The sequence below is a fragment of the Lysinibacillus sp. SGAir0095 genome (assembly GCF_005491425.1).
In the GTDB taxonomy this organism is placed as follows: domain Bacteria; phylum Bacillota; class Bacilli; order Bacillales_A; family Planococcaceae; genus Ureibacillus.
In genome coordinates, this window is the sequence record NZ_CP028083.1 from 3,260,858 (window position 1) to 3,318,528 (window position 57,671).

The 57,671-nt window shown below is 39.0% G+C and carries 57 protein-coding genes and 1 tRNA gene (2 of these 58 running past the window's edge); 4 read left to right on the forward strand and 54 right to left on the reverse strand.

From position 1 onward, the window contains the following. The 7 genes from eno to C1N55_RS16205 form a co-directional block, all read right to left on the reverse strand. A protein-coding gene (eno, locus tag C1N55_RS16175; RefSeq protein ID WP_137729774.1) for a phosphopyruvate hydratase crosses the window boundary here: on the reverse strand, positions 1 to 922 show its 5' portion. Its footprint begins 371 nt before the window's first position; only the first 922 of its 1,293 coding nucleotides appear in the window; the start codon lies at positions 920 to 922; the stop codon falls past the left edge of the window. Between the two features lie 91 nt (positions 923 to 1,013). Further along, positions 1,014 to 2,555 carry a 2,3-bisphosphoglycerate-independent phosphoglycerate mutase gene (gene gpmI, locus C1N55_RS16180; protein WP_137729775.1) on the reverse strand — a complete coding sequence of 514 codons (1,542 nt, stop codon included), beginning with the start codon at positions 2,553 to 2,555 and terminating at the stop codon, positions 1,014 to 1,016. Between the two features lie 81 nt (positions 2,556 to 2,636). Then, positions 2,637 to 3,392, reverse strand: a complete 756-nt coding sequence (tpiA, locus tag C1N55_RS16185) for a triose-phosphate isomerase (RefSeq protein ID WP_137729776.1) — start codon at positions 3,390 to 3,392, stop codon at positions 2,637 to 2,639. 14 nt (positions 3,393 to 3,406) lie between these two features. Next, positions 3,407 to 4,591 (reverse strand): phosphoglycerate kinase, encoded by a 1,185-nt coding sequence (gene pgk / locus C1N55_RS16190; RefSeq protein ID WP_137729777.1) that lies wholly within the window; start codon positions 4,589 to 4,591, stop codon positions 3,407 to 3,409. 379 nt (positions 4,592 to 4,970) lie between these two features. Then, complete coding sequence (gene gap / locus C1N55_RS16195; RefSeq protein ID WP_137729778.1) at positions 4,971 to 5,969, reverse strand: type I glyceraldehyde-3-phosphate dehydrogenase; 999 nt, start codon at positions 5,967 to 5,969, stop codon at positions 4,971 to 4,973. Between the two features lie 126 nt (positions 5,970 to 6,095). Continuing rightward, positions 6,096 to 7,127 carry a sugar-binding transcriptional regulator gene (locus C1N55_RS16200; RefSeq protein WP_137729779.1) on the reverse strand — a complete coding sequence of 344 codons (1,032 nt, stop codon included), beginning with the start codon at positions 7,125 to 7,127 and terminating at the stop codon, positions 6,096 to 6,098. 150 nt (positions 7,128 to 7,277) lie between these two features. Beyond that, positions 7,278 to 7,511 carry a glutaredoxin family protein gene (locus C1N55_RS16205; RefSeq protein WP_137729780.1) on the reverse strand — a complete coding sequence of 78 codons (234 nt, stop codon included), beginning with the start codon at positions 7,509 to 7,511 and terminating at the stop codon, positions 7,278 to 7,280. A gap of 125 nt (positions 7,512 to 7,636) precedes the next feature. On the opposite strand from C1N55_RS16205, the gene C1N55_RS16210 reads away from it, so the two are divergent. Next, a complete protein-coding gene (locus tag C1N55_RS16210) occupies positions 7,637 to 8,257 on the forward strand; it encodes a spore coat protein (RefSeq protein ID WP_168193884.1) in 621 nt (206 codons plus the stop codon). Between the two features lie 98 nt (positions 8,258 to 8,355). Here C1N55_RS16210 and C1N55_RS16215 read toward each other — a convergent pair whose 3' ends face one another. After that, entirely contained in the window at positions 8,356 to 9,564 is a 1,209-nt protein-coding gene (locus C1N55_RS16215) for an ISL3 family transposase (protein WP_137729781.1), read from the reverse strand. 417 nt (positions 9,565 to 9,981) lie between these two features. Further along, positions 9,982 to 10,056, reverse strand: a tRNA-Arg gene (locus tag C1N55_RS16220). A 413-nt stretch (positions 10,057 to 10,469) separates the two neighbouring features. On the opposite strand from C1N55_RS16220, the gene clpP reads away from it, so the two are divergent. Next, complete coding sequence (gene clpP / locus C1N55_RS16225) at positions 10,470 to 11,060, forward strand: ATP-dependent Clp endopeptidase proteolytic subunit ClpP (RefSeq protein ID WP_137729782.1); 591 nt, start codon at positions 10,470 to 10,472, stop codon at positions 11,058 to 11,060. A gap of 193 nt (positions 11,061 to 11,253) precedes the next feature. Here clpP and C1N55_RS16230 read toward each other — a convergent pair whose 3' ends face one another. From C1N55_RS16230 to C1N55_RS16420, 39 genes are all read right to left on the reverse strand, one after another. Then, positions 11,254 to 11,511 carry an HPr family phosphocarrier protein gene (locus C1N55_RS16230; protein WP_137729783.1) on the reverse strand — a complete coding sequence of 86 codons (258 nt, stop codon included), beginning with the start codon at positions 11,509 to 11,511 and terminating at the stop codon, positions 11,254 to 11,256. A gap of 142 nt (positions 11,512 to 11,653) precedes the next feature. Beyond that, positions 11,654 to 12,598, reverse strand: coding sequence for a DNA-binding protein WhiA (gene whiA, locus C1N55_RS16235; protein ID WP_137729784.1), 945 nt, complete (start codon positions 12,596 to 12,598; stop codon positions 11,654 to 11,656). A 72-nt stretch (positions 12,599 to 12,670) separates the two neighbouring features. Further along, entirely contained in the window at positions 12,671 to 13,633 is a 963-nt protein-coding gene (yvcK, locus tag C1N55_RS16240) for a gluconeogenesis factor YvcK family protein (protein ID WP_137729785.1), read from the reverse strand. A 4-nt stretch (positions 13,634 to 13,637) separates the two neighbouring features. Next, complete coding sequence (gene rapZ / locus C1N55_RS16245) at positions 13,638 to 14,522, reverse strand: RNase adapter RapZ (protein ID WP_137729786.1); 885 nt, start codon at positions 14,520 to 14,522, stop codon at positions 13,638 to 13,640. A 17-nt stretch (positions 14,523 to 14,539) separates the two neighbouring features. Next, a complete protein-coding gene (locus C1N55_RS16250) occupies positions 14,540 to 15,007 on the reverse strand; it encodes an 8-oxo-dGTP diphosphatase (RefSeq protein ID WP_137729787.1) in 468 nt (155 codons plus the stop codon). 320 nt (positions 15,008 to 15,327) lie between these two features. Beyond that, positions 15,328 to 16,275: a thioredoxin-disulfide reductase gene (gene trxB / locus C1N55_RS16255; RefSeq protein ID WP_137729788.1), complete on the reverse strand. Its 948-nt coding sequence runs from the start codon at positions 16,273 to 16,275 to the stop codon at positions 15,328 to 15,330. A gap of 134 nt (positions 16,276 to 16,409) precedes the next feature. Then, complete coding sequence (locus C1N55_RS16260; protein ID WP_137729789.1) at positions 16,410 to 17,933, reverse strand: tetratricopeptide repeat protein; 1,524 nt, start codon at positions 17,931 to 17,933, stop codon at positions 16,410 to 16,412. A gap of 211 nt (positions 17,934 to 18,144) precedes the next feature. Beyond that, positions 18,145 to 18,789: a bifunctional phosphoribosyl-AMP cyclohydrolase/phosphoribosyl-ATP diphosphatase HisIE gene (gene hisIE / locus C1N55_RS16265; RefSeq protein ID WP_137729790.1), complete on the reverse strand. Its 645-nt coding sequence runs from the start codon at positions 18,787 to 18,789 to the stop codon at positions 18,145 to 18,147. Continuing rightward, positions 18,786 to 19,544 (reverse strand): imidazole glycerol phosphate synthase subunit HisF, encoded by a 759-nt coding sequence (gene hisF, locus C1N55_RS16270; RefSeq protein WP_137729791.1) that lies wholly within the window; start codon positions 19,542 to 19,544, stop codon positions 18,786 to 18,788. Before hisF ends, hisIE begins: the two co-directional genes overlap by 4 nt. Next, complete coding sequence (gene hisH / locus C1N55_RS16275) at positions 19,538 to 20,185, reverse strand: imidazole glycerol phosphate synthase subunit HisH (RefSeq protein ID WP_137729792.1); 648 nt, start codon at positions 20,183 to 20,185, stop codon at positions 19,538 to 19,540. Before hisH ends, hisF begins: the two co-directional genes overlap by 7 nt. Continuing rightward, the gene (hisB, locus tag C1N55_RS16280; RefSeq protein WP_137729793.1) at positions 20,182 to 20,787 is read right to left on the reverse strand and encodes an imidazoleglycerol-phosphate dehydratase HisB; all 606 of its coding nucleotides are present in this window, start codon (positions 20,785 to 20,787) and stop codon (positions 20,182 to 20,184) included. Before hisB ends, hisH begins: the two co-directional genes overlap by 4 nt. 1 nt (position 20,788) lies before the next feature. Beyond that, complete coding sequence (gene hisD / locus C1N55_RS16285; protein ID WP_137729794.1) at positions 20,789 to 22,069, reverse strand: histidinol dehydrogenase; 1,281 nt, start codon at positions 22,067 to 22,069, stop codon at positions 20,789 to 20,791. Between the two features lie 15 nt (positions 22,070 to 22,084). Beyond that, complete coding sequence (gene hisG / locus C1N55_RS16290; RefSeq protein ID WP_137729795.1) at positions 22,085 to 22,708, reverse strand: ATP phosphoribosyltransferase; 624 nt, start codon at positions 22,706 to 22,708, stop codon at positions 22,085 to 22,087. Beyond that, complete coding sequence (locus C1N55_RS16295) at positions 22,708 to 23,871, reverse strand: ATP phosphoribosyltransferase regulatory subunit (protein ID WP_137729796.1); 1,164 nt, start codon at positions 23,869 to 23,871, stop codon at positions 22,708 to 22,710. The genes hisG and C1N55_RS16295 overlap by 1 nt, the downstream gene beginning before the upstream one ends. Positions 23,872 to 23,994: 123 nt before the next feature. After that, positions 23,995 to 24,270, reverse strand: coding sequence for a hypothetical protein (locus C1N55_RS16300; protein ID WP_137729797.1), 276 nt, complete (start codon positions 24,268 to 24,270; stop codon positions 23,995 to 23,997). 158 nt (positions 24,271 to 24,428) lie between these two features. Next, a complete protein-coding gene (locus C1N55_RS16305; RefSeq protein WP_137729798.1) occupies positions 24,429 to 24,935 on the reverse strand; it encodes an acyltransferase in 507 nt (168 codons plus the stop codon). A 4-nt stretch (positions 24,936 to 24,939) separates the two neighbouring features. After that, positions 24,940 to 25,581, reverse strand: a complete 642-nt coding sequence (ppaX, locus tag C1N55_RS16310; protein ID WP_137729799.1) for a pyrophosphatase PpaX — start codon at positions 25,579 to 25,581, stop codon at positions 24,940 to 24,942. Positions 25,582 to 25,621: 40 nt separating this feature from the next. Then, the gene (lgt, locus tag C1N55_RS16315) at positions 25,622 to 26,497 is read right to left on the reverse strand and encodes a prolipoprotein diacylglyceryl transferase (RefSeq protein WP_137729800.1); all 876 of its coding nucleotides are present in this window, start codon (positions 26,495 to 26,497) and stop codon (positions 25,622 to 25,624) included. 44 nt (positions 26,498 to 26,541) lie between these two features. Then, positions 26,542 to 27,483, reverse strand: coding sequence for an HPr(Ser) kinase/phosphatase (gene hprK / locus C1N55_RS16320; protein ID WP_370452540.1), 942 nt, complete (start codon positions 27,481 to 27,483; stop codon positions 26,542 to 26,544). Between the two features lie 370 nt (positions 27,484 to 27,853). Further along, complete coding sequence (locus C1N55_RS16325) at positions 27,854 to 29,392, reverse strand: acyl-CoA carboxylase subunit beta (RefSeq protein WP_137729801.1); 1,539 nt, start codon at positions 29,390 to 29,392, stop codon at positions 27,854 to 27,856. Positions 29,393 to 29,408: 16 nt separating this feature from the next. Further along, complete coding sequence (locus C1N55_RS16330) at positions 29,409 to 30,188, reverse strand: enoyl-CoA hydratase (RefSeq protein WP_137729802.1); 780 nt, start codon at positions 30,186 to 30,188, stop codon at positions 29,409 to 29,411. Then, a complete protein-coding gene (locus C1N55_RS16335; RefSeq protein WP_137729803.1) occupies positions 30,173 to 31,093 on the reverse strand; it encodes a hydroxymethylglutaryl-CoA lyase in 921 nt (306 codons plus the stop codon). The genes C1N55_RS16330 and C1N55_RS16335 overlap by 16 nt, the downstream gene beginning before the upstream one ends. A 13-nt stretch (positions 31,094 to 31,106) precedes the next feature. Further along, a complete protein-coding gene (locus C1N55_RS16340) occupies positions 31,107 to 31,319 on the reverse strand; it encodes an acetyl-CoA carboxylase biotin carboxyl carrier protein subunit (RefSeq protein WP_137729804.1) in 213 nt (70 codons plus the stop codon). A gap of 93 nt (positions 31,320 to 31,412) precedes the next feature. Then, a complete protein-coding gene (locus tag C1N55_RS16345) occupies positions 31,413 to 32,774 on the reverse strand; it encodes an acetyl-CoA carboxylase biotin carboxylase subunit (protein WP_137729805.1) in 1,362 nt (453 codons plus the stop codon). A gap of 12 nt (positions 32,775 to 32,786) precedes the next feature. Further along, the gene (locus C1N55_RS16350) at positions 32,787 to 34,430 is read right to left on the reverse strand and encodes an AMP-binding protein (protein WP_240758318.1); all 1,644 of its coding nucleotides are present in this window, start codon (positions 34,428 to 34,430) and stop codon (positions 32,787 to 32,789) included. A gap of 33 nt (positions 34,431 to 34,463) precedes the next feature. Further along, on the reverse strand, positions 34,464 to 35,606 hold the full coding sequence (locus C1N55_RS16355) for an acyl-CoA dehydrogenase family protein (RefSeq protein ID WP_137729806.1): 1,143 nt from the start codon (positions 35,604 to 35,606) through the stop codon (positions 34,464 to 34,466). Between the two features lie 108 nt (positions 35,607 to 35,714). Further along, a complete protein-coding gene (locus C1N55_RS16360; protein WP_240758319.1) occupies positions 35,715 to 36,347 on the reverse strand; it encodes a TetR/AcrR family transcriptional regulator in 633 nt (210 codons plus the stop codon). A 373-nt stretch (positions 36,348 to 36,720) separates the two neighbouring features. Further along, on the reverse strand, positions 36,721 to 37,101 hold the full coding sequence (gene cccB, locus C1N55_RS16365; protein WP_137729808.1) for a cytochrome c551: 381 nt from the start codon (positions 37,099 to 37,101) through the stop codon (positions 36,721 to 36,723). A gap of 61 nt (positions 37,102 to 37,162) precedes the next feature. Beyond that, positions 37,163 to 38,029 carry a YitT family protein gene (locus C1N55_RS16370; RefSeq protein WP_137729809.1) on the reverse strand — a complete coding sequence of 289 codons (867 nt, stop codon included), beginning with the start codon at positions 38,027 to 38,029 and terminating at the stop codon, positions 37,163 to 37,165. Positions 38,030 to 38,225: 196 nt separating this feature from the next. Next, positions 38,226 to 38,693 carry an S-ribosylhomocysteine lyase gene (locus tag C1N55_RS16375; RefSeq protein ID WP_137729810.1) on the reverse strand — a complete coding sequence of 156 codons (468 nt, stop codon included), beginning with the start codon at positions 38,691 to 38,693 and terminating at the stop codon, positions 38,226 to 38,228. 145 nt (positions 38,694 to 38,838) lie between these two features. Next, positions 38,839 to 40,836 (reverse strand): S9 family peptidase, encoded by a 1,998-nt coding sequence (locus C1N55_RS16380; RefSeq protein WP_137729811.1) that lies wholly within the window; start codon positions 40,834 to 40,836, stop codon positions 38,839 to 38,841. A 205-nt stretch (positions 40,837 to 41,041) separates the two neighbouring features. Further along, positions 41,042 to 42,592 carry a fatty acid--CoA ligase family protein gene (locus C1N55_RS16385; protein ID WP_137729812.1) on the reverse strand — a complete coding sequence of 517 codons (1,551 nt, stop codon included), beginning with the start codon at positions 42,590 to 42,592 and terminating at the stop codon, positions 41,042 to 41,044. 185 nt (positions 42,593 to 42,777) lie between these two features. Beyond that, positions 42,778 to 44,709 carry an ABC transporter permease gene (locus C1N55_RS16390; RefSeq protein ID WP_137729813.1) on the reverse strand — a complete coding sequence of 644 codons (1,932 nt, stop codon included), beginning with the start codon at positions 44,707 to 44,709 and terminating at the stop codon, positions 42,778 to 42,780. Further along, on the reverse strand, positions 44,681 to 45,457 hold the full coding sequence (locus C1N55_RS16395; RefSeq protein WP_137729814.1) for an ABC transporter ATP-binding protein: 777 nt from the start codon (positions 45,455 to 45,457) through the stop codon (positions 44,681 to 44,683). The genes C1N55_RS16390 and C1N55_RS16395 overlap by 29 nt, the downstream gene beginning before the upstream one ends. A gap of 44 nt (positions 45,458 to 45,501) precedes the next feature. Then, the gene (locus C1N55_RS16400; RefSeq protein ID WP_137729815.1) at positions 45,502 to 46,488 is read right to left on the reverse strand and encodes a sensor histidine kinase; all 987 of its coding nucleotides are present in this window, start codon (positions 46,486 to 46,488) and stop codon (positions 45,502 to 45,504) included. Beyond that, the gene (locus tag C1N55_RS16405; protein WP_137729816.1) at positions 46,488 to 47,192 is read right to left on the reverse strand and encodes a response regulator transcription factor; all 705 of its coding nucleotides are present in this window, start codon (positions 47,190 to 47,192) and stop codon (positions 46,488 to 46,490) included. The genes C1N55_RS16400 and C1N55_RS16405 overlap by 1 nt, the downstream gene beginning before the upstream one ends. 267 nt (positions 47,193 to 47,459) lie before the next feature. Next, positions 47,460 to 48,452 (reverse strand): lipoate--protein ligase, encoded by a 993-nt coding sequence (locus C1N55_RS16410; protein ID WP_137729817.1) that lies wholly within the window; start codon positions 48,450 to 48,452, stop codon positions 47,460 to 47,462. 176 nt (positions 48,453 to 48,628) lie between these two features. After that, entirely contained in the window at positions 48,629 to 49,300 is a 672-nt protein-coding gene (locus C1N55_RS16415) for a DUF3169 family protein (RefSeq protein WP_240758502.1), read from the reverse strand. Positions 49,301 to 49,302: 2 nt separating this feature from the next. Then, positions 49,303 to 49,509, reverse strand: a complete 207-nt coding sequence (locus C1N55_RS16420) for a helix-turn-helix transcriptional regulator (protein WP_137729819.1) — start codon at positions 49,507 to 49,509, stop codon at positions 49,303 to 49,305. A 293-nt stretch (positions 49,510 to 49,802) separates the two neighbouring features. On the opposite strand from C1N55_RS16420, the gene yhfH reads away from it, so the two are divergent. Beyond that, a complete protein-coding gene (yhfH, locus tag C1N55_RS16425) occupies positions 49,803 to 49,928 on the forward strand; it encodes a protein YhfH (RefSeq protein WP_107933720.1) in 126 nt (41 codons plus the stop codon). A gap of 284 nt (positions 49,929 to 50,212) precedes the next feature. Here yhfH and C1N55_RS16430 read toward each other — a convergent pair whose 3' ends face one another. From C1N55_RS16430 to hemE, 4 genes are all read right to left on the reverse strand, one after another. Then, the gene (locus C1N55_RS16430; protein WP_137729820.1) at positions 50,213 to 50,788 is read right to left on the reverse strand and encodes a FixH family protein; all 576 of its coding nucleotides are present in this window, start codon (positions 50,786 to 50,788) and stop codon (positions 50,213 to 50,215) included. 227 nt (positions 50,789 to 51,015) lie between these two features. Next, positions 51,016 to 52,434, reverse strand: a complete 1,419-nt coding sequence (gene hemY, locus C1N55_RS16435) for a protoporphyrinogen oxidase (protein ID WP_205758482.1) — start codon at positions 52,432 to 52,434, stop codon at positions 51,016 to 51,018. A 19-nt stretch (positions 52,435 to 52,453) separates the two neighbouring features. Further along, positions 52,454 to 53,386, reverse strand: a complete 933-nt coding sequence (hemH, locus tag C1N55_RS16440; RefSeq protein ID WP_137729821.1) for a ferrochelatase — start codon at positions 53,384 to 53,386, stop codon at positions 52,454 to 52,456. Between the two features lie 100 nt (positions 53,387 to 53,486). Next, positions 53,487 to 54,536 (reverse strand): uroporphyrinogen decarboxylase, encoded by a 1,050-nt coding sequence (gene hemE, locus C1N55_RS16445; RefSeq protein WP_137729822.1) that lies wholly within the window; start codon positions 54,534 to 54,536, stop codon positions 53,487 to 53,489. Between the two features lie 412 nt (positions 54,537 to 54,948). On the opposite strand from hemE, the gene C1N55_RS16450 reads away from it, so the two are divergent. Continuing rightward, complete coding sequence (locus tag C1N55_RS16450; RefSeq protein WP_137729823.1) at positions 54,949 to 55,467, forward strand: antibiotic biosynthesis monooxygenase family protein; 519 nt, start codon at positions 54,949 to 54,951, stop codon at positions 55,465 to 55,467. Between the two features lie 61 nt (positions 55,468 to 55,528). On the opposite strand, the gene C1N55_RS16455 is transcribed toward C1N55_RS16450, so the two are convergent. Then, complete coding sequence (locus C1N55_RS16455) at positions 55,529 to 56,512, reverse strand: ornithine cyclodeaminase family protein (protein ID WP_137729824.1); 984 nt, start codon at positions 56,510 to 56,512, stop codon at positions 55,529 to 55,531. 32 nt (positions 56,513 to 56,544) lie between these two features. Further along, on the reverse strand, positions 56,545 to 57,671 hold the 3' portion of the coding sequence (locus tag C1N55_RS16460) for an MFS transporter (protein WP_137729825.1). Its footprint extends 220 nt past the window's final position; the window shows 1,127 of its 1,347 coding nt (coding positions 221–1,347); its start codon lies off the right edge, out of view; the stop codon is at positions 56,545 to 56,547.

A 57,671-nucleotide genomic window follows, 5' to 3' on the forward strand; every position in this document is an offset into this window, starting at 1 on the left:
TACCGATACGTTCTGTTAATAGCTTGTGGCCAGCCCAGTCGTTTTCGTCCAAGCCGTCTTCAATTGAGATGATTGGGTATTTAGAAGTTAACTCTTCGTACCAATCAACCATTTCTTCCGAAGTTTTTACCACACCTTCACCATCTAGGTGGTATTTGCGGTCTTCTTTATTGAATAGCTCTGAAGAGGCAACATCCATTGCAAGTTGAACTTCTTCCCCTGCTTTGTAGCCCGCTTTTTCGATTGCTTCTAGGATGACTGTGATGGCTTCTTCGTTTGAACCAAGGTTTGGCGCGAAACCACCTTCGTCACCTACTGCTGTGTTGTAGCCTTTTTCTTTTAACACGGCTTTTAAGCTATGGAAGATTTCAGCACCGATACGTAATGCATGACGGAAAGACTCTGCTCCTACTGGCATTACCATGAATTCTTGAATGTCCACGTTGTTGTCAGCGTGCGCACCACCATTTAAGATGTTCATCATTGGAACCGGTAATTGTTTTGCATTTACGCCACCAAGGTATTGGTATAAAGGAATGTCAAGGTAATCTGCTGCTGCATGAGCTACTGCTAAAGAAACCCCTAGAATAGCGTTAGCACCCAATTTCCCTTTGTTTTCAGTACCATCTAATTCGATTAAGGCTTTATCAATCACTACTTGATCTAAAACTGAGTAATTGCCTTCTAATTCTTCAGCGATAATTGTATTGACGTTTTCTACCGCTTTTAAAACACCTTTTCCAAGATAGCGAGATTTGTCGCCATCACGTAATTCAACTGCTTCATATTCACCTGTCGAGGCACCAGATGGTACGATGGCACGGCCAAATGCACCTGACTCCGTAAATACTTCTACCTCAACTGTTGGATTTCCACGTGAATCTAATACTTCGCGAGCATAAACTTGTGTAATGAATGGCATAATAAATCTCCTTTATAGTTCAATTTTATTTTAAACTCTTGCAAACATCTGGTTAACTTTGCTTAACGATAAGCCCTGTCAGCAGGTTCCCTTACTTTTCCAATGTGTCAAATAATGGTTGACCTGTCATATCCTGAGGCTGTTTTACATTTAGTAATTTTAACATAGTCGGCGCAAGATCGGCTAAAATCCCGCCATCTCGTAAAGTAATACCCGTCTTCGTTACAATAACCGGTACAGGGTTCGTTGTATGGGCTGTCATCGGCTCTCCTGCCAACGTTACGACTTCATCGGAATTCCCATGGTCAGCTGTAATAATGGCTGCTCCACCTTTAGCAAGGATGGCTTCAACGACTCTACCTAGACATTCGTCCACCGTTTCGATGGCTTTAATCGTTGGTTCCAGCATGCCACTATGACCAACCATGTCTGGATTGGCAAAGTTTAAGATAATGGCATCGAATTTATCCCCTTCGATTTCTGCAACGAGGGCATCTGTTACTTCATAGGCGCTCATCTCAGGTTTTAGATCATATGTAGCAACCTTAGGTGAAGCGATTAAAATTCGCTCTTCTCCGGGGAATTTTTGTTCACGTCCACCGCTCATAAAGAAGGTTACATGTGGGTATTTCTCAGTTTCAGCAATTCGGAGCTGTGTTAAACCACTTCTTGAAATGACTTCACCGACAGTATTCACTAAATCGATATTTTCAAACGCCACATCTGCATTTACATCCACACTATAATGAGTGAAGGTTACAAATTTTAAGCCAGTTGGATGCTTTTCAGATAGCTTAAAGCCAATAAACTGATCATTCGTAAAGACTGTTGAAAGCTGGATGGCACGGTCTGGTCGGAAGTTAAAGAAGACAACTGCATCATTTGTATCGATGGTTGCCACAGGCTTCCCTTCTTCTGTAATCACAAAAGGAATAACAAACTCATCTGTTACTTCTCTTTCATAGGAAGACTCCACCCCAATTTTGGCAGATGCCGCGGTCTGTCCGATACCGTCAACGAGCGCGTTATAGGTTAGTTGAACACGTTCCCAACGTTTGTCACGGTCCATTGCATAATAGCGGCCATGAATGGATGCAAACTTGCCGACACCAATATCATCCATTTGTTTTTGAGTTTCTTCGATATATCCAACAGCTGTTGTTGGACCTACATCACGACCATCTAAAAAGCCATGTACGTAAACTTCGTCTAACCCATTTGCCTTGGCTAATTTCAGTAAAGCAAAGAGATGCTCGTAGTGGCTATGAACACCGCCGTCAGATAATAACCCCATTAAATGAAGTTTTGTGTTATTGGCTTTTGCATGCTCGACAGCAGCTAAGAACTTTTCGTTTTTATGGAATTCGCCATCACGTATGGATTTGTGAATACGCGTTAAACTTTGGTAGACAATTCGGCCGGCACCAATGTTGAGGTGACCCACTTCCGAGTTCCCCATTTGGCCATCAGGCAGACCCACTGCTTCCCCACTAGCCGTTAATGTTGAGTGGGGGAACTGTGCCCAGTAACGCTCAAAATAGGGCTTTTTACTTTGTGCTACTGCATTTCCGAAGGTTTCGTCGCGAAAGGCGAAGCCATCTAAAATAATTAATGCTACAGGTTGTTTAGGCATCCGTTCCTCGCCTCCAATACTTTTATTCACCTCTAGCCCACGAATCTAAAAACTCCGCAAGCCAGGGTGAGACTTACACAATTACTGAGCTTTTTCTAATAAAGCCAGATAGGAATCCTTGTCTAAACTTGCACCGCCTACAAGTGCACCATCGATATGCTCTTTAGATAGGAGCTCTTCAATATTTTCAGGTTTTACGCTACCGCCATATTGAATACGAATACTTTCAGCTGTTACTTTTCCGTAAAGTCCTTCGACAACCTCACGAATTTTGCCGCACACAGCATTCGCATCATCCGCAGTTGCCGTTTTTCCTGTTCCGATTGCCCAGATTGGCTCGTAGGCAATAACCATATGATTTACTTCTTCTGGAGTAAATCCTTCAAGAGCAGCCGTTACTTGAGAAGAAACCTTTTCTTCCGTTTTGCCTGCTTCACGCTCTTCAAGCGTTTCGCCACAGCAAATAATCGGCACAATCCCATTACTTAGTGCAGCTCGCACTTTTTTGTTGACCGCTTTATCTGTTTCGTTGAAATATTCACGACGCTCTGAATGTCCTAAAATGACATAGTCCACGTTGATGGAAGCAAGTTGTGAAGGGCTAATTTCACCAGTAAAGGCGCCTTCATTTTCATAGTGCATATTTTGTGCACCAATGGCTAAATCCGTTTCCACTGCAATATCCACTAATGTCGGCAGGAAAATGGCTGGAGCACAAATCACTGCATCCACTTTCTCTTCTGATGGGACTTTTTCGCGTACAGCTTCTGCAAATTCTACTGCCTCGTCAAATGTTTTAAACATTTTCCAGTTTCCAGCGATGATGGGTTTACGCAATTCAGAATGCCTCCTTATTTATCGTTTAGTGCCACAATTCCTGGAAGTGCTTTTCCTTCCATTAGTTCAAGTGAAGCTCCTCCACCTGTAGAAATGTGGTCCATTTGGTTTGCAACCTCAAATTTCTCAACAGCAGCAGCGGAATCTCCTCCACCGATAATTGTATACCCGTTTGTTTGAGCCATCGCTTGAGCCACTGTTTTTGTACCGTTCGCAAATTTCTCCATTTCAAACACACCCATTGGTCCATTCCAGATAATTAGTTTGGAATCTTTAATAATGGATGCATAGTGTTCTGCTGTTTTCGGACCGATATCCAGCCCCATCCACTCTTCTGGAATGGCTTCAATATCAACAATTTCCGTTTCAGCGTCCTTTGAAAACTCGTTTGCCACCACAGCATCAATCGGCATATGAAGCTGAACGCCTTTTTCTTTTGCCTTTTCAATAAAGCTTTTCGCTAATTCAATTTTATCTTCTTCCAACAAGGACTTTCCAATTGAATGACCTTGCGCCTTGATAAAGGTGAAGGATAATCCGCCACCAATGATTAAGTGATCTACTTTGTCTAAAAGGTTTTCGATTACACCAATCTTATCTTTCACTTTTGCTCCACCGATAATCGCCGTGAAAGGTCTTTCAGGGTTTGATAAAGCCTTCCCTAGTACATCCAATTCTTTTTCCATCAGTAAACCTGAAACCGCTGGAACATATTTTGCGATTCCTTCTGTAGATGCATGTGCGCGATGGGCTGCACCAAATGCATCATTCACATAAAGATCGGCTAATTTCGCGAAAGATTTCGATAACTCTTCATCGTTTTTCTCTTCACCTTTATGGAATCGAACATTTTCTAATAAGACGATGTCGCCTTCTTGCATCGCTGCAACCGTATTTTCAACATTTGCCCCAATGGATTCATCTAATTTAGTCACTTGCTTACCAATCAGTTCAGATAGGTGTTTACCCACTTGCGTTAAACGCATGTCTTCATTGATTTCGCCTTTTGGACGTCCCAAATGAGAAGCAAGGATTACCTTTGCCCCTGATTCCACTAATTGCTTAATTGTTGGGATTGCGGCACGAATTCGTGTATCATCCGTGATTTCACCGTTTTCCATCGGTACATTAAAATCCACTCGCACAAATACTCGTTTCCCTTTTACTTCTGCATCATTCATCGTCTTCTTTAAAAACATTGAAGAAAACCCTCCTTCAAATCGTGATTCGATTCACTTTTTTGTCAACTTGGTGTTATTTTCACTTGAATTCAGTAAGAAGAAAGCGTCTCCTTTACATTCTTACTTTCAATCTGAACTCGACTTTTCGCGAATTTGCTAAAATCGAGACCCTTTATTTGTGGATTCCACAATAAGCTTAATATTTGGCTAACTGCCGAAAAAAAAGCGATGGGTAGTTTTATCCATCGCTTCCTTTACCCTCCATTATTATAAATGGTAACATTTATAAAGGCTATACTTTTCACTTACTTCAAGCTAATTATGTCATAACAAATGACCATAATGTGTTACTTATATAGAAAAAGTATGTCACATTAAGTTTTCAAGCTTTCAATTCCTATTGTTGTGTAATATATCTAGCTAAATCCATTAAACGGTTAGAGTAGCCTACTTCGTTATCATACCAAGCAAGTACTTTCACCATATTATTATCTAATACCATTGTTGATAGACCATCCACTGTTGAAGAGTGTGGGTTTCCGTTATAGTCGATTGAAACTAACGGTAATTCATTGTAATCAAGAATGCCTTTTAACTCTCCACTTGCCGCTTCTTTTAGGACATTATTTACATCCTCGACAGTCACAGTAGTACCTAACTCTACAACGAGGTCAACACATGATACGTTCGGTGTTGGAACACGCATGGAGAAGCCGTCTAATTTCCCTTTTAACTGTGGAAGTACTTTTGAAACCGCCACTGCAGCACCTGTAGTTGTTGGAATCATTGATACAGCACCTGCACGCGCACGTCTTGGGTCACTGTGCGGGAAGTCCAGGATGCGTTGATCATTTGTATAGGAGTGAATTGTCGTCATTAATCCACGTTTAATACCAAATTTCTCATCCAGCACTTTTGCCACTGGCGATAAACAGTTTGTTGTACATGAAGCATTTGAAATGACATTTTCGGATGCCTGGTATTGTGTATGGTTTACACCCATTACATAAGTTGGCATTTCACCTTGTGCAGGGGCAGAAAGGATTGCTTTTTTCGCTCCAGCTTGAACATGTTTTGATACTTCTTCCATTGAACGGAATCGACCTGTAGATTCGATTGCTACATCAATATCAAGTTCGCCCCATGGTAGGTTAGCTGGATCTTTTTCAGAGAATACTTGAACTCGTACACCATCAACGATAAATGCATTGTCTTCAGATTGTACGTCTGCATCGTAAACCCCATGAACAGAATCATATTTTAAAAGGTGAGCAAGCTGATGAGCATCAGAAAGGTCATTCACCGCTACCACTTCAAATTCACTGTTTTTAATTGCCTCACGAAAAACTAATCTTCCAATACGTCCAAATCCGTTAATTGCAATTTTGATTGCCATATCAATTTCCTCCAAAATAAATAATGTTTTCTATATAAATAACTTTTTATAGGCATGGCGATAACAGTTTTGCCTATTAAAAATTTTATTAACCATAAAATAATGACTCTTTTTTGTAACAAGAAATTATTGATCCAAAATGGCATTTGCAGCCGCTTCATCCGTAATAAGAACTGTTTGCTTTGCCGCATCATTCTTAAAATAAGCTTGAATGGCTTTTGCCTTGAGTGTCCCACCCGCTACAGCAATTATGTGGGGACTTTGTTTCACCTGTTCGAGCTGAATACCGATTGTATTGATTCGGTATATTATTTCGCCTAATTCGTTAAAATAATAACCAAATGCCTCTCCTACTGCCTTTTTCTCATCCAGCTTATTCATAATGGCATCACTTGAATTTCGACGGTATGCCATTTCCTTAGCACTGCCGATTCCATGGATGACAATATCAATATCGTCATAAAAATCGAGAACTTCTTTGACAATCGGTTCTTGAATCATTGTGGCAAAAGCTGTTTCGCTCAGGTTTTCCGGCAAATACAATGTACGGAATTCCGCTCCACATTTTAGGGCAAATTGCGAAACGAGCGTATTTGCTTGTTGATTCATTTCATTGCCAAGGCTTCCGCGTGCAGCGACAAAAGTAAGCGTACTAAGCGATTTTGTAGGAGACAAAAAGTTTGTTAATGCCGCTACCGTACTGCCGCCTGTAATTGCAACTGTTTGGTCTTTCTTGGCAATACTTGTTAGATAGTCACTGGCTTCTTTTCCTATAAGCTGTTGGCTACCGTTATCATCATTCACATTCCCGGGCACTATTATTACTTTTTTAATGCCTAAAATTTGTTCCAGCCTTTTTTCCTTCGAACTAAGTCCTGAAACTTCCTGAAAAGTTTCTTTTAGTTCTTCAAGTATTTCATACCCTTTACTCGTACAAACCATACCTTTTTGTGTCGTTTCAATGAGTTTTTGGTTGTTTAGAACGGTTATTTCATTGCGAACTGTTCGTTCAGAGATATTCAATGTATCTAAAATCATCCTTCGACCAATTGGCCCTGCGACCGCAATCGTTTGCAAGATTCGATATCGCAGCTCAATGATAGACGATAGTTCAGGTACTAGAAGTTGAACTGCTCCTTGAGGGTTCCTATTATACAAGAAATACACCTGCAACTTTCAGTGGAGTTATTTTTGTCCCGTTAAGTACTTTCTGTCCCACTTAGATTAAAAAAATATTCTACTCTTAGAGTATACATTTTTTTCTGATTTTCTACAAATATTTTAATTATTTTTTTGAAGCACCCCACATTATGCCTGGAGCGCTTCATAAAGTGTTACATAATCTAGATTTCCGTATTGAATGATTTCCCCTTTTACTTCAACGACTGGAATCATTAACATATATTTTTCATGTAATGCTTCGTTTTCTTCTATATTAATGATATCAATTTCGAATTGAACATCGCTGTGAAGAAGTTTTAAAGTCAACAACCCTTCTTCACATAATGGACAACCCGGTCTTGTGTAAAAATTCACCTTCACATCAAATACCCCCACACTAAATTCTTCCTTTTTAGAATCGCAAAATTTACCCGAATAATCAACTTGTAACTACACAAACTATATTCGTACGTTTTTGTACACTAAAATCTGGGAGGAATACAATTATGGACAATCAATTCATGAATGAATCTCAAACGACTCAAGGGAATATGCCTCTTTCTATGAATCACGGTGCACATGAAGTTTTGGACGTTCATGAGGTTCTAAGTGCAGCAATCGGTGGAATGAATACGTTTATCTTCTTCCGTCCTCATGTACAAGACCAAGAACTTCTTAATATTTTGGACAGACAATATGCGTTTATGTTAGACGAGTATAATATTACGGCTGAGTGTTTCAAAACAGGACAAGATCCTAGCCACCCAACACGTTCTTACAAGATGCAAATGGGTAATGACACGAACTATGGTTTAACTCCTAGCCAACCAAAGAAACCAATGACATCAGCGAATGAAATCAATGACGGCATTATTTCAGGCTTCCTTTTAAGCTGCCATAAATCAACTGCAACTGGCAAAACAACTGCGGCTCTTGAATCAACAAACCCAGTAGTGCGTCGTGTATTGCAGGATTCCATTCAAAACTGCATTGAAATGGCCTATGAATTATCACTTTACCAAAACAAAAAAGGTCAATATCAAGTTCCACAGCTTTCCCCGGCTGACATGCAAACAATGTTAAATATGTATGGTCAAGCAGATAAAGCAAAAGATATGCCTAACTAATTAAAAAATTAAAGAATCCATTTGATGCTTGACTACATCAAATGGATTTTTGGTTCTATGTCAAATGTTGGGGTGATGTGTTTTTGCACGTCACCCTATTAACCTAAATGAACACCGAATTCTTTATATAAATCATTCAATAAAATCTTTGCTTTAAAATGCTTAAAGCTCCTAAAACCATAAGCATTACGTTTCATTACCTTCGATTTATTATTAATTCCTTCTAAAAAACCATTTGAATAGCCAAAACTAAAACTATTTAAGATCTCTACTTGCCAATTCTTAAAGGTTTGAATGGCTTTTATAAATGCTGGGATATTTGCTTCTTCTACCTTACGGTAATAAGCTTCTAATCTATTCTTCACTTCTGCAATATCATTCGTCGTTTTTGCCCAATCAAACCATTTACAATAGGCTTCTTTTAGTTCATATGCTTGCTTTAATTCCTTTGACATTCCCGTGTAGCGATTTAAATACCATCGATTCTTTTCCGTTAACTTATCAAAGCGTTTATATAAGACATGACGCATTTTTTTGCACTTTTTTCGATCGTATGGATGCCAATCCTTCTGCACTTTACGACGCACCTCGTCTAGAGCCCAATAAATATAGCGACAATAATGGAATCGATCGGCAATAATGATAGGACGATTTAACGCTTTTTTAACAGCTGCTTTAAAGCTTGGATTCATATCCATTACGACGACTTCTACAGCTGATCCATATGTCATTAGATAATCCTTAATCGTTTCTTTTCTACGATTCGGTAAAATATCAATTGGTTCGTGCGTTTCAGCGTTGGCAATGATTAGTTGATAGGTCCCCGCATCTGTATCTCCTTTATATTCATCGATCGCAATACATTTTGGTAAATGGACCCCTTCATTTAGCTGCTCCTTTACCACCTTTTTAAAGCGACGAATTACCGTCGAACTGGATGTTCCAAGGACTTCTGCTGCTTCTTTAAATGTCTTTGCCTTTACTGAACGGATTCCAACAACTTGGTTCCATTCTTTTGAGTAACGTTGATACTTATCCACGAAAGGGGATTTTTCCGAGAAGCGTTTTCCGCACTCACATACATAACGTCGGCGTTTATAGAAAAGGATGGTTAATCGTTCAAACCACTTTAAATGTTTAATTTTTTGAATTCGATAATCATGTATTTTAGAGGTCATTTTTTTACACTCAGGACACTGATGTTCTTTCTTCGGAATTGAAACGTAAAGTGCGATACGCTCCCCGATTTCTTCAATCTTATGAACAGTTACACCTTTTAATCCTGGGATATTTCTGTTAAAATTCATAATGCACGTATCACCTTTCATTGCTTGTTTCTCGACAATTCAAGTATATCGAAATCGGTGATTACGTGCTTTTTTTTATTTCAAATTGTAGTAAAACCCCAACAAATATTATAGAACCGGATTTTTTAATTGGAAATAAAAAACAACCCGAAAAGTTTCGTTAAAAACTTCTCGGGCCGTTTTTTTCTTTATGGTTTCAAACCTCAAACTAAAACACTTGATCGTAACTTATAAAAAAATTATATGAAAAGATTGGTAATAATAGTTTAAAGAGAATGAATTGGGGATAAAATGAATTGGTACAGTAATTGCATTTTATCCCGTTATCTTTCATTCCCTCTGGATTCTATTAGGCTGCTAAGCTAATAGAGTCCATGGAAGGTCTACCTTATTAAAATCATAGTTGAAGCAGTAAAATGGCGCCCTCGGAGGGAATCGAACCCCCAGCGGAAGAACCGGAATCTTCTGTGTTATCCATTACACCACGAGGACATCTTATCATAGAAAACTTACTCGTAACGCTTTTGAAAATAGAAATTGTTCTTCATTTACATAACTGATAATGCTTTAGGTCATAACGCCAATTGTAAAATACGACTTTTCTATTATACAAATGTATACAGCGTAATTCAACTATTAAATTGAAGTTAAATTTGATATTATTGTGACTTTTTTACAGCAATGCATCATTCCGCTTCTGGTAGTCATTTTCCATTACACTTTTTACTTCTTATTTTAATATTGGTTCATAGAATAATAGCGGATACAACCTGCAACATTTTAGTAAAGGATAGTGTTTTATATTTGACCTTCCTTGACTATTCTGTGTATGATATGTGTACAGCTAAAAGGTAATTCTTTTAGCACTGAGTCAACGAATAAATCTTTTTAAGGAGGATTTACAAATGAATTTAATTCCTACAGTTATTGAACAAACAAATCGTGGAGAGCGTGCTTATGACATTTACTCTCGTCTTTTAAAAGACCGCATCATCTTACTAGGTAGCGCTATCGATGATAATGTTGCGAACTCAATTGTTGCCCAATTATTATTCTTAGCAGCAGAAGATCCAGAGAAAGATATTTCTTTATACATTAACTCTCCTGGTGGATCGATTACAGCTGGTATGGCGATTTACGATACTATGCAATATATTAAACCACAAGTATCAACAATTTGTATCGGTATGGCTGCTTCAATGGGTGCCTTTTTACTTGCTGCTGGTGAACCAGGCAAACGCTTCGCTTTACCAAATGCTGAAGTCATGATTCACCAACCACTTGGTGGCGCTCAAGGTCAAGCAACCGAGATTGAAATTGCTGCAAAACGCATTCTATTCTTACGCGATAAATTAAACCAAATCTTATCTGATCGTACAGGTCAACCATTAGAACGCATTTCTAAAGACACTGATCGTGATAACTTCATGACTGCTGAAAATGCAAAAGAATACGGTTTAATTGACCAAATTATTTCTCGTGTAGAAGATAAATAATAAATGACTAAAGTGAAGAGGATTCATATCCTTTTCACTTTTTTTTGCAAAAATCCTTTCAGTCGGATACGGATATTTGAACAATTAAGGCTTATCGAGATTGGACATTCTATAGACAAAGTCATCTAATAAAAAAAGGAATCTCATGAATTGTGAGATCCCTCTGTTGCGAGCGTTTACAAATGATGTTAGCTTATTCTTCTCTTTGAATAAGTGATACTAGTCCATCTACAGCATCTTGTTCGTCTTTTCCATCAGCAATTAGAGTAATCGTTGTTCCTCTTGCAATGGCTAAACTCATAATCCCCATAATAGACTTAGCATTTACTTTTTTCTCATCCTTTTGTAAATACACTTCTGATTTAAAGCGATTGGCTTCTTGAACAAATAATGCCGCTTGTCTCGCCTGCAAACCAGATTTCAATTTTACTTCCACATTGGTTTCAACCATTTACGATACTCCCTTTCAAACCGTTCATCTGTATACATTTATCTTATCTAAATTGTATGAAAAGAACAATGATAGAATCCTACAATTTTTGAAAACTTCAGTAAAATTTACATTTATCATGATTATACACTATTTTCCAAAATTATTTAATGGTTTCTCCACGTCTTAGTGCCTCGGCGATTTCATCGATTTTACGTAATCGATGGTTGACGCCAGACTTACTTACTGCTCCTGTAGATACCATTTCTCCAAGCTCTTTTAAAGTAACGTCCTGATATTCAACTCGCAGCCTTGCAATTTCTCTTAATTTTTCTGGTAGTTGGTCTAAGCCAATCGAGTTTTCTATAAAACGAATATTTTCTACTTGACGAATGGCTGCACCAATCGTTTTATTTAAGTTCGCTGTTTCACAGTTTACAATTCGGTTTACACTATTTCGCATATCACGCAAAATTCGCACATCCTCGAACTTTAGCATGGCCTGTACAGCGCCAACAATTCCCATAAAATCGGATATTTTTTCAGCTTCTTTTAAATAGGTTACGAATCCCTTTTTTCGTTCAATGGTTTTGGCATTCAAGTTAAACTTGTTCATCAACTCTGCTAATGCTTCACCATGCTCTTTATATAGCGAATAAATCTCTAGATGATATGCTGAAGTTTCAGGGTTGTTCACAGAGCCACCTGCTAAAAACGCACCACGCAAATATGCTCGTTTCTGATCTCGATTTGAAAGTAATGAAGTAGAGAGTGAATGATTTAGTTGAAAATCTTCAGATAGAATATCTAAATCTGCTAATAGTTCACGAGCACCGTCACGGACACGGCAAATGTAAACATTATTTTTCTTTAAGCGCATTTTTTTTCGAACTAGCAATTCTACATTATACGGGTATAGCTTTTTAACAATTGTGTAGAGTCTTCTTGCAATTGCTGCATTTTCAGTTTGTACATCCAGACTAAGCTGTCTATTTGTAAAGGATAATGTTCCATTCATACGAATTAGTGCAGAAACCTCTGCTTTTAAACAAGTATCGTCGGATTCTAGTTGCGTTAATTCCTTTTTTGTTTCGGAAGCAAATGACATCTTTTCCCCCCCTTTCACTATGTATGAAAACTATCATACCACACTATTAAAATCCAGAACCTTGTATGTTTTTTACATTCTGTTTAATGTATAGTCACTAAGCCATTTAGCGATTTTGTTTGACTCGTGACGAACAACACCAGATTGGATAGTGGCGATTTCTTTCTTGATGACTTCGAGCCCCATATTCTCTAGCTTTTCAATATCAAACAACACAGGTTCAGCATTCTCTTCTTTATAATTTTCCTTAATTGGCGATGGTAATTCGATATCATTTACTAAGATTGCATCCAGGCAAGGATTTCCTACATGATCATAAATTGCCTGAACATGATCCGTTGCTCTGTAATTCAATGTCTCACCCTGTTGCGTCATTAGATTACAGATGTATATCCTTTTCCCTTTCGCTTTCACTAGTGCCTTCCCTATTTGTTTTACTATTAAATTAGGAATAATACTAGTATATAAGCTCCCTGGTCCTACTAGAATAAAATCCGCTTTCTCGATTGCACGAATCGCCTCAGGAAGCGGTTTCACATCTCCTGGAACTAAAAAGACGCGTTTAATCGGCGATTGTGAAAGAGGAATCTTTGACTCTCCTTCAATAATCGAGCCGTCCACGAGTTCAGCATGTAGAGCCATTTTTTTATTTGCTGCCGGGATTACTTTTCCATGGACCTTTAACACTTTGCTCATTTCTGCAATTGCATGGCTAAAATCACCTGTAATATCAGTTAAAGCAGTAAGCATTAAATTCCCTAATGAATGGCCACCTAAGTCATCAGACTCCGAAAAACGATATTGAAACATTTGCTCAACTAATGGCTCTGTATCAGATAATGCGGCAATTACATTCCGAATATCGCCAGGTGGCGGAATATCATAGTCATCACGAAGGCGCCCAGAAGAGCCTCCATCATCTGCAACCGTTACAATGGCAGTGATGTCGAATGGATAGTTTTTCAATCCACGCAACATCGTAGAAAGACCTGTGCCCCCTCCTATGACTACAATTTTCGTTCTTTGTTTCTTCATTCCGTCAATCCTTTCTGCGATTGATATCTCGGTGCGTAATTGCCGTTTGATAGCGATCACTAAATAGCTTTCCATAGTATTCAGCCAACGTTACGGAACGATGCTGACCACCTGTACAACCAAAAGCGATTACCAGCTGGGATTTGCCCTCATTAATATATTGTGGAATCATAAATTTAAATAAGTCAGTCAGTTTACCGATTAGCTCTTGTGCTTCCTCTTGTGCTAATACATAAGAAGATACTTCTTCCTGCAGGCCGGTTTTTGGACGTAATTCTTCCACATAATATGGATTTGTAATAAAACGCACATCAAAAACAAGATCGGCATCAATGGGAATACCGTTTTTATAACCAAAGGACATTACATTTAATGAAAATTTTGGACTAGTGGCATTTGAAAACTCTTTTCCTATACGCTCTCTCAATTGTCTTGGTTTCATATGAGAGGTGTTATAAACGAATTTTGCTCTGCCCTTTAACTCGCTAAGCATTTCTCTTTCCTTTTGAATCCCCTCAAGTGGTGATCCTTGCGGTGCGAGTGGGTGAGATCTGCGCGTTTCTTTATAGCGTTGAACAAGCGTTTCATTCTCGGCATCCAAAAATAATACACGTGTATTAACATATGCTTCCTTTTCCAGTATGTCTAGGGCATCGATTAGCGAGTCGAAAAATTCTCCTCCACGCATATCCATAACTGCTGCAATTTGAGTAATATTACGTTCTGATTCCTTCATTAAGGCTAAAAATGTTGTTAATAATGCAGGTGGCAAATTATCAATGCAGTAATAGCCTAAATCCTCGAAGCTTTGCACAGCCACTGTTTTTCCAGCTCCAGACATCCCTGTAATAATAACTATCTCATGTGTAAATTCTTGAATATTACCCATGTGACCATCTCCCCTTTTTAAGTCTCGATTGACGTTTGAAACCTTTCGTCGATGAGTTCAAAATCTGTAGTATAAGTAAAAGTACCATATTGAATGCCTTTTTCCAGTGCAGAGAATAATAAGTTTTTGCGATCTCCTTCAGCCATTGGAAGCTGGTGAAGAGACTCGATTGGATGCCACTCTAAAATCCCTTCCCGTGTTTCTTTAAATGACTCGCCCTCGGTGCCATATGCAACAAATGTATAAAGCATCCATTCATCTACGGTCTTTTCTCCATCCTTGATAATCATTGTATAGACGCCTTTTAAATGTGGATTGGTTGGCGTAAGGTTTGTCTCTTCTTTAAATTCTCGTTGTGCCGCTTCAAAGATAGATTCGCCACTTTCCATCTTTCCTCCTGGAGCAACATACCAACCTCTTCTTGGTTTTTGTAGAAGTAGAACCTTCCCATCTTGAATTGCTAATAAGTTTGCTATTCGTTGCATTGCAACCACCTCAAATCTTTCGTTACTCCTATATATGTATTATACCTTATCAAATAGTCATTCGCGTAATAGGAAAGCCTGATTTATCTAGAGTTTGAATTTGATGTTAATATTTAGAAAGTTGTTTACTTAAGAAATCGCAGCCTACTATGTAAGCTGCGTAATAAATGCGGAAACTTTAAAAGTCGTTCTCGCCACAAAAAAAGTTGCTTCCCAAATTGATGGAAGCAACTAAAAAACTAAAAAGGGGGGTAAAAGCTTAATACCCATATTATAGCCCTTGATTGTTTCAATGAGGTTACAAAGGAATTAAAACCAGATTACTTTTGGCTAATTTTCTCAGTTAATTCTTCGACATAATGCTGTGCTGATTGTGCGGCAATACTTCCGTCACCAGTTGCTGTAACAATTTGACGAAGCATTTTTTCACGAACATCTCCAGCAGCAAATATACCTTTTACTGATGTTTCCATTTTATCGTTTGTCACGATATAGCCGTGTTCATTTAAGATACCTAAGTTTTTAAATGGCGCTGTTAATGGATCCATGCCGATATAGACAAATACTCCATCTGTTTGGAATTCTTGCTCACTGCCATCAACAGTTGAAACAAGTGTTACACTGCCAACTTTGCCATCTTTTTCGTTAATTTCTTTCACTGTGTGATTCCAGATAAAATCAACTTTCTCATTTGCAAATGCACGATCTTGCAGAATTTTTTGAGCACGTAGTTTGTCACGGCGGTGCACAATTGTTACTTTATCGGCAAAACGTGTTAAGTATACGCCTTCTTCAACTGCAGAGTCTCCTCCACCGACAACAACTAAGTGCTTTTGTTTAAAGAAAGCACCGTCACAAACTGCACAGTAACTTACACCACGTCCACCAAGCTCTTTTTCTCCTGGAACGCCCATTTTTTTATACTCTGCACCAGTTGTCACAATGATCGAACGTGTTTTATATTCTTTTGAACCGGCTTTAATCACTTTATATTCTTCACCATCAATAATCTCGGCTACATCACCATAGGCATACTCTGCACCGAATTTTTTGGCGTGTTCAAACATTTTAGTAGAAAGCTCAGGTCCTAAAATTGTTTCAAAACCAGGATAGTTCTCAACTTCCTCGGTATTGGCCATTTGTCCACCAGGAATCCCACGCTCAATCATTAAAGTAGCTAAATTAGCACGTGAAGCATATACTGCTGCTGTCATCCCTGCAGGACCTGCACCGATTATTATTACATCATAAATTTTTTCTTCAGCCATACGAAAAGCCTCCCTATAGAAAAAGCGCTATGTTCATTCGCTTCTAGTTATCTTGAATATACTAAAAAATGCAAGTATATTTTCTCTCTTTTATCCTAGGACAATCTGTAAATAACTTCAACTTTATTGCCTACCTAATCAAATGGAAGGTATTCGATTAGTTCTTCCACATACTTTGTTAGTGTCGCAGTAGAAATACCGAATTTTTGGGCATAATGCTTTTTCGTCACCTTTTTACTATTGATGGTTGAAAAGAACATATACTCAACTGCTGCAGCTAAAGCTTTGATATTTTTAAATTCATATCCATCCTTTAATGCACGTTCACTTAATACAAACCACATTTGGAATAAATACTGAACCTCTGAGGTAATAGTGGACGTACTTCTATGAAGCTCCTCTGCCACGTCCATCGAACGCACAAAATGCTTTTCCAATTCATTTGTCTCATCAAATTGATGACCAAGTGCATAGGCTAAGCAAAGTTTTTCAACCCCACCATATTGTGCAAGATCGATAAGTTTAGGATGTGCAATAATTTCTTGCTTATGAGCCGATTTACTTAGCAGGAAAAATCCAAACATACGATGTGTACTATATTGGCTTATAATCTTTTCGATAATAAATTCGCGATTATTTTCCAGGGATTCGTCGTCCGTTTCCTTTTCCACATCCAACCAAGGTTCAAACCCATCCTTTGAAGGGTCTATATCTACAAGGATTTTCCATGCTTGCTTCCCTTCTTCCACATGGCCGCTAAAGTAAGCAGCCTGCGCCAACCAAAAGTAAAAGCCAGTGTCACCAGCAAAGCCTTTTCGTTTCATGCTTTGAAGCCATCTATAGGCCAACTCATGCTCACCGATTAAAGCTAATGTCGCCCCCAGCTTATAACGGTTTTCCCAATCATAGGGATTGATTTTTTTCAGCATTTCAACCAGTTGGGCTAACTCTTCATCATTCTTCTCATAGTATGCAATGACTGCTAAATTGCAAATGGCATGCAAGTTACCTAGGTTTTCACGAAGTACGTGATGTAATAATGCTTTTGCTTGCTCTGCCTCTTCCACATAAAAATAAGCTAATGCTAAATTATTGTAAGCTGGCCATAAATCAGGGAAAGTCTCAATTAATTGCTCCAAAACTTCAATTGCTTGGTTAAATTGACCGTTTTCCATAAAGCGACGTGCTTTTTCTTGAGCGATTAACTTTTCAGAGTCTTCTTCATCAAATGGTTCCTCATCACTTTCTTCAAATTGAACAAATTCGATGATTTCTTCTGCCTCTTCTACATACATTCCATCTGGTTCCATTTCAAGATACATTTCTGCATATTTTTGGGCATCCCGAACCATTCCGATGCAGCCTGAAACTTCCGCCAAAAAAAAGACATGCTCCGGTTCACTTGGCTCCAAACTATAGGCAGTATGAATTAATTCATAAGCCTTTTCAAAGTTTTGGGCCTCCATTTCCAATATGCCAAACTGCATAAGGACATGGGCATCATCCGGGCTAAGTTCAGCAGCACGTTTCATATATTTATACGCTTTATCCATTTGGTCTTTATCCAGGGCTTTAAGCGCTTTATTAAAATAATAATCACCGTTTGGAATAAACGAGACAACATTATTTAGTTTTTCTTTCTGACGTTGTTTTTCCAAAGTACATCCTCCGAACTAAATTCATTACACCTTGGCGTAATTACATCGCTTTGTCATATCGAAAAGACGCTAAAAACAAAGCAAAAGGAACGTATAATACGTTCCTTAGACAATTAATCTTATTATAACATAATTACGTGATACGTCATTATTTAAGTATTGCTATATGACTAAATAAACCTTGACTTTCTTTCAAGAAAACCTGTTCAAATTATTCGTTATTTTTAGTACTTGCTCTCTTCTCTTCGTGTCGTGATTTTAACACTGCCAGAACCTCATAAACATCAATTTTTTGCTCTTGCAGCAGCACCAATAAGTGGTAAATTAAATCTGCTGCTTCCCATTTCACTTCCTGAACGTCACGGTTTTTCGCGCCAATGACTACTTCTGTTGCTTCTTCGCCTACTTTTTTACAAATTTTATCGATACCTTTTTCAAATAGATATGTCGTATACGCACCCTCAGGCATATCCATTTCTCGTTGACGAATGATATTTACTAGCTGTGGAATAATATCCACTGATCCAATTGCATCCTCATTTTGAACAATGGAATTTGTGAAGCAGGAAATTGTTCCATTGTGACATGCAGGTCCAGCTGGCAATACTTCGACTACTAATGCATCTTGGTCACAATCCGCTTTAATCGAAACTACCTTTTGCACATTTCCACTTGTTGCTCCTTTATGCCAAAGCTCCTGTCTTGAACGGGAGTAAAACCACGTTTCACCTGTTTCGATTGTTTTATGTAGAGATTCCTCATTCATATAAGCAACCGTTAATACTTCTTTTGACTGTGCATCTTGCACAACAGCGGTAATTAATCCTTTGTCATCGAACTTTAATCCTTCAATCATCTGACACAAACCCCTTTTTCGCGTAAAACTGATTTCACCTCAGCTACACTTGTTTCTTTATAGTGGAAAATGGATGCTGCTAGTGCCGCATCTGCATCAACTTCTTGCAAGACATCAACAAAGTGCTCAGCATTTCCGGCACCACCACTTGCAATCACAGGTACAGTCACTGCATCCCGAACTGCTTTTGTTAAAGCTAAATCAAAGCCCGTTTTTTCTCCGTCTTGATTCATGCTTGTCAGTAATAGTTCGCCTGCACCGAGACGTACGGCTTCTTTTGCCCATTCAACGGCCTGCCACTCCGTTTTGTTACGTCCGCCATGGGTATAGACCATCCAAGTGCCATCCTCATCCGAATATCTCGCATCAATTGCGACAACGATACACTGTGCGCCAAAAAAATCTGAGCCTTCTTTAATCAATTCCGGGCGCTCTAATGCAGAGGTATTGACAGATACTTTGTCTGCACCAGCACGAAGAATTCGTTTCATATCCTCCAGTGTACGGATACCACCACCTACAGTAAATGGAATGGCAAGGCTTGACGCCGTTTTTCGCACCACATCCACCATTGTTTCACGACCTTCATGCGAAGCAGAGATATCCAAAAACACCAGCTCATCTGCACCTTGTTCATCATAAAATTTCGCAAGCTCAACTGGATCTCCGGCATCACGAAGCTCCACAAATTGAATGCCCTTTACAACGCGCCCTTCTTTAACGTCAAGGCAAGGGATAATCCGTTTTGTTAGCATGTTTGCACCCCCACACCTTTTAACCATTGTTCAAGCAAGAAAACACCAAACTCCCCTGACTTTTCAGGATGGAACTGCATCCCACAAACATTTTCAGCTTGCACGACACCCGGCACCTCAGTATCAAAATAATCTGCACTGGCTACAAGCTGTTCACGATTTAGATTCGTTGCAAAAAATGAATGGACGAAATAAACATAATTGCTTTGTGGTAATGTCTGATCCTCTAACCATTTCGGTGAGCTCTTGAATTCTAGTGTATTCCAACCCATGTGAGGAACGCGATACTTTTCTCCATGTGATGTTTCACCAGAGAATCGAGTAATTTTGCCATTAAAGAAGCCAAAGCCTTTTGTAGGTGCTACTTCTTCGCTTTCCTCAAAAAGCAGCTGCATCCCTAGGCAAATCCCTAGTAGTTGTTTATTGGCATCCACCTGTTCACGAATGAAAGCTTCCAAACCAGTTTCAGCTAAGCGTCTCATCGCATCTGGAAATGCTCCGACACCAGGTAAGATAAGGGCATCTGTTGCGGCTAATTCTTGCGGGTTTGCAGAGACAATTACATCACAATCCAGTCTTTTTAACGCTTGTTCGACGCTAAATAAATTGCCCATTCCATAATCGATTACGCCAATTTTCATGTCAACAATCCTTTCGTTGATGGTACGCCTTTCACACGGGGATCGATTTGTACCGCATCATCTATTGCTCTTGCAAGTGCTTTGAAAATAGCTTCGATAATATGATGTGTATTATGGCCATAAGGAACAATTACGTGAACATTCATACGTGCTTCCAAGGCGAATTTCCATAAAAATTCATGAACTAGCTCTGTATCGAACGTTCCTACTTTTTCTTTTAATTCAGGCTCTACACGATACTCTAGATGTGGTCTGTTCGAACAATCGATAACTACCTGAGCTAATGCATCATCCATTGGGACAAAGGCGTTCCCATAACGTTTAATCCCTTTTTTGTCACCAAGTGCTTCACGGATCACCTGTCCCAAGACAATGCCGATATCTTCTGTCGTATGATGGTCGTCAATATGTGTATCCCCATCAGCAATGATTTTGCCATCAAATAAGCCGTGTTTGATAAATAAATCCAGCATATGGTCCATAAAAGGAACACCTGTATTTACTTCTGCTTGACCGTCCCCATCTAAATTCAATTCAACCGCGATTTTCGTTTCATTGGTATTGCGTTCAATTCTAGCAAATCGACTATTTTGTTCTGCCATATTATTTATCTCCTTTTGTCCAACCTCGAGATTCTACTGCACGGGCATGCCCTTCCAGCCCTTCCATTCTTGCAAGACGAGCGATTTTCGGTGCATTTTCCTCCCACGCTTTTTCAGTATAATAAACGACATTTGTCCGTTTAATAAAATCATCTACATTTAACCCACTAGCAAACCGTGCCGTACTATTCGTCGGCAACACATGGTTTGTCCCGGCAAAATAATCTCCAACTGGTTCTGAGCTATATCGACCGATAAAGATCGCTCCTGCATGGCGAATTTCTAATGAATCCGCCTCCGCATTAGCCGTAACAACCTCCAAATGCTCTGGTGCCAGTGAATTGACTGCCTGTATTGCTTGCTCCATCGTTTGTGCCACATAGATTTGCCCGAAATTTTCAATCGATTTACGTGCAATCGCTTCTTTTGGTAACACGCTTAACTGTTTTTCAACCTCTGCTGCCACATCTAGAGCTAATTGTTCACTAGTTGTGATGAGCACTGCACAAGCTAATTCATCATGCTCTGCTTGGGATAATAAATCAGCTGCAATCTCATCTGCATAGGCTGTGTCATCTGCAAGTACGGCAATCTCACTCGGGCCAGCAATCATATCAATTGCTACTTCACCAAACACTTCACGCTTTGCTAATGCAACGTAAATGTTACCTGGACCCGTAATTTTATCAACCGGCGTGATTGTTTCTGTTCCATAAGCTAATGCTGCAATCGCTTGTGCGCCACCAACTTTATAAATCTCGTTAATGTTTAATATGGAAGCCGCCACAAGAACCGCATCCGGGAGTTTCCCATCCTTTCCAGCCGGGGAGGTAATGACGATTCGTTCCACCCCTGCAACCTGGGCAGGAATCACATTCATGAGTACAGATGAAGGATATGCTGCTAATCCACCTGGTACATACAAGCCTACAGCATCTAAAGGAAGTATTCTTTGTGCCAAGTAGGAACCATTCTCTAAAGGAAGCTTGTAACCGTCTCGTTTTTGTGCCTCATGATAATACCGAATATTGGCTGCTGCCTCTTCTAAATCCTTTTTCAGCTGGGGATCAAAGTTTTGTACAGCCCGTTCGATTTCCATGGGTGTGACACGGAAGTCTTCTAACTGAATGCCATCCCACATTTCACTATATTTGCGAAGGGCTGCATCACCATTTTCACGAACATCGTCAAGCACTTGCCGAACAGTTTTTAATTGTTCTTCGTTCCCACCTTCAAGCTGTCTCTTTAATGAAATCGTGTTCGTTAATTTTGTTATTTTCACAAAAAGCCCTTCTTCCTAACCGACAATTTTTTTCATACGTGATACTAATTCTTGAATTCGTGCACTTTTCATTCGGTAACTAACTGGATTGGCGATCAGTCGAGACGATACATCTGTAATATGCTCGTATTCGACAAGTCCGTTCTCTTTTAAGGTTCTTCCCGTAGAAACGATATCGACAATGCGGTCTGCTAAACCAATCATCGGTGCGAGCTCAATGGATCCATTTAATTCGATAATTTCTACTTGCTCACCAATTTCTTTATAATAATTCATGGCAATGTTGGGATACTTCGTTGCAATACGTGGTGCAATTTCGTTCATCGTCGTATTTGGCAAACCTGCAGAAGCTATGTAACATTGGCTTATTTTCAAATCTAAAAGTTCATGAACATTTCTTCGTAATTCAAGTAATGTATCCTTACCCGCAATCCCGATATCGGCAACGCCATGCTCTACATACACTGGTACGTCCATTGGTTTTGCCAAGATAAATCGGATTTTTTCTTCTGGAATTTCAATCAACAATTTACGTGACATTTCAACTTCCTCAGGTAAGTTAAAACCCGCATCGATGAGCATCTGATATGCTTCTTCAAAAATTCGTCCCTTTGGCATGGCAATAGTTAAATGACTCATTACGCTAAATCCTCCTGGCTGACATACACGATTTTATCGAAGAGCTTTGTAAATGCTTCTTCATCTATTAATCCTTTACGTGATTGCAAAGTAACTAGCTTTCCTTCTTCTCGATAAGAATTAGCTGCTTTTAATGCTTTTCCAAATAGTGATTCTTCAAAGATTACTCCGACTGTTTGGTATGTGGATGTTTTTGAAGGAATCACCTCGAGAAGTCGATCAACTCGAATGCCAAAGCCAGTAGCCCCCACTTCTGTTCCAAAGTGCTGTAATAATCCGTCATAGCGGCCACCATTCCCTAAGGCAAAGCCACTGCCTTCAGCAAACACTTCAAATAACATTCCCGTGTAATAATTCATATGACTTGATAATGTAAAGTCTAGAGCAACAAATTGTGATAAGTCCGCAACCTCAATCAGTTCAATAAGCTGCTGCATATAGTCAAGTGCATCGTTTTTGCGCACATACTTTTCAATATCTTGAATGGTTACAAAATTGGTTGCTTCACTGATAAATTGCAGTAAAGCATCTGATTTAGTTTTTGGTAGGTTAAAGCTTTCGACGGCTTCTTCAAAGCCAACATAATTACGTTCAACCAATAATGTTCTAAGTGTATCCGCTTGTTCATTACTTTCTGTGTAGTCTTTCAAAATACAATTTAATACGCCTGCATGACCAATTGTAATTTTGAAAGAATGAATCCCAAAGGCTTGAATTAAATGAATGACCGTAATGATAACCTCTGCGTCTGCGAAAACTGTTCGATCACCAATAATTTCAATCCCCATTTGACCAAATTCAGCTGGACGACCACCTTCCGTTTGCTGGGCACGAAAAACATTTGCAAAGTATGCTAACCGCAAAGGGATTTTTTCCTTTAATAATTTTGAAGTCGCGACACGCGCAATGGGTGTCGTCATGTCTGGGCGAAGAACCAACGTATTCCCCTGGCTATCTACTAATTTAAATAAGGAAGCATCATAAATGGCAGATGCTTTCCCCACTGTATCGAAGTACTCCAGGCTTGGTGTTTGAATAAAATCAAACCCGCGAGCACGTAAAAATTCGCGTCCGATTTGTCGAACTTCTTCAGTTTTTTCATAAGTAATCGGGAATGTATCACGCATTCCTAATGGTTTTTCAAACATTTTTATCGATGACATAATAACACTTCCTACCATTTTTACTTTAGTATACTAGAGAACTAGAGAACTGATATGTTAAAGTAATTCTACCCAACATCCTTCAGTTCGTCAATCAATTAATAGCGTGAATAGCCGTTTTCATTAAATATTATAAAAATTATGACTTCTAATAATATTATACCTTTTAAAGAATAATAGAAAAACCTTGGCGTTCGACAATGTTTTGTGGAGGTGGGTTGAGTGAGGGCTGAGTTGCTCTTTTGTTTTTGTAGTTTTACTTGCTAGATTGACTTGTTTACTTGCAAGTTCCCTTTCATTACTTGCGACTTTCGCCATTATACTTGCTACTCTTTCTTTACTTGCGACTTTCTCCACTTTACTTGCGAGTTCCCCTTCTTTACTTGCGACTTTCATCACATTACTTGCGACTCTTTCCTTTACTTGCGACTTTCACCACATTACTTGCGAGTTCCCCACCTTTACTTGCGACTTTGCTCACCTTACTTGCCTGGCTCATCTTTACTCCACAAAAAAAGGAACTAAAAGTATTGTTCATACTTTTAGTTCCTTATCACTCAACTTTTTCGTTCAGCCATTTGCTCTCGTGTATAGATAATGCGCATTGGATTGCCGCCGACCATACTGCCAGCCGGGACATCTTTATGCACAAGTGTAGCTGCGGAAACAATTGCGCCATCACCAATGACAACACCAGGCAAAATGGTAGAATTGGCACCAATCATGACTTCACTGCCAATTTTCACATCCCCTAAACGATATTCTTCAATTAAGTATTCGTGAGCTAATATCGTGGTGTTATAGCCGATGATGGTATTATCTCCGATTGTAATTCTTTCAGGAAACATGGAATCTGGCATCACCATCAAGGCAAGTGATGTCTTTTCACCAATCTTCATATGTAAAAACGTACGATAAATCCAATTTTTCATACTCATAAACGGCGTAATGCGGCCAATTTGAATAAAAATAAAGCATTTCATTACTTTCCAAAATGACACCGTTTGATAAACTTTCCATAATGAGTTTGCACCTTGAACAGGGTATCGTTCCGTCCTTCTCATCAGATTAAGACTCCTCCACAATCGTTAATAGGTCAGACATATGCTGTAAAATATAGTCCGGATTAAACTGTCTTAAAAAATCTTCTCCTTTGATGGACCATGCGACACCAGCTGTTTTCACACCTGCATTTTTTCCTGCTTCAATATCATGATAATTATCTCCAATCATCATGACATCTTCTTTATCTACACCCAATTTTTCGATGGCTAGTAGTACGGGCTCTGGATCAGGCTTTACATTTTTCACACTGTCCACACCAACCCAAAATTCAAATAGATGTTTTGCCCCCATTAGAACTAATCCTTTTTCGATCGTATCCCGTCTCTTGGTTGAAACGATTGCTAGACGGATGCCTTTTTCTTTGAGTTTTTCTAAAGTATGGACTACTCCGTCGTATTCTGTCACTAATGTGTCATGATTGGCATAATTCCATTGTCGATATTTCTCAATCATTTCGTCGACTTCATCCGGCGTTAATTGTTCAAAGGTTTCTTTTAATGACGGACCTATGAAATCCATGCAATCTTTTGGCGAATATTGCCCAGGAAATCTTTCCTCTAATACATTCATAAATGTCTGGATAATTAAATCATTTGTATTTAATAACGTTCCATCAAAATCAAACAGCAAGGCTTTCATACGAATATTGCAACTCCTTTATCTCTTTACGAGCTCCATTTATTGCTTACTTTTTCTTCCCTTTGTTCTTAACATTTTTTTTCGTATTATGATTAGTATTTTTCTCGACATCAAGATAGCGAACAACAGGGCGAACCTTCATTCTTCTGTAAACAATGAAAATAATACCGAACACAATTGCTAATATCGAAACAACTTGGGCAGAACGCAATTCCCCAATCAGATACAGACTGTCTGTTCTCATGCCCTCAATATAAAAGCGACCGATTGAGTACCAGATCATATAACTGAAGAAAATTTCTCCTCGATGTAAGTTCACTTTTCGGAAAGAAAGTAGAATAATCAGACCAATTACATTCCACATTGATTCATATAAGAACGTTGGATGAACATATGTACCAAGATCTTGAACATACATCTGTTCAATAATCCAATTTGGAATCATTAGATTTTCCAAAAACTCACGGGATACTGGTCCACCATAGGCTTCCTGGTTCATAAAGTTGCCCCAACGGCCTATAATTTGTCCAATTAAAAGACTCGGTGCAAGTATATCTGCTACCTTTAAAAAACTAAACCCTTTTTTCTTGCAGAATATATAAGCTGTAATTACAGCACCAATTAAAGCACCATGAATGGCGATACCACCATTCCAAATTTGAATAATTTTCTCTGGATTAGCTCCGTAATACTCCCATTTCATCGAAACATAATAAATGCGAGCAGAAATAATCGAGATTGGAATCGCCCAAATCAACATATCCGCTAAAAAATCTTCAGGCAATCCTCTTTTTACAGCCTCTCGTTGTCCTACAAAATAGGCCAGGACAATTCCGAGAGCAATTAAGATTCCATACCATCTTACTTCAATGCTCCCAAGTGAAAAAGCAACCGGGTTGATTGCAAGTAATACCTGTTCCATTCAAATACCCCTCTCGTCTTTAAAGCAACGTTTCTAAAAGTTAGTTAATAGTCATCCATTTCATCCTGAATTGCAATCACTTCGTCTAATCTTCTAGAAAATTCTTGTGCCGCGTTCACACCCATTTTTTTCAAACGGTAATTCATGGCAGCCACTTCTATAATTACAGATACGTTTCGCCCTGGTTGAACAGGAATCGTCAACTTGGTAATATCTGTATCAATAATTTTCATTTTTTCTTCATCCAAACCTAATCGATCATAGGTTTTTTCCGGATCCCAGTTTTCCAACTCAATAATCAATGTAATTCGCTTTGTAGGACGGATAGCACTTGCTCCAAATAGCGTCATAATATCAATGATACCAATACCTCGAATTTCTAACAGATGCTCTAATAGAGGTGGTGGACTTCCGATTATTAAGTCTTCAGTTTCTTGTCGAATTTCTACACAATCGTCAGCAACCAGTCTATGGCCTTTTTTAATAAGCTCAAGTGCAGTTTCACTTTTCCCTACGCCACTTTTCCCGATGATTAATACCCCAATTCCATATACATCGACAAGAACACCATGAACTGCTGCGGTAGGCGCTAACTCACTTTCTAGGTAATTGGTAAGTCTACTTGAGAAACTAGATGTTTTCATGGAAGTACTTAATACGGGAACATCGTGTTCATTGGAGGCTGTAATTAACTCAATAGGAACTTCTAAACCTCTAGAAATCACAATAGCAGGAGTTTCCTGTGAGCACAGCTTCAGCATTCGTTCCTTTTTCAATTCAGTTGGGAGCATTTCAAAAAATGATAATTCAGTTTTTCCGATTAGCTGAACTCGATTGGCAGGATAGTGTGTAAAATAGCCTGCCATTTCAAGTCCTGGTCTTGAAATATCACTCGTTGTAATATAACGGCCAATTCCTTCCTGCCCACTTACTACCGTTAAATTGAATTTTTCTATGACTTCTTTTGTCGAAACTTGAATGATCATTACCCCCTAGCACTTTCTACTTCTTACTATTGACATATAGTACCTATTTTAGCATGTTACCGATAGATTGTATTTAAATTAATCTTTTTCCAAACTATCTAAAACCCACTTCACACTCGTAAACTTAGAAAAAACTTCCGATTCCTGACAACCATAAGGATTCAAAACGACCTCAAGCTGTTACCCATAATGACAAATCAGTGTTCAATCGTAAAGAAAAAATAAAAGGAGGTGTCTCATATATGAATGAGACACCTCCCTTCTCTTGCAATGTAGTGACAATCAAAAAAGCCACATAATTTATTAACACTTGAGCCTGCTTTCGTCTTATACGACTTCACCTAAAAGCATTCTTCACCATTAGGAAGCATTAAACTGGGCTAACGCCGTGCTTTCGTTCAGTGAATGTCAGCTCTTTTGACTTATAGGCATCTAGACGAAGCTCCAACGTCTTGCGCAGCTCATTTGGTTGAATGACATCGTCGATAATCAATTCAGAGGCAAGGCGATACACATCAATTTCTTTTCTGTATTCTTCGCGCTGTTGTTCAATAAATGCTGCCTGCTCCTCTTTTGGTAGTGCTGCAATCTTGTTGGCATACACTGCGTTAACAGCAGCTTCTGGACCCATTACGGCGATTTGAGCGCCTGTTAATGCAATACATACGTCCGGTTCAAATGCAGGGCCTGCCATCGCATATAGACCTGCACCATATGCCTTGCGGACAATAACCGTAATTTTCGGCACTGTCGCTTCACTCATCGCAAAAATCATTTTCGCACCGTGGCGGATAATGCCCATTTTCTCTACCTGAGTACCGATCATGAATCCCGGAACATCTGCTAGGAAAATGAGCGGAATATGGAAGGCGTCACATAGGCTAATAAACTTCGCAGCCTTGTCTGCCGAATCAGCGAACAGTACGCCCCCCTTTACCCTAGGCTGATTCGCAATTATGCCCACAGACTGTCCATTAATGCGGGCGAATCCAGTGATGATTTCAGCGGCGAACAGCTTCTTCACCTCACAGAATGAACCTTCATCAATAATTCGGTCGATTAAGTCATACATATTGAATGCCGCATTTTGATTGGCTGGAATAATTTCCTCAAGAGACTTTTCAAAACTGGAGGGCAGCTTTGGCTCCTCCACGTTTGGCTTGTTTTTGAAGTTATCCGGGAAATAGCTAAGGTATTGTCTTGCATAGGCAATTGCCTCTTCCTCGGATTTTGCTAGGACATCGCCGCAGCCTGAAATCGAACAGTGCATTTTTGCTCCACCCATTGTTTCAAGATCCACCTTTTCCCCGATTACCATCTCGGCCATACGAGGCGACCCCAGATACATGGAAGCATTTCCTTCTACCATGACCACAACGTCACAGAAGGCCGGAATATAGGCACCGCCTGCTGCTGAAGGACCAAATAACAGACAAATTTGCGGGATGCGGCCGGACAATTTCACTTGATTATAAAAAATACGGCCAGCTCCTCTGCGACCTGGGAACATTTCCAACTGATCCGTGATACGAGCACCAGCCGAGTCAACTAAATAAAGTAAGGGAACCCCCAGCTTTTCGGCTGTCTCCTGGATGCGGATGATTTTTTCAACCGTCCGTTTCCCCCATGAACCTGCTTTCACTGTTGAATCATTTGCCATTACACATACAGTCCGTCCGTGAATTTTCCCGATACCTGTGACAACGCCATCTGCAGGTAGGTCGCCTGCAAGTACATTGGCAAACGTTCCATCCTCAGCCTGTAGCCCTTCGTCGAATAGCAGCTCTAGGCGATCGCGAACAAATAATTTCCCCTGTTCCTTATTTTTTTCATGATATTTTATATGGCCGCCCTTTAACACGGTATCCTTCATTTCTTCATGTTTGTTATGATCTGTTAAATTATTCATTTCTCCCATCCCCCTTTTATTTGCCACTGTATACCGGTGAGCGTTTTTCCTTAAAAGCCCTCAAGCCTTCTAGGCGGTCTTCCGTATGAAGTAATCGGTTATAAGCCAAGGATTCTATCTGTAATCCAGTAGAAATATCCGTCTGCATCCCCTGATTGATTGCAGTCTTTGCCTGAATGAGTGAAAGAGGTGCATTTTTCGCAATCTCCCGGGCCAGTTTTTTTGCCTCTTCCAGCAATTCCTGAGGTTCGGTCATGTACTCAATGATTCCATACTGGTAAGCTTCCTCTGCAGACAGTCGACGAGCTGTATAGATAAGCTCCTTTGCCTTTCCCATACCAATAAGACGAGGAAGTCGTTGTGTCCCACCCGCTCCTGGAATAATGCCTAAAGCTGTTTCGGTCAATCCAAGTTTTGCCGTGCTGCTGGCCATACGGATATCACATGCGAGGGCAAGTTCCAAACCTCCACCCAAAGCCACACCATTGATCGCTGCAATTACTGGCTGGGCGAGCACTTCGAAATGATTCACCGTTTTGCCGATGAGTGCGATGGTTTTACGGGTTTCATCCTCATTCATTCCACTGCGTTCCTTTAAATCCGCTCCTGCACAGAAGGCTTTTTCTCCGTCGCCCGTCACAATAACAGCACGGATGGAACGATCATAGTGGATTGCTTCTAATGTCTCGTTAATTTCATGTAACATTTGAACAGATAAGCTATTTGCAGCCTCCGCTCGTGTCAACATGACAAGTGCTACGTTATCTTGCACCTCTACTGTTACGAACTTCGCCATGATTCTTCCTCCCCTCGTGCAACAGCCACCAGCTTTGATGATAGCTTTTTACCGATAATTTCTTCTATTGATAGTGCCGTTTGCTGAATTTTTTTTAGGTTGACCCCTGTTTCAATACCCATCTCATGCAATAAATACAAGAGATCCTCGGTTGCTACATTGCCCGATGCCCCCTTTGCATACGGGCATCCTCCAAGTCCACCAATCGAACTATCAAATTTTGTAATGCCATGCGTTAGACTTGTCAGAACATTTGCTAATGCCGTACCTCGTGTATCATGGAAATGCATCGCCAGTTGCTCTGCCTTGAAATGGCGCAGCATTTCCAGCAGCAGTGCATTCACTTGTGTCGGTACGCCGACGCCGATTGTATCTCCCAGCGATATTTCGGAAATCCCCATATCAAATAGTTTTTCCGCCACATATACGACCTGTTCTGGTTTTGTATAGCCATCATATGGACAGGAAATGACAGTAGAGATATAGCCTCGCACCGTCTTTCCTGCTGCTAGCGCACCATCAACGACCTCCTTTAAAACAGGAAATGTCTCAGCTATTGATTTATTGATATTGGATTTGTTGTGACCTTCACTTGCCGACATGAAAATACTCACTTCATCGACACCAGCATCAAGCGCCCGTTCCAGCCCCTTGCTGTTCGGTACAAGTGCAGCGTAAGTAATATCGGTGTTTCTCTTAATCTCTTTGAGAACCTCTACTGCGTCCGCCAGCTGTGGTATCCATTTTGGATGCACGAAGCTCGTTACTTCAATGTAATCGAGCCCCGTATCACTTAAACGGTTAACAAGCTTGATTTTCTCCTCAGTCGGAATAAAAGTCGTTTCATTTTGCAACCCATCGCGTGGTCCTACTTCTTTTATTTGCACTTGCTTTGGCAGCTGCATGGACTACACTCCCTTATTCGATTTCGACAAGATCGTCGTCTAGGTTGATAAAATCACCTTCGGCAGCAATAATTCGTTTTACTGTACCTGCTTCTTCCGCAGCAATCGGAATCTCCATTTTCATGGATTCCAGAATGACAACGTCCTGGCCAGCTTCTACTTGCTCTCCTTCTGATACTAGAATTTTCCATACTGTACCTGCCATACTTGCTTTTACTATTGTCATAAATTATCCCTCCGCTTAAAATAGAATGCGACAGAAGTGGCACGCATTAGATAACGACTCGCCAAAGTTCAATCTTTCGAGCCTCTTCTTGTCTTATTTACCGACTGTTGTTGCTTTTGGTAAATAGTATTCCTCTACAAACTTCGTCGTTGTCACGCCAGATAAGAACTGCTCATGCGTTACCGTTTCAAGAAGCATTGGTATGTTCGTTTGAATTCCCTCGACCACATAGTTCCTTAAAGCATCAGCCAGTCTAGCACAAGCTTCTTCACGTGTCGCTCCAAATACTACGAGTTTCCCAATCATAGGATCGTAGAAAGGTGTAACATCGCTCCCGGATTCCACTGCTACTTCATGTCGAATTCCTTCACCTTTAGGTAATACAAGATTTGTAATTTTTCCTGGTGAAGGGAAGAATGTAACCGGGTTTTCCGCGTATATTCGCACTTCGATCGCATGCCCTTTTTTCTGGATGTCTTCTCTTGTGAAGGCAAGTTTCTCACCTTTTGCCAACTTCAGCTGCTGCTCGACAAGATCAAGTCCCGTAATCTCTTCTGTTACTGGATGCTCCACCTGTAGTCTCGTGTTCATCTCAAGGAAGTAGAAGTTTTGGTCATGATCTACCAAAAACTCTATCGTTCCCGCATTTGTATAACCGATATGCTTCGCCGCATCCACTGCCGCATCAAGCATTTTTTTACGTGTTTCTTCTGATATGAACGGTGAAGGTGCTTCCTCCACGACTTTCTGATTGCGGCGCTGGATTGAGCATTCACGCTCGTATACCGGTACGACGTTGCCATGCGCATCAGCTAGCACCTGTACTTCTACATGATGTGGCTGTGCAATAAATTTTTCGATGAACATTGTGCCATCTCCAAAGAAGCTTTGTGCACGTTTTTGATTGCCTTCAAATGCCTTTTTCAGCTCTTCTTCATTGTTGACTAACTGCATGCCAATCCCACCGCCGCCTGCAGATGCCTTCAGCATAACTGGATAGCCTATCTCTTGTGCAATCTTTGCCGCTTCGTCCGCATCCTTAATTGGATCATTCACCCCTTGCACAATGGGTACCCCTGCCTGCTCCATTATTTTGCGAGCCTCAATCTTTGAGCCCATTGCCTGAATGACCTGTGATTTTGGTCCAATGAAAGTTAGCCCGGCTTCCTCTACACGATTGGCAAAGGCTGCATTCTCTGACAACAGTCCATATCCAGGATGTACTGCATCGGCACCAGTTTGCTTTGCCACATCTAAAATGGCGTCTATATTCAAATAGCTAAGTGCTACTTGCGGTTTACCGATACAGAAACTCTCTGTTGCTTCTTTCACATGAAGACTGTTTGCATCCGCTTCCGAATAAATTGCCACCGTTTCGATTCCTAATCTTTTGCAAGTGCGAATAATGCGACGTGCGATTTCGCCACGATTGGCAATGAGTATTTTTTTGAACATACTTCATCCTCCCTACTGCAATGTTTTCGCGAAGCCCGCGAATTGTTCTCGAAGTTTGAATTTTTGAATTTTTCCCGAAGCCGTCATTGGATAGCTGTCGATGAAAAAGATATACCTCGGAATTTTATGCCACGATATTTTTCCAGTGCAAAATTCCTTTATTTCCTCTGCTGTCGCTAACTGCCCTTCCTTCAAGATGATCCAGGCCACAGCTTCCTCTCCGTACTTCTCATCCGGGACACCTGTTACCTGGACATCCAGCACTTTTGGGTGTTGATACAGGAATTCTTCTATTTCGCGTGGATAAATATTTTCTCCCCCACGAATAATCATGTCCTTCAGTCGTCCTGTAACACGAACGTATCCATTTTCATCCATCGTGCCAAGGTCACCCGTATGAAGCCAGTTGTCTGAGTCAATCGCCTCTTCCGTCGCTGCAGGGTTACTATAGTAACCTTTCATCACCACATAGCCTCGAGCACAAATTTCTCCTTGTTCTCCTCTTGGAACCTCATCATTCGTACCTGGCTTCATAATTTTCACTTCTACATTCGGCAAAGCCCGGCCAACTGTCTCAACTTTAAGATTCAATGGGTCATCTGCACGTGTTTGTGTGATTACTGGCGAAGATTCAGTCTGACCATAGCAAATTGTCACATCTTCCATTCCCATTATATTGATGACGTTCCTCATCACTTCAATTGGACAGTTGGAACCTGCCATGACGCCTGTTCGTAATGATGATAGATTAAATTCCATAATATTCGGTAAATTTAGCTCACTGATAAACATGGTCGGTACCCCGTGAAGCGCAGTACATTTCTCTTTTTCTACCGTTCGTAGTACTTCCTCTGGGTTGAATTCTTGAACAGGTACCATTGTGCCCCCTGCTGAAACAATAGCCAAAGTACCGATCACGCAGCCGAAGCAATGGAAAAACGGTACAGGGATGCATAGGCGGTCTTCGTGTGTTAGCTTCATGCATTCTGCAATATTAATAGCATTATTGATTAAGTTGGAATGTCTGAGCATAACACCTTTAGGAAAACCAGTCGTCCCTGATGTATATTGAATATTGATGACATCTTCATATGTTAAGGTTTGTTTGCGCTGCTCTAGTTGCTCATCTGATACCTCGCCACTCTTCGCCATAAATTCCTCATAGCTGAACGTCCCAGGATAGTGCTTATCACTAATTACTATAACGGTTTTCAAAAGCGGCAAACGCTCACTTTGCAAATGACCAGGTTCTGAGTATTTCAGCTCCGGACACAGTTCATATAATGTGTCAATGAATGAATGATCCCGAAATTGGTCAATTAGTATAATCGCTCTTGTATCCGATTGCTTGAGTAAAAATTCCAGTTCACTTGTACGGTAATTTGTATTGACTGTTACTAGCGGTGCGCCCATCTTCCCGGAACCAAACTGAAGCACTGGCCACTGGGGTACGTTCGTCGTCCATACCGAGAAATGATGCCCTTTTTCAAGTCCGATAGCCATTAAAGCTTTCGCCACTAAATCACTTTCTTTATGGAACTGGGCATAGGTCATCCGTAAATTACGGTCTGCATAAACTAATGCCTCTCGTTCTGGAAATTGTGCGCACCTTTCTTCTAATAACTCGCTAAGCGTTTGATAAACCAACTCTGCCATACGCAATCCTCCCCTTATTCATTTGCCAAAGAACTAACAGCCTAGTACACGTGAAATGACAACTCGCTGGATTTCCGATGTTCCTTCCCCGATTTCCATCAGTTTGATATCACGTAAATGACGTTCAACATCATATTCGGCCATATACCCATACCCGCCATGAATTTGGATAGCCTGGTTACAAGTACGGAAACCCATCTCGGAGGCAAATAGTTTTGCGTATGCTGCCTCTTTTTTGAACGGCTTGCCTTGATCCTTCAACCATGCTGCCTTCATAACCATATTGCGCGCCAATTCGATTTCCATCGCCATATCCGCTAATTTGAACTGGATTGCCTGTAATTTAGAAATTGATTTTCCAAATTGCACACGTTCCTTGGAATATTGCAGTGCTTTTTCAAAAGCCGATTGCGCAATCCCGACAGATAGTGCAGCGATTGAAATACGACCGCCATCCAATGTATTTAAGAACTGACCGAACCCTTTCTTTTCATCTCCAAGTACATTTTCTCGAGGTACACGGACGTTTTCCAAGATAATTTCACAAGTATTCGATGCACGAACACCCATTTTCTGATAATCCGAACGAATCGTTACACCTGGTGTGTCAGTTGGTACAATGATCGCCGTGATGATGTTTTTTCCTCGATCATCCTTCCCCGTAACAGCTGTTACAACAACCTGACGCGCATAGCTAGCATTCGTAATCCAGCATTTCTCTCCGTTAATAACCCATTCATCCCCATCGATGTAAGCTTTGGTCCTTGTGCCCCCTGCATCAGAGCCTGCGTTCGGTTCTGTCAGTCCAAACGAGCCCAAAGTTTTCCCTTCCGCCATAGGAACGAGAAATTCCTTCTTTTGCTCTTCTGTTCCAAAGTTATAGAAAGGTGCTGCTCCTAAGCTTACAGCCGCGGCATAGCTCAAGCCCGTACCTCCACATGCACGCCCAATTTCCTCTACGGCTAATGCATAAGAAATTGTATCTCCTCCTGAACCGCCATATTCTTCAGGGAAAGGTATGCCGAACAAGCCAAGCTCAGCCATTTTATCGAAGCTTTCTTTTCTAAATTCATGCTTTTCGTCCAGTTCACGTGCGTACGGAGCAATTTCTTCCTGTGCAAATTCCTTCACCATATCGCGAATCATTTGTTGTTCTTTTGTCAATTCAAAATTCATCCCTTATTCCCCCTTTGATTTTTTGGACTAATTCATCTGGTACTGACTAGTCGGTTTGTACGTGATTTTAAAAAAACCAGGCTCCATTGACTGGCTAACTACTTCTACCTAAATTAGGTATTTTTTTGCTCTTGCTTCCTGCATCCCTTGCTCTGTCATAATCCCTCTGAGAATTAAATCATTAAAATGGCGTGTAATCTGCTCCATTGTCAGGCTGCCGTTCTGCCGGTACCATTTATAGGTCCAGTTCACTAATCCAATGATGGCCATTGTCGTGATTGTAGTGGAAATGTCTGACCGGAAATGGCCGCTTTTCTTTCCATCCTCAATCACCTGTTCAATCAGCTTCCGGTATTCTGTTCGCTTTTCCTTGATGATATTTTTATACTCTGGCGGTAAATAAGCGCTTTCATCATAGAAGACAGTAATATGGCGCTGATATACATCAAATACATTTGTAAACGCATACAACATGGCGCACACTTTATCGATAGGTGTTTCATTTTCGTCATATGCTTTTTTCGTTTGTTTTAACACATGAGATATGAACACATCATGTATTTCATATAACAAAGCATCCTTCGATTTGAACTTATGATAAAATCCACCCTTGGAAGTTCCGGCTGTTGCGACAATTTCATCTACCGACACACCGTGGTATCCTTTATGCCGGAAAAGATCCAGTGCCGTATCAATAATTCGTTCCTTTAAAGACTGTACGACCAATTTTTCTCCCCCCATCTATCACCCCTTAGACTTCAGGAATCATTTTAGTTTTGTTAAATATTACTATTTCAAATATAGCATTCATCCATTTCTCAGTCTAGTAGATTTGCACAAAAATCATCGAATATACCTATTTATTCTACTTTAAGACATGTTTTTTCGACTATCATTTCAATCTAGATACCTAGATTTCTGTTTAAGAAGTTTCATTCCTTGATTCAAATTCAAGTACAGTTTAACCTGTAATATGATCGTTTCGCCCCGTCTCAAAGTCACAACATGCACTCCATTATATTCTTGGTTTCTTTATATTATGTATTGAAAATACAACATGCGAAAAAAAAGACAAAGCCATTGAATGACTTTGTCTTTTTATTTAGGAAGCGTATTATTTTTGTTGTGCTAACCAAGCAGCAGCTGCTTCCGCATCTTCACCTTGTAGTAAGCCTTTTGGCATTCCGCCACGACCATTTACGATTACATCATGAATTTCTTCTTCAGAAAGACGTCCACCAACGTCTGCAAGTGACGGTGTATTTCCCATACCTTCTAAATTACCACCATGACATGATATACAATTTGCGTTAACGAGTTCTTCACCGGCTCCAGCATCTGCACCGCCTGTAGCAGTATCACCTGTACCTGTTGTGTCCTCTGTTGTTGTATCTTCCGTACCTGTGTTAGTATCAGTTGCTTCGTCGTCACCGCCACCACACGCAGCAAGGAATAATGCTGAACCGAATACTAGTGCTAACCATGCTTTTTTCATTTTTGAACCCCTCCAAAAAGATATAAAGTAAATACAGATTACATTGGTAAGTATACCAAAGTTAGACTCTTTTGAAACCTTCTCCCAGCACCTCATAAGCATCGGAAACAATCACAAACGCAGTCGGGTCAACGGTTTTAATGATTTGTTTCAGCTTTGTGAATTCTGATTGATACACAACCACCATTAGCATAAGACGTTCTTCCCCGGTATATCCTCCAAAGGCAGGCACCTTTGTAACGCCTCGATCAATATCCGCGTAAATTGCGTCGCGGATTTCATCTTGTTTGTTAGAGATTATATACACCATTTTTGATTGGCTAAAACCTAACTGAACAATATCGATTGTCTTCGTCGTTACAAATAGTCCAATTAATGCATACAATCCCTTTTCTAGATCAAAGACTAAAGCTGCACTAATTGCAATAATACCGTCAATCAATAGAACGCTTGTACCTAACGTCAGCCCAGTATATTTTGTAATAATTTGGGCCAGTAAATCTGTACCACCAGTAGAAGCATTCCCTTTAAATACAAAACCAATACCTAGACCAACAATAATTCCCCCAAAAAGGGCAGCTAATAGTGCATTTGTAGTTAATGCCCCCATGTTGGCAAACACAATAACAAAGAATGGCAATGCTAATGTACCTACAAATGATTTTAGCCCGAAATTTTTGCCTAATACGAATACACCAGCAACGAATAGCGGAATATTAAAAGCATATTGAACAATTCCTGCATTCCATCCAAAAAGACCATTTAAAATGGTACTGATCCCACTAACGCCTCCGGAAGCTACTTGATTGGGGAATAAAAATGCATTAAATCCAAATGCTATCACCGCAGCACCGAGAAGTACATAAATGTATTCCTGTATAATATCTTTTGTAGAATTTGAGACATTATTCTTGTTTATTTTACTCATATATTTCCTCACTCACATCAAATTCTCATTTGCAAATTTCTCCTGCATGATTATAACAAACAAGCTTGAAAAAGAGAACTTTAGTAAGATGAAGGGATAGACGAATCTTGATTTGCCATTATATAAATAAGGTACTTTTCTATTTTACAGTGCATAATTAAAAAGACAGCCCTTAAAAAGGACTGTCCCACAGTATTTAATCTTCTTTAAAAATTGTAGACCATTCGTTACGTTTTTCAAGCATTTCTGCTGCTAATTCTTTTGCACCCTCTAAACTATGATTCGCAGCCCAACCACATTGTACTTCGTTACATGCAGGAACTTCTGTTGCATTGACAACATCCTTTAATGTATTTTCTAAAATCGTAAGTACTTCCTCATAGTTATCATGATTAATCATTGTTAAATAAAAACCTGTTTGACATCCCATTGGACTCATATCAACAACGTGTTCTGTATGGTTGCGAATATTTTCTGCCATTAAGTGCTCAATTGAGTGAAGAGCATCCATTTTCATATGATCGATATTTGGTTGTTTAAATCGAACGTCATATTTGAGGACAATATCCCCATTTTGTCCTTCTTTCGTTCCTGCAAGGCGAACATATGGTGCAGCAACTTTTGTATGATCTAAATTAAAGCTTTCTACATTCATTATAGGCATTCTAAAACCCTCTTTCTAGTATTGTTGATAGTATACATTCTCGTTAAATAGTTTGATTTATCAAACTACTTATCTTTCTATTTCATTTTACAAGAGAAAGCTATTTTTTGTCACTTGAGGGATATCATTATTTCTATAGATGCAACTATACTAAATATTTTTCAAACCATGATACGATTTGTTCTAAACGTTCAATTCGTAAATTTGGCGTTCCAGTACGAGATAGATTATGGTTATTATCTGGGAAGCGAACAAAGCTCGTTTCTTTCCCCATCGATTTTAACGTAATATATAACTGCTCGGCCTGTTCAATCGGGCAACGGAAATCTAGTTCGCTATGCAAGATTAATAGAGGTGTTTCGATATTTTTGGCATATTTCAAAGGTGAATGCGCCCATAGTTTTTCTGGGTCCATCATATCTGTCCCAATTTGCCATGGAGTGAAATAATAGCCGATATCCGATACACCAAAGAAGCTTATCCAGTTTGAAATACTGCGCTGAGTAACGGCTGCTTTAAAACGATTTGTTTGTCCGACAATCCAGTTTGTCATAAAGCCACCATAGCTGCCACCTGTTACGCCTAGACGATTCACATCGATCCATGTTTCCTCACCTAAAACATGGTCCAGACCTGCCATAATATCTTCGTAATCCCCACCGCCATAATTACCACGAACACCGTTTACAAATTCTTGGCTATAACCATGGCTACCTCGAGGATTTACATATAAAACACCATATCCCTGTGCCGCAAGCAATTGTAGTTCATGGAAAAATGAGTTTGCGTACATTGCATGTGGTCCACCATGTATTTCAACAACCAATGGATATTTTTTATCTTCTTCGAAATTGGCAGGCTTCATTAACCAGCCATGCACCTGTATATCATCTTTACTTGTGTAGACAATTGGTTCTGGTTTTGAAAGCTTCACTTCATTTAACCATTCATCATTGAAATGCGTTACTTGCGTTCTTTCACCTTTTGCAATTTCATAAACAAATAACTCACCAGGGAATGTAGGATCAGAAACAGCAATTAAAGCTAATTGTCCGTCCTTCGAAATCGCATAGTCATAGACATGCTCTCCTTCTTTTGAAGCAGGATATATCGCTCCTTCTAAACTAGCGTAATATACCTGCACATCTCCTAAATTCGAAAGCTGGAAGTACAGATCATTTGTTTCTGTCCAAACGATGCTTGGCGCATATACTCCTTGCTGCGTATCTGCAACCGCATAATCGCCAACAGGGCAATCAATGCTTTCTGTCAGATTTTGTGTCACGCCATTTTCAATTTCATATACATAAACATTCGAATGTGTAGCATTTTTAAATGAAGCATCGCTGCCCACGTAAGCAATATACTTACCATCATATGAAAACTTCGCTCCACCATAATAGCCTTCATGATCCACCAGTACGGTTTCATTTTTCGTTTCAACATCTACCAGTATTAATGGCTGTCTAAAATCATAATCTTTCTGCTCTTCGCGATTTACACCAATAATGACCTGCTTGCCGTCTGGTGAAATATCGAAAAGCGAATATGAATGGTTGCCTTCAGAAAATTGTTCGATTGTATCATCCTTTATCGAAAGGATGGCTATTTGAGAATGCACTTCTTGTTTTGTTAACCCATGCCCTTTTAAACCATCCATTTTATAGCGCATTTTGTCCACTACATAAGCTGTAGGTTTTTCTTTCTCTTCTTTCTCTTTTTTTGCAGCGTCATTAAATGTTCTATCTTCTTTTAGACTGCTTGTAATCCAGATTTTTTCTCCACATGGAGACCATAAAAAAGAGTTGATCCCTGATTCAACATGGGTGATTTTTTTGGCTTCACCACCGGTTTTATTCAGTATATATAATTGGTTTTTCTCATCACGATTGGAGATAAAAGCAATCTGTTCTCCATTTGGCGACCATTTTGGAGAGGAAATACGTTCATTTCCAAACGTCCATTGTGTAACTACTTTTGAATCCACATTTAAGTGATAAATGCTTGAGAAGTATTGATTTTCTTTTTCATCAATCCTTGTCTTAATAAATACAGCTTCTTTATTATTAGGGGAAAGCTGCGGATTTGTAACAGATTGAATTTTAAATAAATCCTCTTTTTCTAGTAATCTTTTTTCTGCCATTTTGTCCACCCTTTCAAAACATACTTCGATTTCCGTAATATAAAGTTTATCACTAACACCCCTTATGTCAAACAATTTTTAAAAATCAAAAAAATGTTTGGGGACCAGGTACACATACAATTATGAATATTCAGAATTGTATGTGTACCTGGTCCCCGAACAATAAAAAATGATGTCTCGTTTATGAGACATCACCTTCAATGCTTTATTTCGTTTTTAGAATTTCTTTTAATGAACGGCGCAATATTTTACCTGTTGAATTTTTTGGGAGCTCGTCCAATTGTTCGATAACTGTCGGTACTTTGTATTTTACAAGACGCTGTGCACAGTATGCTTGCAGTTCTTCAATTGTCGTGCTGTTGTCTTTTAACACAACATAAGCATGTACCGCTTCTCCGAGATTCATATCCGGCAAGCCAACAACGGCCGCTTCGACTACGTTAGGATGTGTAAATAATACTTCTTCTACCTCACGTGGATAGACGTTAAATCCTCCAACAATGATCATATCTTTCTTCCGATCGACAATATAGAAGTACCCATCCTCATCCTTTTTCGCCAAATCCCCTGTGTATAACCATTCGCCTCTAATCGCATTAGCTGTTTCTTCAGGCATTTTGTAATAGCCCTTCATCACATTTGGACCACGAACGATTAATTCGCCTACTTCACCCACAGGAACTTCTGTGCCGTATTCATCGACTACTTTGTTCTCAACGTTTGAAATTGACATGCCAATTGAACCAGCTTTTCGTTCACGATCAAGTGGGTTAAAGCAAGTGACAGGGGAAGCCTCAGAAAGACCATAGCCTTCCGACACTTTTACTTTAAACTTCTCTTCAAAATCATAAAGAACTTGTACTGGTAACGGTGCTCCACCAGATACAGCCAATCGTAAATTCGAGAAGTTTTCTGCCTCCCCATCAAATTGATAAAGGAAATTATACATTGTCGGAACACCTGCAAAAACAGTGGCATTTTGGCTTCCAGCAAGTTCATAAATTTCACCTGGACTAAATCGAGGCGCTAATAGAACAGTAGCTCCTTGAAGAAGTGGTGCATTTACGACAACCGTTAATGCAAATACATGGAATACCGGCAATGTTGCAATGACACGATCTTCAGGCGTCATACCTAAATATTCGCCAACATCTCGTGCGTTTGAAAATAGGTTGCGATGTGTTAACATAGCTCCCTTTGGATATCCAGTTGTTCCTGATGTGTACAAAATAATCGCTACATCATCTTCTTCTACTGGTACAGGGTTAACTGTGTTTTGTGCAGAAGCTAGAATTTGAGAGAATAAATGCGTTTTCTCTTTCGCACGATTTGATAGCGCATTCAATTTTTCGGCTATATCTTCGCTCGTTTCACAAATAATACAGTTTTCTACCTGTGGTAATGCCTTCACCCCTACTTCCACTAAAGGCAGTAGCATATCAAGTGCAATAACGGTCTTTACATCGCCATTTTGAATGATATAAGCAATTTCATCTTGCGTGTACATCGGATTTACAGGAATTGCAGTTGCTCCGATTCGCATAGTTGCATACAACGAAATTAAGAAATGTGGAGTATTGCCTAACAAAAACGCCACATGATCTCCTTTTTCTACCCCTAGTTGTTGAAGACCAGCTGCAAATCGACTAACTGTTTGCTCAAATTCACCGTATGTAGTGTCTCTCCCTAAAAAATGATATGCATGTTTTTCGGGTTGTTCTAATGCGGTTTGTCGAACACGTTCAACTAAATTCAAAACACCCATCCCCCTTTGCATTTGTGCCCCGTTGTCCATTTAAATGAAAACGAAGTGAAAATGAATAGATATTCATTTACCAGATATTATAAATTAAATATTCTAATAAAACAATAGAGTATCTTGTTTTATGACGTATTTTTTATCGAAAAATAAATATTATTCTATTAATAACGTTTTTTTTGTTATTCCCTTACATATGCGATATATCGCCATCTAATCAGATTATAATAGATAATTTCAATGATAACCAAGAAGACAAAGGCAAAGACAACCTCTTTTACTATCGAAACATTCACAAAATTTCTCATTATATTTTGAAGAGCAAAAAATGCAAATAGACTGTGGCATAGAGCAACTCCCCACGGTAAAAAGAATTGAGGAAGCAAAAGTTTTGTTACCAAGGATTTCAGCTCTGAATTTGAGATGCCCATTCGTTTTAAGACATCGAATTTCTTCTTCTCTGCCTCTAAGTTCGTGTGCAATCTAAAATAGATAAAGCTTCCTGCCGCCAATAAAAACACAGCTGCTACCAGTAACCCAACTAAAGTGAATAATGAATAGGTAGATAATATATAAGAATAATTCAATCCTGCATTTTCAAAATAATAAGGCAGTTTGTACTCTTCTTCTACATATTCTTCTGCTACTTCCTGTTGAATCGATAACCCGACCTCATCCGCTTCAATCCACTGCGGAATATCAAATGTAAACAAATGATAGCCTGGCTCGAAATGCGGAAAACCACTATATGGCCTTATCAATCTTCTAAAATCAACATCACTTACAATAATCGAATTTAACCCGACAATAGACGAAGGAAAAATAAGCTCCGGATATACTTGATCAATGGTAATTCTTACATCGTTTTCAAGCAGAACCGTTTCCACCTTCTTCTTAGCTAATTCTTTAATGGAATCCTTCGAATAGGGAATAAACATTGCTTCCCCTCTAGACAAACGAACCATTGGAAAACCGTAAGAAAACAACAAATTATTAATATCGGACTCTTTAAAAACCTCTACTTCAAAACTTGTAAAGGAGGATGTCTGCTTTAATACGGTAAACCTTGTTAGATGATACGATAATCCCTTATCCTCTAGCTCAGTTATGAGAGAAGAAATATGCTCTCGTTCCATTGGATTATCAATATGTCCTTTGTAAATTAAACCCAAAGGATTTAACTTATCATATTGAGAGGTGTAGGATGACAATGTAGCAAGTAAACCAATGGATAAAAAGGCCATGGTTGTTACAATCGTCATCACGAAAAACATTTTCCCATTATTTTTCAGGATAAAAGATTGCTCTGCCATTGGAAGCATTCTTGATTTTTTCCAGTACATTAACCTTCTATTTTTGATTCTATCCACAAAATACTGGGTCGTATCTGTAAAAAACAAATAAGTGCCCAGTGTGATCAATATAGGAATAAAAACAGAAAACATAATCATATTGGACTTTGTAGTCAATAATGCTAAACCATATCCACTAAGGATAAAAACAATCCCAAGAATGGCTTTTCTTTTCGTAAAGTCGACATCAATTTGGATATTTTTGTATCCATTTAATAAATCAATTACCTTTTTTTCAGGTGAAAATTGAACACTAAATAAAGAAATAAGAATAAATGCACTAAAATATACAGCAATGGTTAATAGGAACGGCTCCCATGAAAGATATAAAGGCAAATCCTCCAACATGAGAATTTCACGAACGATCATAAAGAAGAACTTTGAAAAAGAATATCCAAAAATAATGCCGAGAATAATTGAAATGAAGCCAATAATGATGGTTTCTAAAAAAATCATTCTTGTAAGCTGTTTTCTTTCCATCCCTAAATGAATCAAAATAGCAAATTCCTTTGCCCTTGCCTCCAAAAAGGCTTTCATGGAATAAAAAATAAAGAACCACGAAAACAAGACTAAGATGATTTCAGCCACAACCATCCATATAATGGGTACATTTCCCAAAAAACCATTTTCAATTTCAGGGTGAAACATCAGCATAGAGTAAATAAAAAATACTAATACCGAAAAGAAACTGGCCATAAAAAATGCCGCATAGATTCGGATATTTCGAATGACATTACGGTAAGCGAATTGATGAAAGGTCACCTACTTGTCCTCCTCCTAATAAACTGAGTACATTTAGTATTCGTTGGAAAAATGTTTGGCGCCTGTCATCACGATGAATCTCATTGAAAAACTCCCCATCCTTTATAAACAGTACCCTATCACAGAAGCTCGCTGCAATCGGATCATGCGTCACCATTATAATGGTTGCTTGCTTTTCTCTGTTAATATTGCTTAACAGCTCGAGTACTTCACGGGAATTGTTCGAATCTAGATTCCCAGTAGGCTCATCAGCTAAGATCATGGCAGGTTCATGAATTAATGCTCGCGCAATCGCCACTCTTTGTGCCTGCCCACCTGAAATCTCGTTTGGTCGTTTATATAATATTGTTGTTAGGTCAAGGCGCTCAGCCAGAAGCATTAATCGCTCTTCCATTACCTTTACCGGCTGTTGATCTAAAGTTAATGGAAGCACAATATTCTCTTCAACCGTGAGCATCGGCAATAAATTAAAATCCTGAAATACAAAGCCAAGCTCCCGTCTTCTAAAATAGGCTAGCTCTGTACTGTTTAAATTTTGCGGTTTTACATCATTGAAAATAATTTCTCCCGATGTAGGACGATCAATCGTGGAAATGAGATTTAATAGGGTTGACTTCCCACTACCAGACGGTCCCATGACTGCTAAAAACTCTCCTTTATCAACCTCAAAGGAAAGCTGGTTTAGTGCACGATTTGTCACTTTTCCTTCATATACCTTTGTCACATCTTGTACCTGTAAAATTGACATAGTTTCATCCCTCTTTAACATAAAGTTTACTCTGGTGAAGCGGTTTAATTACACTGGAATGTAAGAGTAATCGTCGTACCTACCCCTACCTCTGATTCAATTTCAAATTTATGACCTAGCTTTTCACAAATTTCGCTCGCCAAATATAAGCCCATTCCTGTGGATTCACCTGTTTTCCGTCCGTTTTCCCCAGTGAAAAAGGCCTTCGTTACTCTTGTTAAATCGGATTTTGGTATCCCTATACCTTCGTCTCGAATTGTTAACTTTACTTCTGCATCCTTCTTTGTTGCTGTGACAATAATTCGTTTATTTTGCTCAAATGTGTACTTTACTGCATTCGTTATAAACTGACCTAAAATAAATTTTAACCACTTTGAATCACTTGCAATGACTAATTCATCATCAATTTGTGTTTCCGGGAAAACTCGTTTTGTTATAAATAAACGCTTATTTTCATTGATAGTTGCATTCACAATTTGTTTTAGGTACACTCGCTCGATTTGCATATCGTCTTCAAACTTCTCAAGACGTGCATTCATTAAAACCATTTCAAGGCCTCTTTTTATGCGATCCACTTCTTCTTGGACACTTTTTTTATCAAGAGGTGCCTCTTCCTGCAATAATAGTTCCAAAACTGATACAGGTGTTTTCATTTGGTGAATCCATTGATTTAAAAACTTTTCCTGTCTATTCTGTGAGGCATAAAGTGCATGTACCTCGTGCTGATAAACACGATAGAGCTCGTGCAGGTAGCTTTCGGTTTGAGTATGTTCAAATGACTTTGCATTTTTTTGTAATGCATCCTCCATTGTTTGAGGGAGCTGTGTAATCTTTTTAAAATAGCTTTGCCTTATAAAATACCTGAAACCTAAAAAGGAAACGATAAGAATGATGCTAATAATCATGGCGTATATGGCGGTACTCATATTTCGGAAGCCGTCTAGCCAGTAAAGCGACATAATAAATACCACAACAATCACTTCAAACACTAAGAAGGAAATATGCTCCTTTATAAATAACTTCAAGCTCATTACTGCTCCTCCGAGTTGAGAACAAAGCGATAGCCCGCTCCTCGAACTGTCTCAATGACTGAGTCAACACCGTAGTCAGCCAGTTTCTTCCGCACCCGTGTCATGTTCACATTCAGCGTATTTTCATCTACAAATGCTTGATCGTCCCAAAGCTCTTCAAGTAGTTTTTCTCGTGAAACTACCTTTGGTGCTTGTCCCATCAGTAAATCTAAAATAATGCATTCCTTCTTTTGCAAAGGAATTTCGATTTCTTTTTTGTGTAATTCCATGCGTTCAAGATAGAGCGTTAACTGACCTAAAGAGACTGTTCTTTCCTCTTGGCGTGAGGAATACTCTCCATAGGTTCTTCTTAGATGACTGCGAATCTTAGCTAAGACAATTTCATAGTTAAACGGCTTTGTTATAAAATCATCCCCGCCGTTTTCCAAGGCGAAAATTTGATCCATCTCACCTGAGCGTGCTGAAATGAAGATAATTGGACATTTTGTATGCTGCCTTAATTGTCGGCACCAATAATAACCATCATAAGAAGGTAAATTGATATCTAATAAAATAATGTGGGGAGAAAAGGCAATACTTTCTTCCACAATTCCTTCAAAATTTTGTACAATTTCAACCTCATATTGATACTTTCTTAATGTATCTGCTAAAAGGGAGGCGATTTTTTGATCGTCTTCCACGATAAAAATCCGGGTAGTTTCCATGTTTATTCCCCCATACTTGGATTGGAGTGCTAAAGATTATAATCTCAAAGGACTCAGGCTATGTATGCGCAAATTCTGATGTCTCTTTTTTATTTCCTGCTTCAATAACAGTGTATCAAAAAAGCGCTGCTCCATAAACAACAGCCTCCCTCAAGAACACTATATAAAAAAACAACTCGACCCAAAATAAGTCGAGTTGATGTTTTTTCTTATCCAGATCCCTGAAATGCCCTTCTTACCTAAACGTGAAAGCCTAAGTCCTCTGTTTTAATAGATTAATTTTAAAAAGTCTTCTTTCGTTACGGCTCCAAAATAATGGGTAGTATCAATCGCATCTAATGCTTCAGCAATGCTTGTACGGTCATATTTCACACCGACTAACAGCTTTTCAATGTCCGCAACATCGCCTACACCAAAGAAATCACCAAAGATTTTGATTTCTTCGATAATCCCTTTATTCACTTCTAGGCGAATATCGATGCCACCTGAAGGGAATCGGTTTGTTTTTTGAATATTAAAGCGTGGGGATTTTCCATAGTTCCATTCCCATTTTTGATAACGTTCTGCCGATATTTCGTGTATTTTATTCCAATCTTCGTCCGTTAACTCATAGTATTGAATATACTCTTCACCAGCGAAGATTGATTTTAAAATTTCCATTCTAAATTCTTCAATCGTCATCGGCTCTTTTAAATAGTCCGAAATATTTCCTACGCGAGAACGAACAGATTTAATGCCTTTAGATTCAATCTTGTCCTTTTTCACTTTTAACGAGGACACAACTGCATCCACATCTGTTTTGAACATTAAAGTACCGTGACTAAACATACGGCCTCTTGTTGAATATTGTGCGTTGCCGGATACTTTCCGACCTTCTGCCAAGATATCATTTCGACCAGAAAGCTCCGCATTCACTCCTAATTTCTCTAATGCATCCACAACAGGCTGCGTGAACTTTTTATAGTTATGGAAGCTGTTTCCATCATCTTTCGTTAAGAAGCTGAAATTTAGATTGTTTAAATCATGGTATACCGCGCCGCCGCCTGATAAACGTCTTACCACAATGATGCCATTTTCTTCAACATAATCTGTATTAATTTCTTCGATTGTGTTTTGGTTTTTCCCAATGATGATCGATGGTTGATTGATATAGAACAGTAGAAAATCGTCCTTCTCAATATCCATATTTCTTAATATAAATTCTTCAATTGCTAAATTTATCCGTGGGTCAGTAATCCCCTTGTTATCAATAAAATACACTATCTTCACTCCTCTATAGCCTTTATTTTACACGAAAAATTAAGAAAATCACGATATATGCCGTTTATAGTACATATCAATGATTTTCTTACAGGTTTAGCTTTTGGTTATGATTTTTTTCAATGATAGGAGAATTGCTATCCTCCTTTTACAATGGAGAATTTGCATTGTAATGCCTACTTTGCTTTATTCGGTTTTAAACTCTGTGTAAAACTTACCTGTACAAGCATAAAGAAGATTCCAATACCAATTATGCTGATTATTTGAGAGTTTCCAGAGAAAACGGAGTAATACATAAGGGCAATAGCCAAGATAAATAACCCCCAGGTAACTAAGGAGTAAATTTTATATAGACCCTTTAGCATGACGTATTTTTCACCATCATCAAATTGATCAAAATATTCTTGCTGATAGTTTTTCGATTTAGGATCTGGCAGTGTAAATGTCGGATTTGTAATTTTAATAATTTTATCACTAGGAAATAAATTAAAAAACGATACCACCATTAATACAGCGCTAACTCCAACAATATCCGGTTGACTCTCTCTTAGTAAAATAAAGCCCACAAGCGTTGCAACCGTTGCTAATGAAAAAGCAACTTGTATGTATACCGCTGCTGAGTATGCTCTCCTTTCCAACTCTAAATGATGATCATCTTCATTTTCACTTTCTACTTCAAGCAGGCTCCCTCTAACTGCATTGTTTATTTTGTATCGAGCTAATATTAAACAAAAAACAATCACTAAATTTACGATATATAACAGATTTTCTTCCATCACTTGTCCATTAAACCTAGATTTCAATTCATATAAACCATATAAGAATATTAGTGTGTATACCACCAGCATCTTCACGACAATTCCTCCTCACTAAAAATAAATACATTTTCGATTGGTTCTTTAAATACATTCGCAATTCTTACGGCAATAATTAGGGAGGGCATATATTCGTTTCTTTCAATTAAACTTACTGTCTGTCTAGAGACTCTCGCTTTTTTCGCTAGTTCGGTCTGATTAAGACCTTCCCTTGCCCGTAATTCTTTGAGTCGAGTTTTCATTTCTTCACCTCAAATAAAGAGTAAATGATTATTGTCTTTTTGACAATTATAATAGTCAAAAAGACGATGAACGGTTTCAATATCTATATATATATTCAATTCTTATCCACTTTTTCTCATCAAAGTTTGCATTACTTATGTAGGTATTATAGCTTTTGTGCTGAAAGCTTAAAAAATATTTCAACAATTATTTTTTTATAGGCAAATGGGTATTGACGATTTCAAACTGTTATAATACAATGTAAATAATTAAATCAGTAATATAACAGATGTCCAAAAGGAGGGACGAAGGCATGTTAGAAAACGTTGTGGAGTTTTTCAAAAATTTACCTGACAAAGTATGTGTACAATGTGGAGATAAAATTGAAGAACAGAGCGAATGCTACAGCAGCAATTGCGAAAAATGTAACGCTCTATAGTCGTCGTCAGTCGTTTTATTATTGATTTCTGGACTCTCATCTAAGAAAAGATGAACCTATAAGTAAACTGCTTACACAACAAACCCCTCAAAGCTCGCTCAAGCTTTGAGGGGTTTTTCGTTACAAACAGTTTTATCTTTTCTTACATAGCGTTAGCTTGAATGCTACTTTTACTAGTTAGGGTTTTGTTGGCGTTCTTCAACAGAAGATGGATGCCCTCTTCCCTCACCCGGAAATAATTTTGGTCGTTCATCAACACGATGAACGACCAAAGCATCTACGCATTATTCATGTTCGTGATTATGCTCACTTTCTTCTTGAGTGTCATGGTCACTATGGTTCATTTCCCCTTCAGTTTCAGTTTCAGTTTCAGAGGAGTCCTCATTATTGTCCATATCCATATTCATTTCCATTGATTCGTTACTATCGTCTTCTTTCACTTGGCTCATGTCTGGTTGGCCAACGATGATTTGCTGTTTTGGCATTACATGTAAACCACGTGCTGTTGTGTGCGCATACATGTAGTAGACACCATCATGATCAAATGTCGTTTCTGCCTTATAAACGCCATCAGCATCTAATTTTCCATCAATCATTTGTGCATTTTCGCGGTATCCAGATTCCCAAACCTCAAATTGAACAGACTCGGCGTCATCCACATTTTCTTTGTTTTGAGTAATATGAGCGGCTAGTTCAACTGTTTCATTTGCTGCTACTTCCTCTGGTGTTAGGATATCAACCATTACTTCTAATGCAGCTGCATCGATTGGTTCTTTATTTGTATCTACTTCATGCTCATTTGATGAGCAACCTATTAATAATGCCTGCACTGCTACTAAACTTAGTAACCATTTTTTCATGTAGATTTCCTCCATCACTCATATAATGCTAATCTATGGTTATTCCCTTATTATTTTAGTCAAAATGGGAATGTTTGAACCACCATTAGTATAACGTACTTACGTTCAAATAATTTTGATAAAATTGTGAACTAATTGAACTGCATCATTTCTAAACCGAACTAGAATCTACAATTCTCTAGAACGAAAAAAGAGCCGCCTATATTCCATAAGGCAACTCCATTTCATCAAGCATATTGGTATTCAAACATTTCTTTTAATAAATCAACAGCAATACTTTTTCCCTGTGCAACACAGTCAGGTACACTAATCCCATCATAGGAACTACCAACCAGCTTAACATTGGGCAATTCTGCAAATAAATGCTGTTTCATTACTTCCATACGTTCATCATGACCAACAGTGTATTGAGGCATTGATTCATTCCACCGTGAAACGACTGTAAAGATAGGTGCATCTTCCAAACCAATTAATTTTTCTAAATCTTTCAATACCGTTTTCTCTATATCGCTATCGGAAAGTTCAACTATGGCTTCATCTCCGACACGCCCGATGTATACACGCAATAAATCATACCCAACTGGCGCAACATCATTCCATTTATGATTACACCAAGTACACGTTGTAATGGCAATGTCACTATTTCTCGAAACAAAAAAGTTCATGGCGTCCTTATACTTCTTTGATTCTCCTTGTTTAAAAGCCATTGTAACCGTTGCTATCGTGGCATACTGCATTTTTTGAAGCCCATCTAATAAACCTGAATGTTCCAGAACCTCTTTTGCTGCATTGAAAGGTGTTGTCAGAATGACTGCGTCACATTTAATAGGTGCAATATTATTCGTATATATTTGAACGGACCCATCATTCAGTCGATCGATCGATTGAACCTTTACACCTTTTAATATGGAATTTGGAGATAATTGTGATGCCAGGGATTCAATGAGTGTTTCTAAACCATTTTGGAATGTTTGATATGTCTCAATATGTTCATTTCTTAATGTTTCCCCTGATTTTTTTAAACCAAGGATTAAACTCCGATGCTGTTTCTCAAGTTGATAAAATTGAGGAAACATTGCCTTAATGCTTAAATGGTCAATGTCCCCCGCAAACGTCCCTGCAAGTAACGGTTCAACTAAATTTTCTACAACCTCTTTACCAAAACGACGTCTGAAGAAATCTCCAATTGGCTCATCTTCATCCTCTTTTGTCTTCGGTAACAGTAAATCTCCTGCAGCACGAAGCTTACCACTTAAAGAAAATAGACCGGAAGTAATGAAGGAAGAGACATCAAGAGCCCCACCGAACGTTAACAAATTCGGGATAGGGTGCAAATTACTACCTACCGCTACAAAGGTGCGCCCATCATTATTCGGAATCATCTGCTGTTCAATCCCTAAATCCATAGCCAAATCCCGTACACTATTTTTATAGTCTAAAAAAGATTCGGGACCTCGTTCAATGATAAATCCATCTTTTTTTAAAGTCTGGATTTTCCCTCCTAAACGCAAAGATGCTTCGATTAAGACAACATCTACTGGCAAATTGTTCAGTTCTGCCTTCTTTTGTAAATAGTATGCTGCTGTCAATCCAGTGATTCCACCACCTACTACAGCAACTTTTCGTCTCTCCCCGGTCACCCTCATCACACTTCCTACATTCAATTTACTTCGCTAATTTATTATAAATGGCGTCTATCATTGCATCTATGAATAGAGGATGAGTATTTGGCATTGGCGGACGACGATAATTCGCTCCAAGCTCATCACATACCACTTTACATTCATAGTCATTATCGTATAGAACCTCTAAATGCTCTGTAACAAATCCAACTGGTACATATACAAATGAACGGAATCCTTTTTCCTCATAAAGCTCACGTGTTAAATCTTGAACATCTGGCCCCAACCATGGCTCTGGAGTTTGACCAGCTGATTGCCAACCAACTTCCACATTTTTAACACCTGTTGCTTCCTGAATCAAACGAGCTGTTTCGATTAGTTGTTCTTCATATGGATCACCAGCTTCTTTAATCTTCTCTGGTAAAGAGTGGTTAGAAACGATAAGGCAAGCTTTTTCACGTTCTTCATCAGACATATCAGCAAATGCATCATTGACTGTTTGCTTCCAATACTCAATGAACTTTGGCTCGTAATACCAAGATTCTACTGATGTTAACTGCAGATTGCTTCCTAATTTTTCAATCGTTTCTTGTGCACGACCATTGTAAGATTTGATTGAGAAAGTTGAAAAGTGTGGTGCTAATACGATCGATACTGCTTCTTCGATTCCATCGTTTATCATCGCTTCAACTGCATCTTCAATAAAAGGATCAATATGCTTTAAACCGATATATAGTTTGTATTCCACTTCATCTTGCACTTCGTTTAAACGAGCTTCCAGGCTTTGAGCTTGTTTTTTTGTCATTTCAGCAAGGGGTGAAATTCCGCCGATTGCTTTATAGCGGCTTTTTAAATCCTCTAAGTGCTCTTGTGAAGGTTTGCGGCCGTGACGAATATGTGTGTAATATCTTTCTATATCCTCTTCTTTGTATGGAGTTCCATAAGCCATTACTAATAATCCACGTACTGGTTTCAATTTTTTCACCTCTATAGTATGATTCGTTACTAGAAATAATTAACAACGTTTTCTTTATGCAAAATTATAATAATATAGTTTCATCATATCATATTTAGCCTTAGCCTAACTGGTTTACGCGTTCACGGCTATATTCATGAATCAATGTTGTAAGGCGTTTTAACACATCCGGATTTACTTCCGGGAATACGCCATGACCTAGATTAAAGATGTGGCCAGGAATTTCAAGTCCTTGATCGATAATATCTTTAGTACGCTGTTCAATAACAGACCAATCTGCAAGCAACAACGAAGGATCAAGGTTACCTTGTACAGGCTTCATAACTCCTAACTCGCGTGCTTTACGAATTGGCATACGCCAATCTAAGCCAACAACATCGATTGGAAGGTCGTTCCATTCATTGATTAAATGACTTGCACCAACACCAAACTGAATCAACGGCACATTTTCTTTACGTAGCTCTCCAAAAATACGTGTCATTACAGGTTTAATGAACACTCGGTAATCCTCTACATTTAATGCGCCTACCCAAGAGTCAAAAATTTGAATTGCTTTGGCTCCAGCTTCAATTTGTGCAGTGATATCTGCGATAATCATGTCAGCTAGCTTGTCCATTAAAGCAAACCACGCTTTTGGTTCTGATACCATGAATGATTTTGTCTTATTGTAGTTACGAGATGGGCCGCCTTCAATCATATAGCTTGCTAGTGTGAATGGTGCGCCTGCAAAGCCGATCAATGGAACATTTAATTGCTCTTGCGTTAACAATTTAATTGTTTCCAAAACAAATGGTGTATGTTCTTTCGCATTAAATTCGCCAAGTTTTTCAACATCGGCTACTGTACGAATTGGGTTCGAAATAACAGGACCTACACCTGCTTTTATTTTCACGTCAACACCGATACCCGGTAGTGGTGTTACAATGTCTTTATAAAGAATTGCTGCATCCACATCATAGTTTTCTACAGGTAATCTTGTTACATAAGCACATAATTCTGGCTGATGCGTAATTTCTTCAAGTGAATACTTTTCTTTGATTGCACGGTATTCTGGTTGAGAACGTCCTGCTTGACGCATATACCACACAGGAGTGTATTCTGTACGTTCGCCTTTAGCTGCGCGCAATAATGTATCGTTAAATGCTTTCATTTTAGTACCTTCCCCTTCAAAAATAAATTCAATTACGCTCTAGCATCTAATTAGGGTATTTTCTGTTTGGGTATTCTTTTTACAATAAATACCTTTTCGTTACTAAAGCGAAACTTTTTTCAGCAAGATAGTATTTTCTTTAAATAGCTATATTGACTGAACAATAATTGTAAATGTGTCATTGATATCCGTTTTCCAATATATACTTTTAGCAAGATAATGTATAGTTTTATCGACCAAATGTCATAAAATTGTACAATCCATTATGGTTTTTCTATCATAAGTTTTGACAAAAAAATCTTATTTTGTTCTTATTAATAAAAAGACACCGTAGAATTTTAAAAAAGGTTTAGTAATAGCTCTTTTATGGTATACCATTTATACATTCTCAATTTAAGAGGAGTCTGATTTTATGTTTATCTACTTAACCTCCGGAACTGCTGATTATATGGAAAAGCTTAGAAAAAAATATGTGCCTAAAGAACAAATGATTGTGCTGCATGGCTCTGGGAATTCTGTTCTGCTTCATGAAACAGAAGGAAAATCTCTGTTTGCGACACCGCGCAAATATGAGGTAATCGACAGCGTTAACGCTATCGAACAAACAGGCTATTTCGTTTTTAATAATATCCCCGTTTCTGATGATGGACGGCCGGTATTTGAAAAACGATTTTTAAGTCGATCCGGTGCAATTGAAAATGAACCTGGTTTTATTGCCTATCGGTTATTACGTCCTATTGCTTCTGATACGTATATCGTCCTTACTCAATGGACTGGTCCAAATTCCTTTGAAGCATGGAAAAATTCAAGAGCCTTTAAAGAAGCACATAGCAAACCAGACCGTACGACACCAGGTGTACAGCAACAGAATATTTTCAATGCTGCAAGCTATGTAACAACCTATTCAGGCAAATTAACTGAAGACAAATAAATAAAAAGAGCTGTCTCGAATAGTCGTTAAAAACGATCTTTCCGAGCCAGCTTTTTATGTTTTATACCTCAAGTGATAACCCTTTGCCTTGATTGTTTGATTGCTCATAAACCCCTTTTGCAACAGCAAGGTCATAATAGGAAGCCCCGACAGATTTAAAGAAAGTAATTTCCTCCGAATTCTCTCTGCCTGGAAGCCTGCCACTTACTAAATCCTGCAATTCCCCATAAACTTGATCGAATGACCAAATTCCTTCATTGCTCGCATCCATTAATTCTCCTGCTTCCTCCATCGCTCCGTGTAAATCATCCACTACAATTTTGGAAGCTGTGGTAATGGTTGTACGATCTATTTCATGCATATGCGGCAAGTAAGAACCAACACCATTTACATGTGTCCCAGGCTTTAAGACCTTCCCATCAAATACAGGTGTTGTAGATTTCGTAGCACAACAAATGATGTCTGCTTTACTTACGGCTTCATTGACTTCTTCTGCAATACGTATAGAGGCATTCACGCCCATTTCTTTTAATCTTTCAGCAAAAGAAGAGGCACGTTCCTTTGTTCTATTAAACAGAATAATTTCTTTTATATGACGAACTGCTAAAACACCTAAAGCTTGTTCTAAAGCCATGGCACCCGTACCGATTACAGTTAATACTTCAGCACTTTCCTTCGATAGATAATCTGTAGCAATAGCCGTCATTGCTCCCGTTCGAAGACGTGTTAAGTAAGAGGCATTCATCATGGAAAGGTGTTCACCATTTTCTGTACTCGTTAACACGATGATTCCCTGTGTTGTTGGCAAGCCCTTCTCTGGGTTAGCCGGAAAAATTGTCACTACTTTTACTGCCGCTACTTTATTTTCTAAATCTGCACTCGGCATGTAAATAGAAGTACTATTTACTTCCGGGAATTCTAATACCGTACGATGAGGTGATAGCACTTTTTCTTGTACTTTCGCTATTAATGTTTGTCGAACATCTTTGATAGCATTTTCGATTGTATAAAAGCTTTTAATCTCTTTTTCATTTAATATAATCATTCGTAACACCCCGTTGTCTAAATAATCGTCTTCTACTGGTGTACTACCTGTTCCTCACTATTTACAATTCCATCCTGACTATCTATTTTTCCAGAAGTAAATTCATCCAGCTCTTGATTGCTCTTCTCTTTTACTGCCATGACGGCAATGAAGGAAATCACAGCAGTTAATATGATATAAAGTGCTACCGGGACATAGGAATTATCAAAACGAACTAGTAATGCTGTAGCAACTAGTGGTGCAGTTCCCCCAGCAACAGCAGCACCGATTTGATAGCCTAAAGAAACCCCTGTATAACGAACCTTTGCATCGAAAATTTCGGAGAACATTGTTCCTAACACAGATGTAATCGGAGCCCAAATAATACCCAATCCAATAATCGTTGCAATTAAAAGTGTGGCAAATGTACGTTGCTCAAGTAACCAGAAATAAGGGAATGCATAAGCCATCATAGCTACTGTCCCGTACATATAAACTTTCTTACGACCAATTCTATCTGATAAACTTCCCATTACCGGCATTAAAATTGTTGTAACAATTGTACCAATCATTACAGCTACTAATACTTGTGTGCTTGTAAAGCCCAGATTATTCGTACCATATGACACAATAAAAGTTGCAAAAATATAGAATGGTGCTGTTTCTACAACTTTCCCACCGATTGCAATGAAAACTTCCTTCCAATGGTATTTAAAAATATCCACGATTGGTAATTTTGGTATTTCTCCAGATTCTTGTACTTTTTTAAATGATGGTGTTTCATCAAGTCCTTTACGAATCCATAATCCAAAAATAACTAGTACACTACTTGCGATAAATGGAATACGCCATCCCCATGAAATGAATGCCTCTTGAGAAACAACTGATGTTATAAATGTTAAAGCACCTGACCCTAAAAACATACCGATTGTAACGCCCATTTGTGGGAATGCTCCGAATAATCCACGCTTATCCTTCGGTGCATATTCAACTGCCAGCAACAATGAGCCTCCCCATTCACCACCAATACCGATTCCTTGAATTAAACGCAATGTTATTAATAGAATTGGTGCAGCTACTCCTATTGCCTGATAAGTTGGGAGTAAGCCCATTAAAACAGTTGCCACACCCATAATTGTCAAAGTCATAACCAAGGTTTTCTTACGGCCTATTCGATCCC

What these genes read in the sequence shown, in the direction of transcription:
- hisB (WP_137729793.1), bottom strand. Translation starts at nt 20,787, where the DNA reads ATGGCAGAACAAAATAGTCGATTTGCTAGAATTGAACGCAATACCAAT.
- hisH (WP_137729792.1), bottom strand. Translation starts at nt 20,185, where the DNA reads ATGAAAATTGGCGTAATCGATTATGGAATGGGCAATTTATTTAGCGTC.
- C1N55_RS16420 (WP_137729819.1), bottom strand. Translation starts at nt 49,509, where the DNA reads ATGAAAACTCGACTCAAAGAATTACGGGCAAGGGAAGGTCTTAATCAG.
- C1N55_RS16455 (WP_137729824.1), bottom strand. Translation starts at nt 56,512, where the DNA reads ATGATTATATTAAATGAAAAAGAGATTAAAAGCTTTTATACAATCGAA.
- C1N55_RS16405 (WP_137729816.1), bottom strand. Translation starts at nt 47,192, where the DNA reads ATGGAAACTACCCGGATTTTTATCGTGGAAGACGATCAAAAAATCGCC.
- yhfH (WP_107933720.1), top strand. Translation starts at nt 49,803, where the DNA reads ATGTTAGAAAACGTTGTGGAGTTTTTCAAAAATTTACCTGACAAAGTA.
- rapZ (WP_137729786.1), bottom strand. Translation starts at nt 14,522, where the DNA reads ATGGGTAATATTCAAGAATTTACACATGAGATAGTTATTATTACAGGG.
- C1N55_RS16295 (WP_137729796.1), bottom strand. Translation starts at nt 23,871, where the DNA reads ATGTCATCGATAAAAATGTTTGAAAAACCATTAGGAATGCGTGATACA.
- C1N55_RS16355 (WP_137729806.1), bottom strand. Translation starts at nt 35,606, where the DNA reads ATGAATTTTGAATTGACAAAAGAACAACAAATGATTCGCGATATGGTG.
- C1N55_RS16350 (WP_240758318.1), bottom strand. Translation starts at nt 34,430, where the DNA reads ATGGCAGAGTTGGTTTATCAAACGCTTAGCGAGTTATTAGAAGAAAGG.
- hprK (WP_370452540.1), bottom strand. Translation starts at nt 27,483, where the DNA reads ATGATCATTCAAGTTTCGACAAAAGAAGTCATAGAAAAATTCAATTTA.
- C1N55_RS16360 (WP_240758319.1), bottom strand. Translation starts at nt 36,347, where the DNA reads ATGGGGGGAGAAAAATTGGTCGTACAGTCTTTAAAGGAACGAATTATT.
- C1N55_RS16305 (WP_137729798.1), bottom strand. Translation starts at nt 24,935, where the DNA reads ATGAGAAGGACGGAACGATACCCTGTTCAAGGTGCAAACTCATTATGG.
- hisG (WP_137729795.1), bottom strand. Translation starts at nt 22,708, where the DNA reads ATGAGTCATTTAACTATTGCCATGCCAAAGGGACGAATTTTTGAAGAA.
- C1N55_RS16335 (WP_137729803.1), bottom strand. Translation starts at nt 31,093, where the DNA reads ATGCAGCTGCCAAAGCAAGTGCAAATAAAAGAAGTAGGACCACGCGAT.
- trxB (WP_137729788.1), bottom strand. Translation starts at nt 16,275, where the DNA reads ATGGCTGAAGAAAAAATTTATGATGTAATAATAATCGGTGCAGGTCCT.
- hemE (WP_137729822.1), bottom strand. Translation starts at nt 54,536, where the DNA reads ATGAAAGCATTTAACGATACATTATTGCGCGCAGCTAAAGGCGAACGT.
- hemY (WP_205758482.1), bottom strand. Translation starts at nt 52,434, where the DNA reads ATGAGGGTGACCGGGGAGAGACGAAAAGTTGCTGTAGTAGGTGGTGGA.
- cccB (WP_137729808.1), bottom strand. Translation starts at nt 37,101, where the DNA reads ATGAAAAAAGCATGGTTAGCACTAGTATTCGGTTCAGCATTATTCCTT.
- pgk (WP_137729777.1), bottom strand. Translation starts at nt 4,591, where the DNA reads ATGTTTTTAAAGAAGACGATGAATGATGCAGAAGTAAAAGGGAAACGA.
- hisIE (WP_137729790.1), bottom strand. Translation starts at nt 18,789, where the DNA reads ATGATTGAAGGATTAAAGTTCGATGACAAAGGATTAATTACCGCTGTT.
- lgt (WP_137729800.1), bottom strand. Translation starts at nt 26,497, where the DNA reads ATGGAACAGGTATTACTTGCAATCAACCCGGTTGCTTTTTCACTTGGG.
- gap (WP_137729778.1), bottom strand. Translation starts at nt 5,969, where the DNA reads ATGGCAATCAAAATTGCAATTAACGGATTTGGACGTATTGGAAGATTA.
- C1N55_RS16230 (WP_137729783.1), bottom strand. Translation starts at nt 11,511, where the DNA reads ATGGTTGAAACCAATGTGGAAGTAAAATTGAAATCTGGTTTGCAGGCG.
- C1N55_RS16415 (WP_240758502.1), bottom strand. Translation starts at nt 49,300, where the DNA reads ATGCTGGTGGTATACACACTAATATTCTTATATGGTTTATATGAATTG.
- C1N55_RS16450 (WP_137729823.1), top strand. Translation starts at nt 54,949, where the DNA reads ATGTTTATCTACTTAACCTCCGGAACTGCTGATTATATGGAAAAGCTT.
- C1N55_RS16325 (WP_137729801.1), bottom strand. Translation starts at nt 29,392, where the DNA reads ATGAATAATTTAACAGATCATAACAAACATGAAGAAATGAAGGATACC.
- C1N55_RS16380 (WP_137729811.1), bottom strand. Translation starts at nt 40,836, where the DNA reads ATGGCAGAAAAAAGATTACTAGAAAAAGAGGATTTATTTAAAATTCAA.
- C1N55_RS16375 (WP_137729810.1), bottom strand. Translation starts at nt 38,693, where the DNA reads ATGCCTATAATGAATGTAGAAAGCTTTAATTTAGATCATACAAAAGTT.
- C1N55_RS16400 (WP_137729815.1), bottom strand. Translation starts at nt 46,488, where the DNA reads ATGAGCTTGAAGTTATTTATAAAGGAGCATATTTCCTTCTTAGTGTTT.
- C1N55_RS16395 (WP_137729814.1), bottom strand. Translation starts at nt 45,457, where the DNA reads ATGTCAATTTTACAGGTACAAGATGTGACAAAGGTATATGAAGGAAAA.
- hisF (WP_137729791.1), bottom strand. Translation starts at nt 19,544, where the DNA reads ATGCTAACAAAACGGATTATCCCTTGCCTTGACGTTAAAGAAGGGCGC.
- yvcK (WP_137729785.1), bottom strand. Translation starts at nt 13,633, where the DNA reads ATGAAGAAACAAAGAACGAAAATTGTAGTCATAGGAGGGGGCACAGGT.
- C1N55_RS16215 (WP_137729781.1), bottom strand. Translation starts at nt 9,564, where the DNA reads ATGAATTTTAACAGAAATATCCCAGGATTAAAAGGTGTAACTGTTCAT.
- C1N55_RS16370 (WP_137729809.1), bottom strand. Translation starts at nt 38,029, where the DNA reads ATGAGTAAAATAAACAAGAATAATGTCTCAAATTCTACAAAAGATATT.
- gpmI (WP_137729775.1), bottom strand. Translation starts at nt 2,555, where the DNA reads ATGCCTAAACAACCTGTAGCATTAATTATTTTAGATGGCTTCGCCTTT.
- C1N55_RS16430 (WP_137729820.1), bottom strand. Translation starts at nt 50,788, where the DNA reads ATGAAAAAATGGTTACTAAGTTTAGTAGCAGTGCAGGCATTATTAATA.
- C1N55_RS16330 (WP_137729802.1), bottom strand. Translation starts at nt 30,188, where the DNA reads ATGGCGAAGTTCGTAACAGTAGAGGTGCAAGATAACGTAGCACTTGTC.
- whiA (WP_137729784.1), bottom strand. Translation starts at nt 12,598, where the DNA reads ATGTCATTTGCTTCCGAAACAAAAAAGGAATTAACGCAACTAGAATCC.
- C1N55_RS16250 (WP_137729787.1), bottom strand. Translation starts at nt 15,007, where the DNA reads ATGCAACGAATAGCAAACTTATTAGCAATTCAAGATGGGAAGGTTCTA.
- C1N55_RS16345 (WP_137729805.1), bottom strand. Translation starts at nt 32,774, where the DNA reads ATGTTCAAAAAAATACTCATTGCCAATCGTGGCGAAATCGCACGTCGC.
- C1N55_RS16210 (WP_168193884.1), top strand. Translation starts at nt 7,637, where the DNA reads ATGGACAATCAATTCATGAATGAATCTCAAACGACTCAAGGGAATATG.
- C1N55_RS16340 (WP_137729804.1), bottom strand. Translation starts at nt 31,319, where the DNA reads ATGACAATAGTAAAAGCAAGTATGGCAGGTACAGTATGGAAAATTCTA.
- clpP (WP_137729782.1), top strand. Translation starts at nt 10,470, where the DNA reads ATGAATTTAATTCCTACAGTTATTGAACAAACAAATCGTGGAGAGCGT.